38 protein-coding genes and 1 pseudogene (2 of these 39 running past the window's edge) are annotated in these 57,671 nt (G+C 42.5%); 16 read left to right on the plus strand and 23 right to left on the minus strand.

Annotated features, from left to right (window positions below):
- Window positions 1-95 (minus strand): annotated as a pseudogene (locus VB836_RS02625) (type II toxin-antitoxin system HicB family antitoxin) (its annotated part extends 58 nt beyond the left edge of the window); the annotation flags it as partial.
- A 280-nt stretch (window positions 96-375) separates the two neighbouring features.
- Here VB836_RS02625 and VB836_RS02630 point away from each other — a divergent pair.
- Complete coding sequence (locus VB836_RS02630; RefSeq protein ID WP_323217866.1) at window positions 376-963, plus strand: hypothetical protein; 588 nt, start codon at window positions 376-378, stop codon at window positions 961-963.
- Between the two features lie 89 nt (window positions 964-1,052).
- On the opposite strand, the gene VB836_RS02635 is transcribed toward VB836_RS02630, so the two are convergent.
- On the minus strand, window positions 1,053-5,033 hold the full coding sequence (locus tag VB836_RS02635) for a magnesium chelatase subunit H (RefSeq protein WP_323217867.1): 3,981 nt from the start codon (window positions 5,031-5,033) through the stop codon (window positions 1,053-1,055).
- Window positions 5,034-5,614: 581 nt separating this feature from the next.
- Between VB836_RS02635 and VB836_RS02640 the strand changes: the two genes are divergently transcribed.
- Complete coding sequence (locus tag VB836_RS02640) at window positions 5,615-8,683, plus strand: CHAT domain-containing tetratricopeptide repeat protein (protein ID WP_323217868.1); 3,069 nt, start codon at window positions 5,615-5,617, stop codon at window positions 8,681-8,683.
- Between the two features lie 107 nt (window positions 8,684-8,790).
- On the opposite strand, the gene VB836_RS02645 is transcribed toward VB836_RS02640, so the two are convergent.
- On the minus strand, window positions 8,791-9,864 hold the full coding sequence (locus VB836_RS02645; RefSeq protein WP_323217869.1) for an acyl-CoA dehydrogenase family protein: 1,074 nt from the start codon (window positions 9,862-9,864) through the stop codon (window positions 8,791-8,793).
- Between the two features lie 662 nt (window positions 9,865-10,526).
- Here VB836_RS02645 and VB836_RS02650 point away from each other — a divergent pair.
- Together VB836_RS02650 and VB836_RS02655 are read left to right on the plus strand one after the other, a co-directional pair.
- Window positions 10,527-10,886 carry a hypothetical protein gene (locus VB836_RS02650; protein ID WP_323217870.1) on the plus strand — a complete coding sequence of 120 codons (360 nt, stop codon included), beginning with the start codon at window positions 10,527-10,529 and terminating at the stop codon, window positions 10,884-10,886.
- Window positions 10,883-11,308: an HNH endonuclease gene (locus tag VB836_RS02655; protein ID WP_323217871.1), complete on the plus strand. Its 426-nt coding sequence runs from the start codon at window positions 10,883-10,885 to the stop codon at window positions 11,306-11,308. The genes VB836_RS02650 and VB836_RS02655 overlap by 4 nt, the downstream gene beginning before the upstream one ends.
- 185 nt (window positions 11,309-11,493) lie before the next feature.
- On the opposite strand, the gene VB836_RS02660 is transcribed toward VB836_RS02655, so the two are convergent.
- Complete coding sequence (locus tag VB836_RS02660; RefSeq protein ID WP_323217872.1) at window positions 11,494-13,602, minus strand: metallophosphoesterase; 2,109 nt, start codon at window positions 13,600-13,602, stop codon at window positions 11,494-11,496.
- Between the two features lie 455 nt (window positions 13,603-14,057).
- On the opposite strand from VB836_RS02660, the gene VB836_RS02665 reads away from it, so the two are divergent.
- The gene (locus VB836_RS02665) at window positions 14,058-15,422 is read left to right on the plus strand and encodes an ATP-binding protein (protein WP_323217873.1); all 1,365 of its coding nucleotides are present in this window, start codon (window positions 14,058-14,060) and stop codon (window positions 15,420-15,422) included.
- 259 nt (window positions 15,423-15,681) lie between these two features.
- Here VB836_RS02665 and VB836_RS02670 read toward each other — a convergent pair whose 3' ends face one another.
- Together VB836_RS02670 and VB836_RS02675 are read right to left on the minus strand one after the other, a co-directional pair.
- Complete coding sequence (locus VB836_RS02670; protein ID WP_323217874.1) at window positions 15,682-18,645, minus strand: zinc-dependent metalloprotease; 2,964 nt, start codon at window positions 18,643-18,645, stop codon at window positions 15,682-15,684.
- Window positions 18,581-22,003, minus strand: a complete 3,423-nt coding sequence (locus VB836_RS02675; protein WP_323217875.1) for a DUF1574 family protein — start codon at window positions 22,001-22,003, stop codon at window positions 18,581-18,583. The genes VB836_RS02670 and VB836_RS02675 overlap by 65 nt, the downstream gene beginning before the upstream one ends.
- A 355-nt stretch (window positions 22,004-22,358) precedes the next feature.
- On the opposite strand from VB836_RS02675, the gene VB836_RS02680 reads away from it, so the two are divergent.
- The 4 genes from VB836_RS02680 to VB836_RS02695 all read left to right on the plus strand — a co-directional run bounded on the left by VB836_RS02680 (window position 22,359) and on the right by VB836_RS02695 (window position 27,435).
- The gene (locus VB836_RS02680; protein WP_323217876.1) at window positions 22,359-22,589 is read left to right on the plus strand and encodes a hypothetical protein; all 231 of its coding nucleotides are present in this window, start codon (window positions 22,359-22,361) and stop codon (window positions 22,587-22,589) included.
- 238 nt (window positions 22,590-22,827) lie between these two features.
- Window positions 22,828-25,938 carry a phosphoenolpyruvate carboxylase gene (gene ppc / locus VB836_RS02685; RefSeq protein WP_323217877.1) on the plus strand — a complete coding sequence of 1,037 codons (3,111 nt, stop codon included), beginning with the start codon at window positions 22,828-22,830 and terminating at the stop codon, window positions 25,936-25,938.
- 336 nt (window positions 25,939-26,274) lie between these two features.
- A complete protein-coding gene (locus VB836_RS02690; RefSeq protein WP_046279011.1) occupies window positions 26,275-26,880 on the plus strand; it encodes a hypothetical protein in 606 nt (201 codons plus the stop codon).
- Between the two features lie 51 nt (window positions 26,881-26,931).
- The gene (locus VB836_RS02695; protein WP_046279010.1) at window positions 26,932-27,435 is read left to right on the plus strand and encodes a type III secretion system chaperone family protein; all 504 of its coding nucleotides are present in this window, start codon (window positions 26,932-26,934) and stop codon (window positions 27,433-27,435) included.
- A 54-nt stretch (window positions 27,436-27,489) separates the two neighbouring features.
- Here VB836_RS02695 and VB836_RS02700 read toward each other — a convergent pair whose 3' ends face one another.
- Together VB836_RS02700 and VB836_RS02705 are read right to left on the minus strand one after the other, a co-directional pair.
- Complete coding sequence (locus VB836_RS02700; protein ID WP_323217878.1) at window positions 27,490-29,892, minus strand: putative PEP-binding protein; 2,403 nt, start codon at window positions 29,890-29,892, stop codon at window positions 27,490-27,492.
- A gap of 199 nt (window positions 29,893-30,091) precedes the next feature.
- Window positions 30,092-31,147: a dipeptide epimerase gene (locus tag VB836_RS02705; RefSeq protein ID WP_323217962.1), complete on the minus strand. Its 1,056-nt coding sequence runs from the start codon at window positions 31,145-31,147 to the stop codon at window positions 30,092-30,094.
- 317 nt (window positions 31,148-31,464) lie between these two features.
- Here VB836_RS02705 and VB836_RS02710 point away from each other — a divergent pair, with 317 nt between their 5' ends.
- Window positions 31,465-32,151, plus strand: coding sequence for a GGDEF domain-containing protein (locus VB836_RS02710; protein ID WP_160315438.1), 687 nt, complete (start codon window positions 31,465-31,467; stop codon window positions 32,149-32,151).
- A gap of 204 nt (window positions 32,152-32,355) precedes the next feature.
- On the opposite strand, the gene VB836_RS02715 is transcribed toward VB836_RS02710, so the two are convergent.
- The 5 genes from VB836_RS02715 to VB836_RS02735 all read right to left on the minus strand — a co-directional run bounded on the left by VB836_RS02715 (window position 32,356) and on the right by VB836_RS02735 (window position 38,698).
- Window positions 32,356-34,551, minus strand: a complete 2,196-nt coding sequence (locus tag VB836_RS02715; protein ID WP_046279008.1) for an alkaline phosphatase D family protein — start codon at window positions 34,549-34,551, stop codon at window positions 32,356-32,358.
- A gap of 149 nt (window positions 34,552-34,700) precedes the next feature.
- A complete protein-coding gene (locus VB836_RS02720; protein WP_323217879.1) occupies window positions 34,701-35,636 on the minus strand; it encodes a methyltransferase domain-containing protein in 936 nt (311 codons plus the stop codon).
- A gap of 148 nt (window positions 35,637-35,784) precedes the next feature.
- Window positions 35,785-36,876, minus strand: a complete 1,092-nt coding sequence (locus tag VB836_RS02725) for an RNA-guided endonuclease InsQ/TnpB family protein (RefSeq protein ID WP_323217880.1) — start codon at window positions 36,874-36,876, stop codon at window positions 35,785-35,787.
- A gap of 149 nt (window positions 36,877-37,025) precedes the next feature.
- The gene (locus VB836_RS02730) at window positions 37,026-37,877 is read right to left on the minus strand and encodes an alpha/beta fold hydrolase (RefSeq protein ID WP_200906375.1); all 852 of its coding nucleotides are present in this window, start codon (window positions 37,875-37,877) and stop codon (window positions 37,026-37,028) included.
- A gap of 95 nt (window positions 37,878-37,972) precedes the next feature.
- Window positions 37,973-38,698 (minus strand): lysophospholipid acyltransferase family protein, encoded by a 726-nt coding sequence (locus VB836_RS02735; protein WP_323217881.1) that lies wholly within the window; start codon window positions 38,696-38,698, stop codon window positions 37,973-37,975.
- A gap of 535 nt (window positions 38,699-39,233) precedes the next feature.
- Here VB836_RS02735 and metG point away from each other — a divergent pair.
- The 3 genes from metG (at window position 39,234) to lptC (ending at window position 42,800) form a co-directional block, all read left to right on the plus strand.
- Complete coding sequence (gene metG / locus VB836_RS02740) at window positions 39,234-40,838, plus strand: methionine--tRNA ligase (protein WP_323217882.1); 1,605 nt, start codon at window positions 39,234-39,236, stop codon at window positions 40,836-40,838.
- 110 nt (window positions 40,839-40,948) lie between these two features.
- Window positions 40,949-41,566: a LabA-like NYN domain-containing protein gene (locus VB836_RS02745; protein ID WP_046279004.1), complete on the plus strand. Its 618-nt coding sequence runs from the start codon at window positions 40,949-40,951 to the stop codon at window positions 41,564-41,566.
- 10 nt (window positions 41,567-41,576) lie between these two features.
- Window positions 41,577-42,800, plus strand: a complete 1,224-nt coding sequence (lptC, locus tag VB836_RS02750) for an LPS export ABC transporter periplasmic protein LptC (protein WP_323217883.1) — start codon at window positions 41,577-41,579, stop codon at window positions 42,798-42,800.
- A gap of 109 nt (window positions 42,801-42,909) precedes the next feature.
- Here the strand turns inward: lptC and VB836_RS02755 are convergent, their stop codons facing one another.
- The 4 genes from VB836_RS02755 to VB836_RS02770 all read right to left on the minus strand — a co-directional run bounded on the left by VB836_RS02755 (window position 42,910) and on the right by VB836_RS02770 (window position 47,051).
- The gene (locus VB836_RS02755; RefSeq protein WP_323217884.1) at window positions 42,910-43,455 is read right to left on the minus strand and encodes an RNA-guided endonuclease TnpB family protein; all 546 of its coding nucleotides are present in this window, start codon (window positions 43,453-43,455) and stop codon (window positions 42,910-42,912) included.
- A gap of 499 nt (window positions 43,456-43,954) precedes the next feature.
- Window positions 43,955-45,130, minus strand: coding sequence for an NAD-dependent epimerase/dehydratase family protein (locus VB836_RS02760; RefSeq protein WP_323217885.1), 1,176 nt, complete (start codon window positions 45,128-45,130; stop codon window positions 43,955-43,957).
- A gap of 82 nt (window positions 45,131-45,212) precedes the next feature.
- Window positions 45,213-45,803 (minus strand): chromophore lyase CpcT/CpeT, encoded by a 591-nt coding sequence (locus tag VB836_RS02765; RefSeq protein ID WP_323217886.1) that lies wholly within the window; start codon window positions 45,801-45,803, stop codon window positions 45,213-45,215.
- A 39-nt stretch (window positions 45,804-45,842) separates the two neighbouring features.
- Window positions 45,843-47,051: an esterase-like activity of phytase family protein gene (locus VB836_RS02770; protein WP_323217887.1), complete on the minus strand. Its 1,209-nt coding sequence runs from the start codon at window positions 47,049-47,051 to the stop codon at window positions 45,843-45,845.
- Between the two features lie 318 nt (window positions 47,052-47,369).
- On the opposite strand from VB836_RS02770, the gene VB836_RS02775 reads away from it, so the two are divergent.
- A complete protein-coding gene (locus VB836_RS02775) occupies window positions 47,370-48,698 on the plus strand; it encodes a tetratricopeptide repeat protein (RefSeq protein WP_323217888.1) in 1,329 nt (442 codons plus the stop codon).
- Here the strand turns inward: VB836_RS02775 and VB836_RS02780 are convergent.
- The 5 genes from VB836_RS02780 to VB836_RS02800 form a co-directional block, all read right to left on the minus strand.
- A complete protein-coding gene (locus VB836_RS02780) occupies window positions 48,676-50,883 on the minus strand; it encodes a pentapeptide repeat-containing protein (RefSeq protein ID WP_323217889.1) in 2,208 nt (735 codons plus the stop codon). The two genes, VB836_RS02775 and VB836_RS02780, sit on opposite strands and share 23 nt — an antisense overlap.
- 647 nt (window positions 50,884-51,530) lie before the next feature.
- A complete protein-coding gene (locus tag VB836_RS02785; protein ID WP_323217890.1) occupies window positions 51,531-51,848 on the minus strand; it encodes a hypothetical protein in 318 nt (105 codons plus the stop codon).
- Between the two features lie 591 nt (window positions 51,849-52,439).
- The gene (locus VB836_RS02790; protein WP_046280532.1) at window positions 52,440-52,775 is read right to left on the minus strand and encodes a XisI protein; all 336 of its coding nucleotides are present in this window, start codon (window positions 52,773-52,775) and stop codon (window positions 52,440-52,442) included.
- Window positions 52,763-53,179 carry a XisH family protein gene (locus VB836_RS02795; protein WP_323217891.1) on the minus strand — a complete coding sequence of 139 codons (417 nt, stop codon included), beginning with the start codon at window positions 53,177-53,179 and terminating at the stop codon, window positions 52,763-52,765. Before VB836_RS02795 ends, VB836_RS02790 begins: the two co-directional genes overlap by 13 nt.
- Before the next feature lie 419 nt (window positions 53,180-53,598).
- On the minus strand, window positions 53,599-55,485 hold the full coding sequence (locus VB836_RS02800) for a protein phosphatase 2C domain-containing protein (protein ID WP_323217892.1): 1,887 nt from the start codon (window positions 55,483-55,485) through the stop codon (window positions 53,599-53,601).
- Window positions 55,486-55,696: 211 nt separating this feature from the next.
- On the opposite strand from VB836_RS02800, the gene VB836_RS02805 reads away from it, so the two are divergent.
- Together VB836_RS02805 and VB836_RS02810 are read left to right on the plus strand one after the other, a co-directional pair.
- Window positions 55,697-56,128 (plus strand): NfeD family protein, encoded by a 432-nt coding sequence (locus tag VB836_RS02805; protein ID WP_323217893.1) that lies wholly within the window; start codon window positions 55,697-55,699, stop codon window positions 56,126-56,128.
- Between the two features lie 166 nt (window positions 56,129-56,294).
- Window positions 56,295-57,242 (plus strand): SPFH domain-containing protein, encoded by a 948-nt coding sequence (locus VB836_RS02810; RefSeq protein WP_323217894.1) that lies wholly within the window; start codon window positions 56,295-56,297, stop codon window positions 57,240-57,242.
- Window positions 57,243-57,521: 279 nt separating this feature from the next.
- Here the strand turns inward: VB836_RS02810 and VB836_RS02815 are convergent, their stop codons facing one another.
- Window positions 57,522-57,671, minus strand: the end of a protein-coding gene (locus VB836_RS02815) for a hypothetical protein (RefSeq protein WP_323217895.1). Its footprint extends 1,578 nt past the window's final position; the window shows 150 of its 1,728 coding nt (coding positions 1,579-1,728); its start codon lies off the right edge, out of view; it ends in the stop codon at window positions 57,522-57,524.

Raw genomic sequence — 57,671 nt, forward strand, 5'->3', positions numbered from 1 at the left:
CATTCTTGCATGATAACTTCTACATTTTGCAACGCTTCCTGATAGGTTGAACCATCAGCCATACATCCGGGTAGTTCGGAAACCTCTGCAATAAACGCTTCATCTTCTGAACTCCAGAAAACGTTCCCACTTGTCGTTCGGTCATTTCACACTCAAATTGTCCAGGATTTTCATCACACTGTCTCGTCTTTTAGGAAAGCTTTACTGTAGCTTTATTAGATTCCTTTGAAATTTTACATAGAGTCCTAGTTTTCCTGATATATCAATTGATATCATGTCATCAAATTTAAAATATTCAGTTAAGCTATTTCAGGAGAATGTTAAGTGAAAAGCCGCTTTTTTGTTTCCCTAAGCAGTTTGATTGCAGGTACAATAATGCTTGCAACTGCACCTGCCGAAGCAAATGTTTTCTATGATATGCAGTTCTTTAATGAGGCGGGAGAGTTAGTCGGTACGGGAGAATTCAGCCATGATGATACTCCTTTTGAAGGAGATGCTCAACAATGTATAAGTGTGATTAGGCCTGCAAATACACCTCCATTTGGACCTGTATTAACACCGATATGCAGTGAATCTATAATATTTGAACGGAGCGAGAATGTTTTTAGATTGAATACTTTTTCAACAACAATAGGACTTGGTTTCAATCCTGAGTATCTCTTCTGGCGTCCCTTTGATGCTCAACGGGTTGCTGGTATTTTTGTCAGTGGCGCATCCTCCCCATTTAATCCTTTTCCATCATTGTCATATAGCGATTCTGTGTGGGGTGGTAGCGGTAGGTTCACTTCTGCTGCGATGACCGCAACAACATGGTCATTCAGGGTCGGTTCTCCATCTGATGGGTCTGGAACCTGGACTGCTACTCGTCGTTCTACTGTTTCTATTCCAGAAACGACCCCTGTAGTCGGTTTGTTAGCCCTGGGAGGAGTTGGTTTGATGATGGTGTCTAAGCGTCAGTCCTAATCAAAACTGATAAAGATAAAAGAGACGCAACCAACAAATGATCGCGTCTCTACAGGGTTAATTAGGGTTAATTAACGTTTTATGGGATTTTATTCGACGCCTTCGATGCGGTCTTCAATCTCCTGATACAACTCGCGGAGACGATCTAAATTGCTGTCATCTGTCTCCCAATATCCCCGTCCATTCGCTTCTAATAACGTTGTTACCATGCGACGGAACGAATGAGGATTGAGGTTCAACAAACGCTGTTGCATCGCCTCATCTTTGATGAAGGTTTCATTGGTTTCTTCATACACCCAATTATCAACAGCACCCGCAGTTGCACTCCATCCCACCGTATTAACGAGGCGTTTTGATAACTCACGAACCCCCTCATAACCGTGAGATAACATCCCTTCATACCACTTGGGATTTAACATTTTTGTCCGCGCATCTAACCGCACGGTTTCTGATAGAGTACGAACCTGGGCATTTGCAGTCGTGGTATCGGCAATATACGCCGCAGGTTTCTTCCCATCTTTGCGTAAACTGCTGATCACTTTTGTCGGATCAGAGTCAAAATAATGGGAAACATCCGTTAAACTAATCTCGGAAGAATCCAAGTTTTGGAAAGTAACTTCTGCGGTTTTTAACGCCGACTCAAACACTTGGCGGTTATCATCCATCATCCCCGGATTATCCGAATTAAACGCGAAAGATTTGCGCTTCAGATACATTTCTTGCAGTTCTTCTTCCGATTCCCAAGTGCTATTTTCAACCGCTAAGTTGATGTTAGAAGAATAGGAACCCGACGCATTAGAAAACACCCGTGTTGCCGCCTGACGCAAATTAATTCCCAATTCTTCCGCTTGTACTAAAGCGTGTTTGCGAACAAAATTCATCTCTAACGGTTCATCAGCTTCTGCTGCCATTTTCACCGCTTTATCTAACAAATTCATCTGGTTGATGAACAAGTCGCGGAACACACCGGAACAATTAATCACCACATCAATACGCGGACGCCCTAATTCTTCTAGGGGAATTAACTCCAATTTATTCACTCGTCCTAACGCATCGGGAACAGGTTTAACGCCTACCATCCACATCACTTGGGCGAGGGATTCTCCGTAGGTTTTAATATTATCGGTTCCCCACAATACGACTGCAATAGTCTCTGGATAATTACCGCCATTTTCAATTTTTTGACGGGCAATTAATCGTTCCACAACAATCGCCGCAGACTTCACCGCAGCAGCAGTTGGAATGGACTGGGGATCGAGGGCGTGCATATTTTTACCCGTCGGTAAAACGTTAGGATTCCGAATCGGATCGCCTCCTGGCCCAGGGAGAATATATTCCCCTTCTAATGCCCGTAATAATGCCCCTAATTCGTTATCTGCACAAACTTGTTGTAAGCAGAATTCCAAATATTCAAACAGGGGTTTGAGGGCTTCGGTGTCTACTTTTGTATAGCCAAATTGATGCAAGGCTTCGATCCAGGGTTCCTTTTTACCCATGTTGAAGAAGTTGAGTTTAGAAACTTTAGAAACTCGTCCTTCTGCATCGGTTTTTTCTTGAACTAACGCGGCAATTGCTGCCCTTGAAGCTTCAGTAATATGCTGCAATAATTCCACATCAGCTAAGATGCCATTGTCATTATTGCGGTAAATTTCTTCGAGATTGCGGTTAATACTATCGGCGATAATATGAGGCAAACTCAACAGCCCCTCTTCTTCGCGATCTAAACTGGCAATATTAACTAAAGTGGCGATCGCTTCTTCTGCGGTGGGCGGCTTACCAATAACGTGTAAACCACAAGGCAATAAACGCGACTCAATTTCCATCAAGCGGCGATACACTTGCCCGACTACATTATCCCGTTCTTCTGCCGAAAGTTCAGCCGCATCACATTCGGGCAAATTCACATCTTGATCGAGGTTAACTGTCCGAGATTTTTCGATAATGGTGTTGACAATTTGCACTCCTCGCCCACTATCTTTTAACGTTTGATAGGAACCAATTAACTCGTTTAATTCCTGCAAACCTTTGTACAAACCCGCATTTTCCGCAGCAGGCGTTAAATAAGAAATCGTAGCAGCATAACTGCGGCGTTTAGCAATGGTTGCTTCACTGGGATTATTGGCAGCATAATAATAGATATTGGGGATGGTGCCAATTAAATTATCGGGGTAACATTCGCCCGACATTCCCATCTGTTTTCCGGGCATAAATTCTAACGATCCGTGTGTTCCGAAATGCAGCACGGCATCGGCTTGCCAAACCTGTTCTAAATAGGTGTAATAAGCAGCAAAACCATGATGAGGACTCGCGGAACGAGAGAACAACAACCGCATCGGATCGCCTTCATATCCAAAGGTGGGTTGTACACCAATAAACAGATTACCAAACTGTTTTCCGTAGATGAGTAAATTCTCGCCATCGGTGTTTAAATGCCCTGGAGGTGGTCCCCAATTTTCGTTCAACCGTTCATAATAAGGGGTTAAACGTTCGTATTGTTCCACCGACATTCGATAGGCAACATTCAATTCCGGGCTTTGATATTGGGCGGTGGCGTCGTGGATGACTTCTTGCATTAATTGTTCGGCAGACTCCGGTAATTCCGGGAGATCATAACCGTTATTTTTTAACGCTTGCATCACTTCATAAATGGAACCAAATACATCTAAATAAGCTGCGGTTCCAACGTTTCCTTTATCGGGCGGGAAACTAAAAATGGTGATGGCAATTTTCTTCTCAAGTTTGGGTTTTTTCCGCAGGTTTGCCCATTTCATTGCCCGTTGGGCGATCGCTTCGATCCGATCTTGCAGGGCGATCGCTTTTCCTGTTGCCCCATCTCGCCCTGAGACGATAATGGGTTCAATGGCGCCATCCAACTCAGGAATGGCAATTTGTAACGCCACCTGGATCGGGTGTAAGCCTAAGTCGCTGCCTTCCCATTCTTCGGTGGTTTGGAAGACAAGCGGTAACGCCACCATGTAGGGACAGTTGAGGCGTTTTAACGAGTCTATCGCTTTTGGATGATCTTGACGAGCCGGGCCGCCAACCAGGGCAAACCCGGTTAGGGAAACAACGGTATCGACTAAGGGCTGGGGTTGAATGCCTTTCGGGGGGGTATCCCAGAAATATTCATCGACGGGTTTGGAGAAGTCTAAACCGCCTGCAAACACGGGAATAACGCGGGCGCCCATCGCTTCGAGTTCCTGTACCATTGCCACATAATGGGCGTCATCTCCTGTGACTAAATGGGTGCGTTGTAAGACTAAACCAACGCAAGGGGCGAGGGGATCTTTTTGATCTTCGCTAATATCATCTCGGCTGTTATACCACTGCAAATATTCGGTGGCATTTTCATACATTTTCGGGGCTAAAGGATGCCAAATTCCCATGTCGGGATAAACGACGGGATCGGCATATTTAAACTCACTATCTTTTAAGACGTATTTATCGGCTAACATTAACAGGAAGTTCTCCAAGTTTTCGGAAGAACCGCCTAGCCAATATTGGAAAGACAGCATAAAATTACGAGCATCCTGCGCCTTCTCAATGGGCATATATTTGAGAACTTTCGGCAGGGTTCGCAATAGTTTTAACATCCCGTCTTGGAAGGAAGAACCGGATTTTTCCTTCCGTTTTTTCATAAATTGAGCGATCGCACTTTTGCTTTGTCCCAGTTGCGCCATTGAAAAGCTACCCATTTTATTCAGGCGCATCACTTGGGGCATAGACGGGAAAACCACCGCCACATCTAGGTTATCGCGATGGGGAGTAACGGCTTCTACGACTTTTTCAGCTAAATCTTCAATGAAAATCAGGGAAGCAATAAAGATATTGGCTTCGGCGATGTCTTTTTTTAAGTCTTCATAGTTTTTGGGGTTTCTCAATTCTTCAATCAAATAACCACTGATTTCTATAGCGACATGGGGGTTATTTTTATTGATAGAATGCACCGCCGCAGATAATGCGCTTTGATATTGTGCTTCTAACACAACATAGACGACTTTGAGGAGTGATCGTCCATTCAAATTATCGGGTTTGATGTGTCTAACAGTGGGATTAACGTATGTAAACATATAAATCTTGCAGTCCCTTTGAGTCGGCTTTCTTTAAATTGAAAAGGTCAGGCTTGGCTGAAAATTGAAACAGATCTTGCGGAAGAAATGTAAGCATAAATAGAGTCAATAGTCAACCCCTTTCGCTTACATTGGGATGTGCCGATTGCTGTTTCTGGGTTCGGGTGCTTGGGATTAGAAACCTTCAGTGTTGGATTTCTCCTCAACTTTTGCAGTTTCTTAATGGCCACTTTTGCAGATGGAATAAAAGATTAGGGGCATCCCAAAGCGCAGTATTGCCTATTTTTATCCGATTGCATCCAATGGCACTATGAGTATTGTTAGCAGAAAACGTTAACTTGAAACCCTTTTTCGCCGGAACTGACATAATTCGACAAGAAAATCTAAATTTTTCTTAACAAAACTTGACATTTTGTGAGTGATTACTCTAAGGATTAGATAACAAAAATTAACTTGACAAAAAATTAAAAATATGTATTAAACTCAAAAGAGATGTAAGATCGCCCCGAAAACCACTTTCAAATTGCAACTTATTTGCAATAAAATCTCAAGGGGGAATTTTGAACAGTGATTGGTCATAGATGATCGCAAAAGTAAGATGTGGTAAAATCCGATTGGCGATGTCAACTCCTAGACCGTTAGGATTACTGCTGAGTTTATGTTTGTTGTTGACTGCTCATTTTTCAGTCAGAGAAACCTTCGCCCAAACTCCGACAAACAACTCATACACCCAGGCGGAAAGTCTCTACAAAGAAGCTTTACAGCTTTTTCGACAGGGAAGCGCTTCCGACTTTCAACAAGCGCTAGAAAAGTTAGAAGCGGCATTGATTTTATGGCAAAATCTTAATGAACCGCTATGGGAAGCTAACACCTTATTAGCGATCGGGCGCATTGACTTTGCATTAGGAAATCAATCAAAAGCGCTAGACTATTACCATCAAGCGTTAACTGTACTTGAACCTCTGAGTTTAACGTCTCCTAGCGATGATGTTCTTTATATTAAAGCAACCACGCTGAATAATATTGGTTCGGTTTATGATGTTTTGGGAGAACAACAAAAGGCTTTAGAGTATTATACTCAAGCTTTAACACTTAGACAGCAACTTCAAGATACAGTCGGAGTTGCGACAACCCTCAACAATCTGGGTTTAGTTTACAATAATTTGGGAGAATTTGAACAAGCCTTAACTTCTCTTAATCAAGCTTTATCTATCTTAAAAACTTCAGAAAATCAAGTCGCCCTCGCCACCACACTTAATAATATTGGCAGCGTTTATGATAATTTGGGCGACAGACAAAAAGCGATAGATTATTATAATCAAGCCCTATCTTTAATTAAACCATTGGGCGATCGCAATGGGGAAGTGACTCTGATTAATAATATTGCAAAAATCTATGACGCTTGGGGAGAAAAACAAAAAGCCCTAGATTATTTTAATCAAGCCCTAGAGATTTTAAAAACCACTGGAAACCGTCAGGGAGAAGCGATTATTTTCAGTAATCTCGGTTTTTTGTATGACTCTTTAGGCGATCGCCAAACTGCGATAAACTATTACAATCAAGCCTTAGTAATTGCTAGAGAAGTCAGTCATCGGTTAACCGAAGCGACAGCGTTAAATAATCTGGGTTTAGCTTATGATGGGTTGGGAGAAACCGAAACCGCCCTCGACTATTATCATCAAGCGTTACCCCTGTTAGTTGAAATGGGAAACCGCAACGGAGAAGCGGGAATTCTCAACAATATTGGCACCCTGTACGACAATCAAAACCAACACCAAAAAGCCTTAGAATATTATAACAAAGCCTTGCCGTTATTTCAAGCCACAGGCAACCGTTCGGGAGAAGCAACCACACTGACAAATATCGGTGAAGTTTACGACGATCTCGGAGACAGCCCGAAAGCGATAAACTATTACAATCAAGCTTTATTATTAAGGCGGGAAGTAGGGGATGTTAGCGGGGAAGCGGCGACACTTTATAACTTAGCAACCGCCCAACAAAAGCAGGGTAATTTGACAGAAGCTTTGGTGAATATTGAAGCCTCATTGAAAATTGTTGAAGAATTACGGGGAAAGATTGCCAGTTCAGACTTAAGAACCTCTTATTTTGCCTCAATACAAGATTTATACCAGTTTTATATTGATTTATTGATGCAATTCCATCAGCAAAACCCGACTCAAGGTTACGATGGTAAAGCGTTACACGCCAGCGAGCGCTCTCGGGCGAGAACGTTATTAGAAATTTTGACAGAAGCGAATATCGATATTCGTCAGGGCGTAGAACCCCAACTGTTACAACAAGAAAGAACCCTACAAATACAGCTTAACCGTTTAGAAAAACAACGCCTACAACTCGCAAACAGTAACGCCAGTCAAGCCCAAAAATCAGCCGTACAAAAACAGATCGATCAATTATTACAAGATTATCGCCAACTGACTGAAAAAATTCGCAGCAGTAACCCCAACTATGCCGCCCTAACCCAACCTCAACCCCTCACCTTAGAACAAATTCAACAACAGATTCTCGACGAAGAAACAATTTTGTTACAATATGCTTTAGGAAAAGAACGCAGTTATGTTTGGGTGGTTAGCAAAAGTAAAATTAGCAGTTATCAACTCCCGGAACGCAGCAAAATAGAAACCGCAGTTCGTAATTTTATTCTAGCACTTCCCTACCAAGAAAGAGCCAACCGCATTGTCAACACCGCCAATGTTTTAAGTGAATTAATTCTGCAACCCGTAGCGACGGAGTTGGATAAAAAACGCCTCTTAATTGTGGCAGATGGGGCGTTACAATATGTTCCCTTTTCGGCGTTAACGTTAACCCCAGAAAATTATCAACCGTTAATTTTGCAACATGAAATTATCAATCTCCCCTCGGCTTCAACGCTGGCTATTATTCGCCAACAAACCCAAAACCGCCAACCCGCTACAAAAACAATTGCAATTTTAGCCGATCCTGTCTTTAGTTTAGACGATGAACGCCTCAAACAACAATCAACCTCTCAACCCGAAAATTTACCCGTAGAAATTCAACAACTATCTCGGGCGGCGTCTGAAGTCGGAATAAACTGGCAACGACTACTGGGAACTCGCCGAGAAGCTGAGACTATTATATCATTAATTCCCGAAAAAGAACGGAGTCAAGTGTTTGATTTTCAAGCCAGTCGAGAAGCGGCTATTAACCCTCAATTAGCCAATTATCAAATTATTCATTTTGCAACTCATGGCTTTGCAAATACCGAAAATCCTGCGTTATCGGGGTTAGTCATGTCATTGGTTGATGAAGGGGGAAATTGGAAAAATGGCTATTTGCGACTCAATGATATTTTTAACCTCAATTTACCCGCAGAATTGGTGGTATTAAGCGCCTGTCAAACCGCTTTAGGTGCTAATATTCGGGGTGAAGGTTTAGTGAGTTTAACCCGAGGGTTTATGTATGCAGGTACACCGAGAGTCATGGCAAGTTTGTGGTATGTTGATGATGCGGCGACTGCTGATTTAATGTCAAAGTTTTATACAAAATTATTACAAGAAAAGTTATCTCCCCTGGCAGCATTAAGATCCGCACAACTGGAAATGTGGCAAACTCAACAATGGAATTCTCCCTATTATTGGGCGGCGTTTACCCTTCAGGGCGACTGGAAATAATATTATGTCCAGTTGATTAATTCTGTTATGGGGCGGGGCGGGTTTATCTCAATCTTTGAGTAGTAGTAAAGATTTTGTCGAACCCGCCCCTACTTTATTTAATTCGATTAAAATTTGGGCTGAATAACAGTATTTAAACTCGCTTCCATTAAGCCTTTTGTTTGACCCGAAATACTATAAACCAACGCTTCTCGATAAACCCGTTGGGCGTGATGTTGGCTTAAATTTGCCGCCCCACTGGATGCAATAACCGCCCCATGACTGCAACGAACCGCTAAATTAATCGCCCAAGCCCTGAGTTGATATTTTTCCGCCAAACTCAGAGAAGGATTTTCTTGTGCTTGCTGAATTTTTGTCCGACATTGATTGAGTTCTTCCATTAATATATTAACAGTTTCCTGAATAAAAGTAAACCCTTTTTTATCAAAAGCTGTTTCTAAAATATCCAGCCCCGCCCTCGCACATCCGAGCGCAAAAAAACTCGCTTTCAAAGCATTTTTATCATCATTTTCTGTTATCCAACCCGCAGGTTTAATAGAAACAACTTTTTCAGACGGTAAAAACCATTGCGTTAAACTCGCACTAACAGTATTTGTAGACGTCATCGCACAGAGAGACATCGGGGAACTGAGTTTAATTTCACCCGGCGAAGTGTTTAGATTTTCTAACGGAACTAAACCAAAAACCGCCCGTCCATCGGGTAAAGTTGCGGCGATAATAAACTCTTGAAAAATAGTCCATCCCGTTACCCAAGGAACATTTCCATTTAGTTCATATCCGCCCGAAACTTCTTTAGCAATAATTGTCGGTTTCCCACTCCGTCTAAGCTGAGAAAAACCTACCCCAACTGTTATTTTTCCATAACTCATGTCAGGAAGATAAGCATCTTGAAGTGCAGAATTTGAACTCTGCATTAACATTCCGGCTGCACTTTGATGTTGAGTTTGTAGAAACGCTAACGCCCCCGAATATCGGGCAATAAGTTCTTGAAATTGAGCAAAATCTTCCGCACTCACTTGTTTTCCGCCCCACTGTTGGGGAACTCGTAAACCCAACACACCCAAATTTCCTAACCCTTGAAAAGCTTGTTGAAGTAAGTCAGGAGAAGTATCGATTTCATTGGCAATAGAAGCAACGGAAGTTTGTAAGTAGGCTTCGGTTTGTTGGAGAAAATCAGACACGTTGAACACCAAGATAGTCAGCTATTCTTTATGTTGTGACGCAAAACGCCCGAAATTGCAAGCCCAGACAACACGATCTCAATTTATTATTGATTCGATCTAACGTCCTCAGACTTTGCTATAAAGTAGGTTGGGTTAAACGAAGTGCAACCCAACACATCCATAGAAAAAGGGAAACAATAATGTTGGGTTTCGTTGCCTCAACCAAACCTATAAAATTGGCGCTACGATTAACACAAATCTCTTTAAGAATAAAAAGTAGGTTGGGTTAAACGAAGTGCAACCCAACAAATCCATAGAAAAAGGGAAACAATAATCTTGGGTTTCTTTGCCTCAACCCAACCTATAAAATTGGCTACAAAATTGGCGATCGCGATTGGTAGAGGGAATAAAAAGTAGGTTGGGTTAAACGAAGTGCAACCCAACAAATCCATAGAAAAAGGGAGAAGATAATGTTGGGTTTCGTTGCCTCAACCCAACCTACAAAATTGGCGATCGCGATTGGTAGAGGCAATAAAAAGTAGGTTGGGTTAAACGAAGTGCAACCCAACACATCCATATAAACAAAGAAAAGATAATGTTGGGTTTCGTTGCCTCAACCCAGTTGACAAAATTAGTGCTACGATTAACACAAATCTCTTTAAGTGTTGCAAAGCTCGATCATGCAGATTAAAGTCGAAATTCCCGACGAATTGGCGATGCGGTTAAGTTCATTGCAAGAGCAGTTACCACAAATTTTAGAACTGGGTTTGCGGGAATGGAGTGCGGATGCTCAATCTGGATTTTCTGGATTAGCAGATGTGTTAGAATTCTTGGCAAATCTTCCCACCCCAGAGGAAATTTTGGCGTTGAAGCCGTCGGAAGCATTACAACAACATATCAACAATTTGCTGGAAAAAAATAGAACAGTTGGGTTGACGCCTGAAGAGGAACGTTCATGGCAACAATATGAATATATTGAACATTTGGTGCGGGTGGCTAAGGCAAAAGCATTGCTGAAACTTAAGGAAGCTAAAGAATGAGCAAGGCTTATGTTTCTGCTGCTCTCAGACGCTTGGTTTGCGATCGCGCTGATTTTGCTTGTGAGTATTGTTTGATACCAGAAATTTCTGTTCTTGTACCCCATGAAATCGATCATATCATTGCGGAAAAGCACGGTGGACAAACGAACGAAAATAATTTGGCGTTGGCTTGTACAATCTGCAACAAATATAAAGGAAGCGATCTGGCTTCAATCGATCCCATGAATGGGGAAATTGTGAGGTTGTATCATCCTCATCGCGATCGCTGGCGGGAGCATTTTAAATTAGAAAAAGGCGAAATTATCCCGTTGAGTGCGATTGGACGAGTGACGGTAAGATTATTACAGATAAATCGTCCGGAGCGAGTAGAGGAACGGAAGTTACTGTCACAAGCAAATATTTTGAATGTTCCAGAATTCTAACTTTACCATAAAAAGTAGGTTGGGTTAAACGCAGTGCAACCCAACACATTTATAGAAAAAGGGAAAAGATCATGTTGGGTTTCCTTGCCTCAACCCAACCTACAAGATTTGCTTTGATATTTCTCCACCCCTGCCAACAGGATGGTAACTGGCTGGGGCGGGACGGGGCAGGGAAGGCAAGCGAGCTATTCCAACCCTGACAATTCAAACCATGTGTTATCCCAGTCTATGCTGGTTCCAGAAAACATTTTCCCATTGACACTCCAAATAATGAAAAGTGCCTTTTTTATCCCAGGACAAGGATCTCCATAAGTGCGACTATTTGCGTTAAACTTTCTTACTCCATCTTTCCATTGTTCTAAAACTTTATTCGTTACATCAGTCACTGACGTTCCATGACCATATCCAGCATATATCACCCCATTGCTCACGGGCATTTCTTTTTCAACTTTCGGTCTAGGCGGCAATTCAAACCATGTGTTATCCCAGTCTATGCTGATTCCAGAAAACATTTTCCCATTTTCCTTCCATACAATGAAAAGTGCCTTGATTTTTCCAGGACAAGGATCTGTATAAATGCCACTATTTGCGTTAAACTTTCTTACGCCATTTTTCCATAAATCTTGAACACGATCACTAACATTGATCACACGGTTTCCATGTCCATATCCAGCATATAGTGGTTTTGCCCTTACAAAACTTATATGTAATGGATGACTTTTTTGCACTACCATCTCTTGCCATTCTTCATTTGTGCTTCCTACCTTAGTAAATACCCGGAAATAAGCACCTCCTTCACTGGAGGAACTGGCGTAATTATCATAACTCCCTGTTGGACAACCATAGGTAAACTTGATTGAGACTCCATTCTTGTCCTTATATATTACCCAACCTTCTGCACCATGAAGTCCCGGATAGTCTTGAATCCAAAATCGTTCCCATTCACCAACTTTGATGATTTTAGGAGGCAGATTAATATAATGTCCACAATCTTGTCCCGGTGGAAATGTACTCTTAGTTACTCCATAACTTTCTCGAACTAGATCCCCTTGAGACTCAATATTCCGATTGTCAATCTGCACATAACAGGAGAAGTTGCCTCCCGATAACGGTGAATCATCCACTTTATCTACAACATAGGTAGTATCGGGATGACTCGAATCGAAAATAAATCCATCTCCTTCCGGTGATTGAACTACATGCACAACTCCACCAGAACCATCAGGAGACACTGCTATAAAAGTCGGGTGGTGATCGCGCTGATAACTAATGGGAATATAAGGACAGTTGAATCCAGCATTAAGGTATTTAATGCAAGAATCTGAGAGTCCTTCTAAAGCTTTATGAGTATGTCCCGTTACAACACAATTTACCCCCTCTTGTAAGGCGAGCCTCTGTGCAAACCATCCCATATAACTACCATCGTAATCAGCGAACACCCCCTTACCTGCAACAAGTAAGCCATCTTCACCTCCGCCTTCTCCTATTTGCCATTCGGTAAACAAATTTTGATATATTTCCTTGGCTTGTGCAAACGTCAGACTTAAATTGGACGAAACCCTGACTATTTGTTGGTCATCAATGTTAGTTTTCTTCTGCACTGCCTCTAAAAGGATACGTGCTATGGAAGGGTCGCCATGTTTGATCAAGTCTTCTATGATACTTCTAGGGATGAGTACCGACATTCCATCCGGCGCACCTGAATCTTTCAACTGTGCAACATTGGTCACATTCGGAATTACTCCATCATGAATCTGTTTAGCTCGCCATGTAGCAATGGCACGAGTAACGAAATGTCCAAGCGGTAATGGTGCAATTGGATTATTGTTGGTATAAGGGGCATTAAACATTGTAAAAATATGCCCGTGAGTAAAAAGAGTTTTACTACCATGAGGAATGTAAATATCATCTGGGCATAGTTTAATTTTGTAATTTGGATTACCAATCTTGTCCAAATCAGCTTGCGTGATAGTCATATCGTGATTACCACGAACATACGTTACCTTACCCTTAAGAGTAGTTAAAACCTGACTTAGGCTTCCATCGGGGCCAAAAATAGCAGGATTCGCCCTCATTATCTCATCAAAGCTAGGGGGGATATCCTCAGCAGGATAAGTCCATAAATCAACGATATCCCCTAAAAGAACGAGTTCTGTAATCTTCTCAGCCCAATGTTTCCCGTTTATTATCTCATCAAAAATAGCCTTCAGATAAGGTTCATGGTACTCCTTCTGATACCATACAGTTGGCTTGTTAGTACCAATGTGAATATCACTTAATACTGCTATTGCCATGTCTTTTTCTCCTGTTCGGGATTATAAGCTGTGTTTCTCCGATCGCTATATTAATTCAACACACTCAAACCTGCTTGATCAATTGAAGTTTGCGAACTTAAGCAGGAAACTTTACTTCTAACTTTACAAAAATACCTCTAACACCCTATCCACAAGACTTCTAAGCCAATCGCCCTCCTTGACAATCCTATAACATTCGTTAAATTGGATGTGTAAAGTATCAAACTTTCTTCTAGGGTCTATCTACTGCCTAAGACCTATTGACCCGAATCTATTTATTCCGTGTAAAGTATCAATTTTTTCTGAAGGGTCTCTCTACTGTTTAAGAACGATTAAAATCAATCTATTTAGTATACATTTTATACAATTATGTATACAAACCTTCCCTGTAAAGTCTCAAACTTTCTTGAATAATTAATCTACTTTTTGTTTATCTTCCTTCACACATCTACGCCATGCCTACCTTCAAACAACGACACAGAAAAGTTGCCATTCTAACTCAGCAAGGATTTCAAAAACTCCGAACCGCACAGTCCCAAACCGACCTTTGGAACGATTTCACCAAATCCTGCACCTTGGAAGTTCTCAGCGAACAAACCGGACTATCAACCCACACTCTCAGCAAGGTTCATGACCGAAAAAAGGGGGTTGATTTAAAAACTTTGGTGCGCTATTTTAACGGTTTTAACCTAACTTTTGAACCGGATGATTATATGTCTCCTAGAGGACATAAAGAAACAACTATACTCGTCCCCTCCACCCCCGATAACGGAGCGTTAGTCACAGCATCCCTTCCTCAAAATAATCTGTTGAGTTGGGGTTTAGCGCCCGATGTTTCAATGTTCTGTGGTCGCCGGACAGAATTGGAAACTTTGCAGCAATGGGTTCTAGAAGATCGCTGTCGTTTAATCACGCTTTTCGGCATAGTTGGCATCGGTAAAACCTGGTTGGCGACCAAGTTAGCAGAACAAATACAACCGGAATTCAAGGTTGTGGTTTGGCGGAGTCTTCAACCGATATCGCGATCGCATTCTCCCTTACCTTTTAGCTACTTTATCGATGATTTGATTAACCATCTCACGGGCGAGTCTCACCCGACTATTCCAGAATATATCAACGCTAAGATACGGGAATTGATGGATATTTTGAGGCGTAAACGCTGTTTATTGATTTTGGATAACGTTGAATCTGTTCTGCCAAATCATACCCCACAAATCGCTTCGATAAATGATTCTGACGATGAAGCCTACAGTCAACTCCTCAAATACTTAGCACAGGCAAAACATCAAAGCTGTGTAATACTAACGAGTCGGGTCGAACCGACAGAAATTCAACCGTTTATTGGTGAAAATTTAGGAGTTCATTCTTTATGTGTGCAGGGTTTACAGGTTGCAGATATTCAACAGATGTTAAACGCTAAAGGTAAATTTCAAGGAACTGATGATGAATGGAAGCGCCTGGTTGACTATTACGATGGTAATCCTTTGATTCTTGCCATTTTTGCCACAACTATTCAGCATTTTTTTGATAGCAGTCTCACCAATTTTTTCAGCAATAATACCCTAATTTATGAAAATATTGGTGAGCTATTAAACGAACAGTTGAGCGCTTTATCCGTACCCGCACAACAAATCATCAAAGTTCTGGCAACTCAGAATGCACCCCTTTCTTTTTCCGAGTTACGATCGCATCTCGCCCCCTCGATCTCAGGAAATACTCTGTTAGGAACGTTAGAATTTCTCAAAGCGCGATCGCTCATATATACAACATCGGCTCTTTTTTCTCTACATCCCTTGATCGTTAATTATTTCACAAGTTAATTCGTTTGTAACTGCGCTTCTAATAGAAAAAACCCCTCTCCAAACCTCTCCCCTGGTAGGAGAGAGGCTATAAAACCTTAATTTTTCATTGAGTTTTAAAGAGATTTAAGTCCCTCGCCTTACCCCGCTTTTTAAGGGGGGATTAAGGGGGGATTGGAGAGGGGTTGGGGAGAGGTCATTGAGTTATATCTTGAACCTACTGAAGACAGCTTGAGTTTGAATTTAGAGTATTTTCTAGAACTACTCTAGTTTTGAGTATTTAATTCGTTTGTAACTGCGCCCCTAACGTTTTACCAATGCGATCGCGGGTTAACTCCAAATGCGCCAACGTGTAAGCATCCATGCGATTATTATGCTTTTCTAACGTCCGATCTAAAACGGCTTGTAACTGCTTCAACTGATACCAAGCCAAGGTCAACGCATCTTCAGGAACATTTACCTCTCGCAGTACAATTTGAGTCAATAAATTCAAGTATTCCCGTTGTAATGAACGCCTAATTCCTGAAATTTTAATGTCTTTTTCCGATTGGAATACTTCAGTCCAAATACTATTTTGCAACACCTCAAATAATTCGGGCATTGTTAGCGTATTTTGCGAGGCATTTTTCAGTTCTAAATCTCGTAACCGCACCAAACGAGTCGGGGCTAGAATTTCTTCTAAAATCGATTTTTGTAACCGCAAAATGCGATCACCAATTCGATATTCTAAGGTCGAATTAACATCAGGATTCCCCCAGTCTTGCCAACGAGAAGGCGCTAATTGATTGAGTAAACGAGGCGAAAACTGAAACGCATCTTCAGAAAAGATATATTTCTGCAATAGTGTTAACGCTTCACGCTGTTTATTAACCGGAATTGGTTCAAAGGGTAATCGGCCATTTTCATCACCAACACGGCTGCGATTAAAAGATTGCCCGCCAATATAAAGAACCATATTTTCGGCATTATTTTGATAGTAACCAAAGACCGTTTCAAACATCCGACGAACTTGATCATATCCCTCACCCGCAGTAGGAGAATGGCTTTCTAAACCCTTCCACATCGCGATCGCATTATCGAGTTGCCACTGTGAATATTGCAGCATATTATTACTCAAATCAAACACATTTGCAGCCGGATCAAGAAATACCCCCCAATAGTCTTCATCGGTTGCAAAAGCCAGTTCCGGTTCACCCGCTCGTTGAGCAATATCTTCTAGGGCTTCTCCTTGGGCGTAGAGACTATTTCCTGTAATGGCTGTGTAACCATATTCAATTGCCCATTGATCATAGGGACCAATCATCATCGGAAAATAATCGCCTTGAGTTTCTCCTTTGGGAGCCAAATTAACCGGAACATAATCCATCACTGAGCCAACTAATCCCAAACTGTGCGTAATATTTGTATCATGCAACTGTTCAGGTGCAAGTAACGTGCTACCCTGAAAATTGTGTCTGAGTCCTAATGTATGACCAACTTCATGGGCGACAAGAAAGCTCAAATATTGCTGAACATAGTCTTTGATTTCGGAACTATTTTCATTCACACCATTCAACAATGACATCGCCATTGCACCAACCGCTAACTGACGGTTTGACTCAAAGCCAAAACATAAATGTTCTGAAGAAAAATCCGGGGATACATTTGAGTGTGAAGCGGCAGTTAGCCTTGCTAGAGATGCCCTTCCCAAATTACAAGGATTCTGATTCATCTGCGTAGCATTATTTTCTTGATTCTGATCAATCAAAACGCTAATTCCCTCATAAAACTTAGCAACAGCATTACTTTCAACCATAATATCTGCATCTAAGATTTGTCCAGTTAAAGGATTAACATGAGAAGGGCCGTATCCACTGAACCCCGGTTGAAACGAAGTAGACCAACGAATCGTATTGTAACGAACATCTGCGGGGTCCCAATCTGCATCATCGGGCATTTGTTCAACTTGAATTGCATCTTTAAATCCCGCTTTTTCAAAAGCTGTATTCCACATTAATACCCCCTGACGAATCGCCTCCCGATATTCAAAGGGAACTGTATTTTCAATCCAAAAAACAATCGGTTTAACCGGAGTAGAAATCGCCGCATTCGGATCACTTTTTTGTAAATTCCAGCGATTAATATAACGCACAATAGAAGAGCGATGACTCGAGTTAGAAATATCTTTGTAGATGCTCGTAAAATATCCGACTCGTTCATCAGCCAGACGCGGTTGATAACTTTCTTCGCTGGGAACTTCCAGAAAACTATAACGAACATTCAGGTTAAAGGATCGGCTATCAGGAAGCGAAGATAGACCTCTCCGCATACTTCCGGGATTTTCTGAAAAGCCAAATACTGACTCTATCTCAATATTTAAAGGAAAGGCTTGAACTTGATTGATATAGGATTTTTCCGGATCAATACTGTAGTTAGAACTGAGAAAACTTGAGAAGGAATTAGCCAGATTGGAAAGATCGCGCTCGCTCGTGAGAACACTACTCAAATCAATCAAAATGCTTTTCCGTTCGGGATGAATGCTAATAATCGGCAGGGAATACAGAACAGAATCACTCACCGAACGATTAACAGAACGGCTTTGTGGATCATTCGGTTGGGTTCTAAAATTAATATTGGGAACCACAAGCTGCACTTTATTATTCTGACGCCGCCACTGAAATACAAACTCATTTAAATTCAATCCCCGAAAGATTCCCGCTTGACCAATTCCTGAATCTAAGCTGATAAAACACAGGTAATTTTTATTAAATTGTTCGGGCGTCAGTTCTAAATATACTTTGCCAGTTTTTTGATGGTGATAAAGGGTCAATAATCCTTCGATTTTTTGACTATTTTGAACAGCTTGCTCGAAGGGTTGCTCATTGGCTTGTTCCTGAGCAAGCAGCCAGGACGGGGGTTCATTGGTGGCGTGTATGGCATTAATCGGTAGTCCTGATAGAAGTAAGGTTAGCAAGATCGACAAGCTAAACAGAGCGAAAAATAGCTTAACTTTTGTCATTCCTAAGACTTGAATTGAGTGGTGGTTGAGGGTAGTTTTCCGGGAGTTGAGAAATCCCAAAATAGATGAGGACACATTCAAGGTATAGCAAAAGGCACTCATGTAAAAGCACAGCTCTATAACATTTTGGCCTTGATTGATATTGACAATTCTAACTCGCGATCGCTTAACGTCCCAACTCTCAACGACTCGGCCAGGGAATTTGTTGCTTTTCAGCCAGTCGTTCAGCAACCGCCGCCGCGCCATATTGGTTTAAGTGGCTCGGATCAGAGTAATATTCATAGGTTTGCAACCACTCCAAACCCAAATCAATAAAAATCAGCCCCGTTTCGCTCTCCATTTGCTGCATATGTTCTTGAAACTTTTGTTCATAAGCCATGCGAACAGAGTCAAGATAATCTTGAGTCAGAGGCATATTCACAAAAACAATCTCGACTTGCTGAGACTGCACATATTCCACTAACTTTTTCAAAGCGTTCGTTTGAACACCATTGAGTTCAAAGCCTTGATAGTCGCTATCGTAGTAACCCGAGACTTGAGAATACTTCTGATAATAAGTTTTGGGGTCAAACCGAATAGATAGGGGAAGAAAGCCATTCTTTCCAAGCTGGGGAGTCTCATTCATCGAATAATCTTCTGCATCGGGAACATCTGGAAGCGCTTGGGGTTGTTGGCTGAGAGTTCTATTATTCACCACGAACAGCAAAAACCGCTTCAGTCGATCTCGTTGAGCATAGGAAGCCGAAATCTCGCTCAATTGTTGATCAAACCATTGCTGCACTTGTTTAACTACCGTCGAGGGATTTTGACTCAACTCCCGTAAACTCAACAGCGTTTGCTGGAAATCCGAAGAAGAATTGAGTTGTCGAGTCGGAATTCTAAACGTTCCTTGAGCAATTTGTTGATATCCGGGTGACGCCGCCAACGCTTCGTAAGTGCGATCGCTACGACCACTATTGAGCGCCCGCACACCATCGGCGACAATCACTAACTTCGGCAGTTGTTCGTCCGGTAAAATGCGTCGCACTAACAACTCTACCACCTGAGCCGTCGCCCCATTTACCCCGAAATTAAACACCTTGAGTTGGGGATAACCTTGCTTGAGTAGCGCTTGTTCTAAGACTTCCGGATCAATCCCCCGCAACGCCCGTGAACTCCCCACAATCAAAATATCAGGCGGGCGTTTTTCTCGAGCGATGAAATCTTGATAACGAGCCAGTTGTTCATCGAGTTGAGGACTATTAAACGAAGCATACAGCAGTTGAGACCGTTGACAAGACTCCTGATCCGAAACCGCTTGACAAGCATTTAGTTGAGTCGAACCCTTGTCAGATTTGGAAATAAATTCCGAGCGATTGAAAACCCCATCCTCCTCGGCAGATGAAGACGGAGAAGCCAGTTGTACAGCAGAAACCTCCTGAGACGTTGAGAGAGTTTCCGCCGGGGTAGAGGGCAAATAAACTTCTTCAGTCGCCCCATCAAACTGCGGGTTATTTTCCAAAAATTCACCCACCGCCCAGTCGATTTGAACGGCGACTAAGCAGCCTAAAGCACCCCAAACCAACGCTAACGCCGTTTTTGAGTATCGAGGCGTTTCCGAGGCATCAACGGGGACGAGAGCGCCAACACGAGTCGTAAACAGTCCAGTGCCGAGTAAGCTCTGTTGTAGCCTCATCAACAAAAAGAAAAGCGGATCGCTTCTTTGAAGTACAGACTCATTAGCCTCTAGTTCATCAGAGACGAGATCGGGTCGAAACACCAGTCCATCGGCTTGAGGGATTAAGTCTTCACTCTCAGCTTCAGAAAAAGCATTGACTTGTTCATCGTGGGTTAGAATGCGCTGCGACAACGCCACTCCATAACGCCACAGGGGATGCTTTTGACCCGCCCGACGGCCATAAATTCGCACTCCGGCAATCTGATCAATCGGATGGCTACGGAGAAATTGCGCTAGAGGCAGGGCAACTTTCGACTGAGACGGACAAGTGGGGGCTTCACTCATCACATGAAGCAGTTTTCCTTTGCGAAGCAGCATAACGCTGACTCCGCCTGTGGCTAATTTACTATCAAGATCTCGATTAACGAGTTGATTGAGGAGAAAGGTCAGGGCTTCGAGGTTTCCCTGTTGAGCTAAAGTCAGAGGATGGGGTTGTAAATCAGGATATTGACTCGCTGGGAGATTTAGCCAATCAATCCAAGCCGGAGAGTCGGGCTGGTTTTTGGGGTTTTGACCCTCAACGCCATAAACCGTTGCAGCCAGAATGCCTTGAGGGGCAAGGGTTTCTAGGATGGGGGCGATCGCTGCCATCACCTTTTGTTTGGGGGCAGGGCGTTTACTGGATTTTTCGGCGGGAAGGTTTTCGGCAGTTAGAGTTTCACAAAATAGATGCAGAGTAGATTCTTTGAGAGTGGCGCGAACTTTGACATTTAACGCCTCTAATTTTTGATTGAGGAGACGAGCGATCGCCGCCTCAGAACCCCAACGCGCCCAATTTTTGAGGATTTGTAACGGCGGGGTGAGATCAATTCGCAGCATCCAGTCGGGCGTGGGTTCTCCCTGAACTTGCAGCAAAATACAAGCATCTCTAAAGTTTTCAAGCTGCAATTGTCGCAAGCGTTGGGCGATCGGTTCAGCCAACAGGGAGGGATCAGGACTATAAGCCGACTCACAGCGCACCCACAACCGTCGCGTTAAGGGTGGGTTGAGGGATTCTGTTGGGGGAGAGGGACGGCGTTTTTTGGAGATTTCTTTAACGCTGACTTTGACGCTGACTCCCAAACTGCCGAGAATTTCACTGAGATAACTGGCGATCGCATCGGGATGACCCCGACGGGCTAGGGTTTCAGTCGAAACCGTGAGGGGAGCGCTAGGCGTTTCTATTTCACTGGGTTTTGTTTGGGTTGCAGTTGCTCTTGAGTTGGGTACAGTTGAGCTAAAAGAGTGATGTTCTGAGCTATCCTGGCTTGAGGTGAGCAAGTCTGAGGGGATTGTCGAAGTTTTTCGTTTACCGTTGCTGCCCAAGGGGGGAGAATCACTAATCTGACGCGGTGATTGATGGGGTTCTGCAACGGTTGTTTCTGGGGGGGTAGGCGTTGGGAAAACCGTCTCGAACTCTTGGAGTTCGTTGGGTTTTGAGTTTTCCTCGAAGACTGACTCGGGTTCGGTTTCTGTTGCAAGTTCGGTTGCTTCTATCGATTCAACAGCATGATTATTCGGGCTACGATGAGTGAAAATTCCGCTCAGTGTTTCCAAGACTGATTTTCGCCCAATCGCCGAAGCTTGGGAAGCCTCTTGCGCCTCCTCTGTCACCTTTTGAGGATTATATTCCAGTTTTACCGTCCACTCCGGGCGTTTAGCCTCGGGTAGACGCCCACAGAGAAACACCTTGTAAACGGTTGGGGCATCAGCAGGGAGTAACTTCTCCAGGTTGGTTTGTGCCAGTGCTGCCGAAAACTGAGACACCGCTATTTTTTCGCTCGGACAGGGTGAGGCTTCACACAAGACATGGAGGTGATTGCCCCGCAAACGAACTTGCACCCGAACCTCTGACAGTCCGATTGCTTTTTCTGTCCATTGTGTTAGTGTTGACCAATCTTTCGCCAAGACGCTCCCAATTGTATTAAACTCAACCCACGATTTTTTCTTTAGATGATACCCTGCTACAGGTGAGAGTTGTAGATCTCAATTGCATTCTCAATTCGGGTTTGGCAGTGCAGCTCTTTGAGTTGATTGATCCGCCGTCCTGCCGCAGAGACTCCATCAATTGGGTTCACCCAGCACCGCACTTGAGCAACCGACACTCTACCGAGTCCATTTTGACATAATTGAGGGCGAGGTTGTCGAGGGAGGCGGGTTCCCAACTGATTCCCTGATGTCGGCTCCCTCAGCCCGATGGGATGAAAAATCTACTGTTAAAATTAATAGCAAAGAAATTTGTTAATGATCAGAGGAAATCGCTATGCAGTCTCGTTGGGAAAAACCATCTGAAGCTTCGAGTTCTAATACTCATGGGTTTAAACTTCCGTCCGACTTGCTCTTGAGTGTGACAACTTCACCCTTTATACTGCTCCTGATTGGAAGTAAAGTTGTATCCGATACGATTTTAGAGATGAGTCGCAGTAGCGAAGCGGTCTTTCAGGGCGATCGCCTTCCTGTTCTCAATTTTCCCCATCAGACCCGTCAACAGTAGACAGTTTACAGGAATCAGTCACCCGTTTTTTTCGGTTGCAATTCCCGCCTTTTGATAGGTCCCCTGTCCCCTAATCACTGGTGACTGATAACTCTAAAGGCGGTTCTCAATCCTCAAAAAATCATTAAATCTTGACAAGATTAATCCAAAACTTAGAAATTAAACCTTAAAAGTCTATGATTTTCGGGAGGTTAAGCCATACAATAAAGGATAATCTTGCCAAACAGGAACAGGCCCTATGAGTTCACTGCTCCACCCTTCAGATCAGGTCTCTAACAAAGTTGTTTCATCTAATGGTACTTTAAGTGATTCCGATATATTATTGCGGAATCGTCTCAAAATAGTAGAAGATTTGTGGGAGTCAGTCCTGCGTCAAGAGTGCGGTCAAGAATTAGTCGATTTACTCAAGCAGATGCGCTCGATGACCTCTCCAGAGGGACAAGCATCTCACTTTCAAGAGTCAAACGTTTCCCAACTAATTGAACAGCTCGATATCAATGAATCGATTCGGGCGTCTCGCGCTTTTGCCCTGTACTTCCAGCTCATTAACATCGTTGAACAACATTACGAACAACGTGAGCAACAACTAGCTTATACTAAAGGTCTATCGACCGAAAAGCAACTGCTGATCCCCAAAGATCAAAAAAATTCAACCTTTGAAACTCGCAATCAACGGTTCTCAGACGAACGAGAATATCCGCTCAATCTTTCCGATATCTCGACCCAATATCAAGCCGGACAGGAATTAGCAACCTTTCATCACCTGTTCCCGATGTTGCGATGTTTAAACGTTCCCTCCCAACAAATCCAAAGATTAATTGATCGCCTCGATGTTCGCTTGGTGTTTACCGCCCATCCCACCGAAATTGTACGCCATACCATCCGCACGAAACAACGCCGCATTGCTAAAGTTTTACAACAACTGGATCAAGTCGATCTCAATGTCAGAGGAGTCAGCGAAAATCTAATCGATCAAGCCTCAACCCTCTCCTCCTGGACAGATGAACTCTACGATCAACTGACGGAAGAAATACGCCTGTGGTGGCGTACTGACGAACTCCATCAGTTTAAACCCACAGTTCTCGATGAAGTAGACTACACCCTACATTACTTCCAAGAAGTTTTGTTTGATGCCATTCCCCAACTCTATCAACGCATCAAACACGCCCTAAACGCCTCCTTCCCCTACCTAAAGCCTCCTAGATACGATTTTTGCAAATTTGGTTCTTGGGTGGGAGCTGATCGCGATGGAAACCCCTCTGTGACTCCAGAAGTGACCTGGCGAACCGCTTGCTATCAACGGCATTTAGTCCTGGAAAAATACATCTGTGCAGTTCAAGCCCTCAACGGGCTGTTAAGTTTATCGCTACACTGGAGTGATGTCCTGCCGGAATTACTCGAGTCCCTCGATCGCGATCGCACACAAATCCCGGAAATCTACGATCAACTCGCCATCCGCTATCGCCAAGAACCCTATCGTCTGAAATTAGCCTACGTTCAAAAACGACTCGAAAATACTCGCGATCGCAACTGGCGGCTTTACAATAGCGATGATGTGACCCTAGAGCGGGAAAAACTTCTCAGTCCTGAGAAAAATGCGGGTAGTTTTTACCAGTCAGGCGGGGAATTCCTGGAAGAACTCACCCTGATTCAGCGCAATTTACACGAAACAGGCATCGATTGTCGCGATCTGGAAAATCTCCTCTGTCAAGTGGAAATTTACGGGTTCTCCCTCGCTCGTCTGGATATGCGTCAGGAGTCGTCCGTTCACTCCAACGCCCTGAGTGAAATTGCAGAATATCTACAAATCCTACCCAAATCTTACAACGAACTCTCCGAAGCTGAACGCTCCCTGTGGCTGTCTACCGAACTTCAAACTCGTCGTCCTCTGATTCCTTCTGAACTTCCCTTTTCCGAGAAAACCTGCGAAACCATTCAAACCTTCCGCACGATGCGGGATCTCCAACGGGAATTCGGCGCTGAGATCTGTCAAACTTATATTATCAGTATGAGTCACGAAGTCAGTGACCTACTAGAAGTTTTACTCCTGGCGAAAGAAGCTGGACTTTATGACCCCGCTACCGGAATTGCCAATCTCCTGGTGGTGCCGCTATTTGAAACCGTCGAAGATCTCAAATGCGCTCCGATTGTGATGAACGATTTGTTCGATTTACCCCTGTATCGCGCCATGCTAGCTGGAGGTTACGAACATTATCAGCACAACTCTAAAGATACGGATCGCTCCCTCCAAGAGATTATGTTGGGCTACTCCGATAGTAACAAGGATTCCGGGTTCTTAAGTAGTAACTGGGAAATTCACAAAGCCCAAAAAGCCCTACAAAAAGTCGCAGAGTCCTACAACGTTAATCTTCGCATCTTCCACGGTCGGGGCGGTTCAGTCGGACGCGGAGGCGGTCCTGCTTACAAAGCGATTTTATCTCAACCCGGTAAGAGTATTAGCGGTCGGATTAAGATTACTGAACAAGGGGAAGTCCTCGCCTCGAAATATTCTCTAGCTGAGTTGGCGCTTTATAATCTTGAAAGCGTCTCGACCGCAGTGATCCAAGCCAGCCTCCTGCATACAGGGTTTGATGAGATTGAACCTTGGAATCAGATCATGGAAGAATTATCCGTGAAATCGCGATCGCATTATCGCGCCTTGATCTACGAACAACCTGATTTAGTCGAGTTTTTTGATCAAGTCACTCCCATTCAAGAAATTAGCCAACTGCAAATTAGTTCTCGTCCGTCTCGACGTCAGGGAGACAAGAAAAAGGATATTTCGGGTTTAAGAGCCATTCCTTGGGTGTTTAGCTGGACTCAAAGCCGTTTTCTACTCCCCTCCTGGTACGGTGTGGGTGCGGCGTTACAAGAATTTGTCCAAAAAGCACCGGAAGAACATATCAAACTGTTGCGTTACTTCTACTACAAATGGCCGTTTTTCCGCACGACGATCTCTAAGGTGGAAATGACCCTGGCTAAAGTCGATATGCAAATGGCTCACCACTATGTTAAAGAGTTGAGTGATCGAGAAAATCTTGAACGGTTTGAAGCATTGTACGAACAAATTGCTCAGGAATTTCACCTGACCCGTCAACTGGTTCTACAAATTACCGAACATGAACGCTTATTAGATGGCGATCCCACCTTGCAACGTTCAGTACAGTTACGCAATGGTACAATTATTCCCTTGGGTTTGCTACAAGTGGCTCTATTAAAGCGTTTACGTCAGCATGGAGTTGCCAGTGCGCCGGGAGTGATTCATTCCCGCTATAGCAAGGGTGAACTGTTACGCGGTGCGTTGCTTACGATTAATGGAATTGCCGCCGGAATGCGAAATACAGGCTGATTTCAGTCAACAGTAAACAGTTGTCACTTAAACTTAGTCCTATGGGCTAGGACTTTGATTTGGAGACAGGATTTTAACTGATGGTCTGTTGAGTTGAGGGCGGGTTTAGATGGATTGTTTGCAACAAACATAGATTGTTGCGGAACCCGCCCCTACATCACTGTCCCCTGTAACCTATTCCCTAATTTTCTTGCGAGAGCGGGAAAAACGTGTTATTGATAAGAGTGATCAAGCTGGAGTGAAAGCGTATCGATATCGGTACAGGGACATTTCGTTGGTCTTCTGCACAAAAGCTAATAACCATTAGAAATTCAGTAGACTGAGCAATCATTATTCATGTATTCAAAACGGGTTCCACTCAATATACCTAGTGGCTGGGCGATCATTCATAATACTTTCGGAGATGAAGATCCATTAATTCGAGAGGGTTGGATTGTCAATTCTCACTTTTACAATGAAAATTTACTCTTAATTCAGCCGATCAGGTTTGAGGGAACAAGTTCAACAATTGATCCGCAGGGCGATCGTTTGAAACTGGGTTGGTTTCCTCAAGGGAACCCTCACGGTTGCTATCGGTTGACTTTGGAGAAGGGAGACGTGGAAACTCCTATTTTTCAGTATGAGTCGAGAGAACGTGAAACTATTCGTCGAGTGATTGAACGCTGTTTTCAATTAATCACGGAAGGGGTTCAAGCCGAAGAGATCGAAAAAGAAATTAAAGCCGATGCAAAAAGCATTGAAAAAAATAACCGTATCTTTTCGGGAACTCGCAAACGAATATTTGACAGCAAGGAATCTCCAGAAAAGAAAAATAGACTCACTTACAGTCAAGTTGGTTTTTATTGGCCAGTTTACTATGAAGTGAGTAATATGATCTACCTTGAACCGAAGTCGAATAAGGTGAAAGATGATATGCTAGCACCGGACAATAAAAAAATTTGAATTCCTTGTTTAAACCAACAGTAAGAAGGGTTTTAGGAGATAGATAGAATTATGATTGCTTCAGAACAAAATCCAGAAATAGTCTCGAAGGAAGAGTTGACAGACAAACCTTTGTTTGATACCCTGCTCGAGTTCTTTGATGAAGATGGTTGGGTCTTTAAAGAGATTGAACATCGCCGGGTTTTAGCATTAGGAATAGAAGGGAAAAATGGCAGATTTGACTGCTACATGATCGCCCGTGAAGAAGAAAAACAACTGAGTGTCTATTCGGTTTTTCCGGTGAAAGTCCCTGACCACAAACGCTATAGCATAGCAACCTTTCTGACGATGATAAATTATGGGATTGTCATCGGCAACTTTGAAATGAATTTCTATGATGGAGAGATTCGCTATAAAACCAGTTTAGATGTCGAAGGCGATCGCCTCTCCTCAACCTTGGTGAAGCACTTAGTCTACTCGAATGTGACGAGCATGGATAAATATTTACCGGGGATTATGTCAGTCATCTTTGGGAATTTATCGCCTGAAGAAGTTATTTCTCGGGTGGAAAACTAAGAGATAAAAAGACAGACAAGCAGGGAGTTGGGTTAGGTAAAAACCCCTCTCTGTCTACTCTCTGGTGTTCAAACGAGAATGTTCTAACATCAGTAAATGTTCCGCCCGAGCGATCGCCAAATAGGTTTTTTCGACTGCATCAAGATTCACCGAAATAGAGGTGACACCCCATCGGATTAAATGTTCAATCAGTTCAGGATATAAAACCGGAGCATCCCCACAAATTGAACAGGGAATTTTAGCTGTTATTGCCGTTGAAATTAATTGTTGAATCGCTTTCAGCATCGCCGGATGAAGAGCGTTTAAATGAGCAGGCGGGTGAGTTTGATTGCGATCAATCCCGAGAATAAATTGACATAAATCATTGGTTCCAATGGAAATCCCTTGCACTCCCGCTTTGATATAGTCGGACAGTAAAAAGATTACGGATGGAACTTCCGCCATGATCCAAATTTGAAACCGAGGATTATGGGTTAACCCGGTTTTTTCAATACAGTGACGGTAAATCGAAAACTCCTCAACAGAACGAACAAAGGGTAAAATCAGACGAATATTATCACAACCCGACTGGTAGAGCTGAGATAAAACAGCCAGTTCTAACTCAAATAACGTTGAATAGAGTTTGGGACTGTGGTGTTCACAGTTAGAAAAACGAGTTAAAAGCGCGAGTTCAGAATTCTCCGCTCCCCATAAAGGTCTAACTTCTTGATGAAAGTCTCGCAAGTCTAGAGCGCGGTAAAATAGAGGATGGGGAGCGATCGTCGCCGCTAAACGTTGGAGTGCTTCAGTCATTGTCTCAATAAATTGGGACTGATACTGAGGTTGTAAGAATTGACTAAAATCAACAGAAGCGATCGCAGAGCCTAACACATCTAACGCCATTAGTTCCGAACGGACTAAGCCTATCCCATCAATCGGTAAATCTTTTAGTCGCTCTAAAGAACTGGATTGACTCAGATTCACCATTAATTGCGTCGCAATCGGAACCCGTAAAATATCTTGAGAAAAATGGGGTTTTGTCTTCCAGATAGATGAGTTCTGATCTGTCGTCATATTCGGGTCTTGAATCCGATGAACTTCTCCGCGATCGCCATCAACGAGCAGAGATTCTCCCATTTTAATCTGCTCAGTGGCACTGGGTACACCAATCACAGCCGGAATTCCCAGTTCTCGCGCTAAAATTGCACCATGTCCAGTCATTCCGCCCTGTTCTGTGACTAAACCGCAAGCGTGTTTCAGCAGAGGAAGCAACTCGGGTGTGATCGTGGGAACGACTAAAATTGATCCCGTTGGAAATAGATGGGTTTGAACTCCAGAAGCTGTCGGAATATAGGCTTTCCCCAGCCTTTGTCCTGCGGAAGCGGCTATTCCTTTGAGATCAGCAAAAGATGGCTCCGCGTCAACAACGGGCTGATCTTGGGCGATTAAACAACTATCGAGAATGCAGACTTGAGAGATGTAAAATTCGCAGGACTCACAGAGTGTCCACTCGATCAACCCAGATGTTCCGAGATCTGTTGCGATCGGTTCGATTAACTCGATTAAGGATTGCAGTTGAGCGGGTTTGAGGACGGGTTCCTGATGTTCTTCAGGACTCAACAATTTGGCCTCTACAGGGCTTTTTAAGGGGGATAGGGAGGATTGAGCAAACCCTGTCCATTGACTGTCTAGATCGCTGAATTCTCGGGTTTCGGATGATTTTAAACGGTAGGTAATGGTTTTGTAACCCAGTCGTTGTTGTTGGACTTCTCGGGTTTGCGGATTGATTTGATAATGATCGGGGTGGGTTTGTCCCCATAAGATTGCCAATTCTAAACCCCAAGTGGCTCGAATTTCCCAAAATTCAGCATCGATGCGAATTGAACCAGAAGCGATCGCCTGGGGGATTGATTGTACTAGAACCGTTGGTTTGAGTTGTTCGAGTTTGACTCCCTTGCGTTGCCAGTATAGTAAATTTCTTGCTCGAAATAATTCAGCCCAGGCTTGTTTTAACCCCAATTCAATCCCATCAATTGTTGTCCAACTGATCACTGGATCAAATAATCCACTCGTGGGTACTGAGGGCAATATTAAATCGGGATGAAACATCACCGCTTGAGCGTTGATTGTTTGTAGGCCAGATTGCAATGTCGATCTCAATTGAGAAGATAATTTTGATGTGATGATTTGATGACGAATCCGTTGGGCGATCGCCTGCAATTGTCGAGGATTGTTGACATCAATATGTAATGAAGAAGTCGGAAAATCAACGAAGAGCGGTTCTAGCCAGTCTATCGTTTCCAAAAACTCACCATAGATTTTCGCACTCACCACAAAGCCAGGAAGGACTGGATAACCCCGTTGGATTAAATGACCCAAGTAAAAAGCCCTATCCCCAACAACCGATCGGTCTGTGGTTTGAATTTTGTGAAGCCAGTAGAGATTTTCCACGCCATCAGTTGATAGACTGAAAGACATCTTATTATATATAATTTTATTACAAAACTGTTGCTATTTTAGCAAAAGCTGTGATATGAAGGGGTTGGGGATCTATAAACACATCAATAAAAACAACTGTATATCTCAGTAGAACGAGAGGCGTTGTACACAAGATCTATAGATCGGGTTTCCCTGAAGCTGTAATCTTTTCACGGGTAGGGATGATTGATCAATTATCCTAACTGTTCACGGATTTTCTAACCCCTAACCCTGGTAAATCATTCGGAATTAAACAGCCTTGTTTCACCGTTGCACCGATAAAGGGATCATCAATTAAATTCAAGTGAGAGTCTAAATCTAGATAATCAGCTAGCGGTGCCAGATGAGAAGCGGCTGTATTTGCCAAACAACTATCAGAATAACAGCCAAACATCACCTGTAACCCAAACGCTTTCGCAGTATGGATCATTCGCCAAGCTTCTGTTAAACCGCCAGATTTCATCAGTTTAATATTAATACCATGAATATAAGGAGCGAGTAGAGGAATATCCCGACTCTTAAAACAACTTTCATCCACAAAAATGGGTATTGGAGATTGGTCATAAAGTTGAGGAAGTTCTTTTAAAGCAACATCTACCCCTAACGGTTGTTCAACATATTTTACTCCGACCGACGCTAACCAGTGACACATTTTGACTGCATCGGGTAAATTCCAACCGCCATTCGCATCAACAAACAACACCGCATCGGCAGGGGCTTCTGTTTTCACCGCCATCAACATTTCTTGATCGGCTTCGATCCCTTGCGGGCTGCCCAATTTTACCTTTAATACCCGTACATCGAGATAATTTAACCAATCTCTGACTCTGGCTTTTGCACCTTCTGGGGTATTAATCCCAATTGTTACCGAAATTGGGACAATGTGATCGCGATCGAGTCCCCACAACCGCCACAGAGGTAATCCCAGCTTTTTCCCCAACCAGTCGTGAAACGCCATATCCAACGCCGCCCTAGCCGATGAAGGAAGTTGACTGTCCCTGAAAATTGCTTCGATCCGTTGTCGATCAAAGGGAGTCAACGCTTCCAATTTCGGGATCATCTCCTCTAACGCCGCTACCAACGTTTCTGAGGTTTGGGGCTGACTCCCCGTTGAGAAGGGCGATGCTTCTCCCCAGCCTTCGATCCCATCGTGAGAGACTTTCAGCCAAATATTCGTAGAGTGGGTTGTGGTTCCCCGGCTGATCGTCAAGGGAAAGCGTTTGTTCACAGTGAAGGTTTGAACTTGAAGCTGCATCTTCGTGGGTGTGGCTGGATCGACTGTGGTGTATGGGGTAGGCATTTTTACAGGGGTCTGTCACTTCCACCTGTTTTTTCCCTTGACCTTACTCTAACCCCAAAATTCCTCAATTCGATGTGATGCTCATCACCTCAATGACTTCCAAGTTGTCACCAACTCAAACGGTTTCCCCTCACGCGGATACTTCTGAATTCTCACAGGGTTTCGAGAATACCATCACTTCTTATTTTTGTAATTGCATTGATACTAAGTCTTGTCGTTCAAGTGCATCGCAAATGTCAGATATGTTTAACCTCAAAGCTATCTTGTTCTCAATGCGTAAAAGATTGACCCGGAATTCTAAAACAGATTTAACCATTTTGAGCTTACATCAAGTGATTCAGCATCAAAATCAAATGTTACAACAACTGCAATCTGAAAATCAAGAGTTGAGACAGTTGGCAAATTTAGATGAACTTACTAGACTCGCTAACCGTCGTAAATTTTATGCTTATCTCTATGAACAATGGGAACAATGTAGCCAACAACCCTTATCGGTGATTCTCTGTGATGTTGATTTTTTCAAACCTTACAATGATACTTATGGTCATATTGCCGGAGATATCACTTTAAAACAAATTGCTGACGCGACTCAAAAAGCTGTTCAAGAAATTCTCGATCCCAATAGCTTTCTTGTGGCTCGTTATGGAGGTGAAGAATTTGCAGTGATTCTTCCTCAGTTAAATACTCAACAAGCCATGCAGATTGCAGAACATATTCGTCAGCAAGTGGCGGCTCTCCAAATTCCTCACGCACAGTCAAAAATTAGCTCATTTGTAACCCTGAGTTTGGGTGTAGCCAGCCGGAAACCCAATGATGAATTCTCGGCTTTAGAACTTTTAATGGATGCGGATCGTGCTTTGTATAAAGCCAAATCAAAAGGACGTAACCGCGTGGGGTATAGTTCCCATTTACAGAGTTGTGAAACGACTACTTTTTGTTCCTGCTGTGAACAAGCCTGAAGTTGAAATCGTGAGTGTTATATTAGATTGATCCCCTCAAGTGATCATCCTCAATGTAATTTTAAGGCGAGACTTTGAGAGAACATCTACCTCTTCCTCACGCAAACTACAATAAGATATCGGTAAAATATATTAGTTTTAAATTCATTTAAAAGTCGCACAATTAATGTTTTAATTTTAATTAAAATTGCTATTTTACTCATTTTAAATTGGATTAACTCTAAATTGACTGACGACTTCAGGGCGACGATTAATAATTGCAGCCGGAATGGTTTCAACCTCCTCTTCAGTATAGGGTTCAATTCCATAAACGGTGACTTGTAACTGTTGAGTTTGCGGATCAATGACAAATTCAGTCCAGCCAAATGTATGAGCCGCTACATAGCCTCCCTGAATTAATTCAGCATCAATTTCTGACTCTTCTAAGCCAATCGGATCATAACCAAAAGAAACAATTCTATTATCTAAAACCTCTTGAATAAACTCATCTTTTTGAAAACGAAGATCTAAACCAGAATAAATATCTTTAAGTTCAGGAGATAATAAATCATCCGGTGTTAACGCTACTGTAGCCACCCCAAACGGCGCCGCTATCTGTTCATTGTCTAACTCTAACTGTACCGCAGTCGGTTCGACGGTAATTTCAAAGGCATTGGTGGAAATTTGCGGCTGTTCAAAACCTGTTTGATAAGTTAGATTATTCACAATTGTACCATTGGCTTGTCCTGAAACAAACACCACATTATTAATATTATTTTCATCAATAAACCTTAATAACTCATTGCGTTCATCTGCGTAACCTTCCCACCGATCCTCCGCTTCAAAAAAGCCTAAATTCTGCATCGGAACTGGAGAAAAAACAAATTTCCAAGTAATTCCCGCCGCCTCTGAACCTAACAAATCATTTTTCAACTCTTCTAATTGTGCTTCTCCCAATAACGTTCTATCTGGGGTAAATGTTTGCTCGATAAATTGATTAATTTGTCCCTCTGTGGGAACATCAGGAAGCGGAAATAATGATTCATCTCTAAACGAACGAACATCTAAAATAAACGCCGCCGCATCTTTTCCATAAGGAATTGCACGATAAAGTTTTTGTTGATTTGCGGTGCGAGAATCTCCGGTTTCTCCATAGAATAAATTCCGTAAGGGTTGAGACTCAATAAACGAATTTAACGCCGTTTCAAACAAAGGCGTATCATTGACAAATTCTCCTTCTGTTCCAAAAATAGCCTGAGTTAATAAACGACTCGTTGGCGCGACTCCTCCCGCAAAATTATTAATTAAATTCTGATCATCCCAAACTGCATAAATCGGCGTTGATGATCCTAAATTTGCTAACGGATTAATTCCAGCCCGTTGAGACACTGTTTCATTATATTTTGTGTTAAAATCAACTTCAGTAATCGCTTGAGAAACTCTCGGCAAATCCGGCGATACGGTATCCGCAGAAATCGTATCACCCAGTTGGATAAAAAAGTCTAAATTGCGTTCAGGAACGTTAATTAAAGACGGATAAGGGGCTAATTCACCTTGCACGGTTCCACTCACGCCAAACCTTAATCCCCGTTGAACTTCTAGAGGCGGAACGGTTCTAAAACTTCCCACTTCGCTAGTTCCTAAAGCATTGGTAACGCGATAAAAATATTGAGTTCCCGGTGCTAAATTCCCCACTTCAATTTTAACTGGAGTCACAACATTATTAATCGGTTGGGTTTGTGATGTTATAATTTGATTAAAGTTGGGATCGGTTGCAACATCAAACTCAATCTCTCCCGGAACTGTGCTACGAGTTAATAGAATTGCCGAATTTTGTGTAACATCTCCCACCGCAACTTGGTTGGGAAACGGTGAATTATCCGGCGATAAAAATGCACTAAAATCTCTATTTTGAGTCGCACCAATATCGAGATAATGTTGAATTCCTGTCAGTTCATCTCGTACAACTGCAACGGCTACATCCGGGTTTTGAGATAAATAATAATTGGAATTATATAAAAGACTGGGAGGGCGATCTTCAAATTGACCAAATTTAACAAAGTGTTCAATCGCTGTTAAAACACCCTCGTTTACGGCTGTACTCACATCGGGATTTTGCGTTAAATAAAACTGCGTATCAAATAATATACTGGGGTTGCGTCTTTCAAATTGACCAAATTCGATAAAATGTTGAAAGCCATTATTAATAATCCCTTGCGTTACCGCATCCCGAATGGTTGGGTTAGCCGCTAAATAATCCAATTCATTATATAATGGACTCGGTTGGCGGACTTGAAACTGACCTGACTCAATAAAATGATCAAATCCACTTTCAATGATCCCCGCTTCCACCGCCGCTTTGACATCGGGATTATTTGCCAAATAAAAGGCTTCATTAAACAGATCTTCTGCATTTAACATAGTGGAAAAATAGGGAATTTTAGACGGGGATCATCTAGACAGTTACCAGTGAACAGTGATAACTGTAAAAACTGGTAACTAATAACTAATAACTGTAAACTGTAAAAACTGGTCACTGGTTACTGTAAACTGTAAACTGTAAAAGCTGGTTACTGTAAACTGTTTAAAGCGATCGCTGTGCGATGACGAGGGCTATTATAATTTAAAGTGACAAGTTGAAAACCCGCATCTGTTAACGTTTGTTCTAAATTTAAACTAAAATATTCATCTAAATAGGGTTCAGTGCTTTTGAGTAACGTAAAAACATAAGGAGGCATTCGAGAAATGACTTCAGATTTAGGGTTCATATCCATAACTGCAATATAACCCCCCGGACGCAATAATCGTTTAGCTTCTTGAAAAATGTGTTGAGTCGCAACTTGCGGCAATTCGTGACAAACTAAACACAATGATACTAAATCAAAACTCTTTTCCGGTAAATTAGTGGCTTCTGCGGGCGCATGAACCCAAGTGGGTTGAGGATATCCTTGTTGCTGCCATTTTGGACTATTATATTGAGCAACAGCTAAAAAATAGGGCGACAAATCAACTCCGGTAATATTTGCTTGGGGATAAAGCTGTTGCAGGGAAAAGGTACTCATTCCCACACTGCATCCCAAGTCTACAATATCCTGTAAATTTGTCGGTAACGAAGCCCGTAAAACGTCGTTGTAACTCTGACGCAGACGGTGATCCCCGTCAACGCCCGCTTCGGGCCAGATTTTGGCATGAACCGCATAGGCGGCGACTTCGACTTCTACTGCGGCTTGCCAACTCAAATTTCCTTCATCGTAAGCATGAAACGGACGAAGGTAATATTCAGGATAGTTTAATTGGGGATTGTGGACTTGAGAAAATTCTGTATCCCAATTGCGTAAAAGTAGGGTTTGGGCTTGTTGACGCCAGGGGACACCCAGTTTTTCCGCCCGGTTGATCATCATCTGACGGGCTTGATGTTTGGCAAAATTAAATAAAGGTTTAACCGCGAGAAATCCATTAACTAAACGGGATGCGAGTCCGGGTTGAGAAGTTGTGCTGACAGTCATGCTTGTTTTTCACGTCTTTTAAACTCAACCCTATAGTTTGTCATCCAAACGGTCAACCTGGCAACTGCTATCGAAAACTGATATAACACGGTATAAACCGTATTAATGTTTCGTTCCTGCATCACCCCGGACTGTCGGCAGCACCCGGTCAGACAGGCAAATCAGCCGAGAAGCCCTCGGCATAATGTAATAAATTTAGGCTAGCATTCAAATCACGGTCAATGCTTACACCGCAATTCTTACAATTGAAAACTCGTTCTTTCAGTGCTATTTCTTGAACGTGACCGCAGTTTGAACAGGTTTTAGTTGACGGGTAAAATCTATCAGCAAAAACTACAACTGAGCCGTACCACGAAGATTTATACTCAACTTGGCGGCGAATTTCATAAAGAGCAGAATCAGCAATAGCACCCGCTAACTTGTGATTTTTCAACATCCCAGAAACATTCAAGTCTTCTAACCCGATGACTGCGTGATTTTTGCATAGCCATGAGGTAAGTTTATGAATTCCATCTTTTCGGATGTTAGCCACTCTTTGATGTGCTTTTGCCAGTTTCAGTCTAGCTTTATTCCTGTTGTTAGAACCCTTCTGTTTTCTCGAGAGGTCGCGCTGAAGTTTTGCCAGATTTTTTTGAGCTTTTTTGTAGGCTCTGGGATTGGCAAAAACAGTACCATCTGAACAGGTCGCTAAGACCTTAACCCCAACATCAACACCCAGATAAACTCTTGATTTAACAGTCTGTTCTGGCTCAAATTCGTAGGCTACAGACAAATACCAAGAATCAGCGACTCGACTAATTGTGACTCGTTTAGTCTGAATTTCTGGAAGGGGTTCGTAAGTGTTAACCCATCCAATAAAAGGAAGCTTTAATCTCCTCCCTGAAAACCTCATTACTTTGCCACAATTGTCAATAGTAAAGCTATCATTTCTGCCTTTTTTCTTGAACTTAGGATGTTTGGCAACGCCTTGAAAAAAGCGACTGAAAGCTTCCCCTAAGTGCATGAAAGCAAATTGATAAACTCTAGAACTTAGCGTTGACTGCCAGGGATAGTTTGGCTTAATGTGATTGGTGTAGAACTTTTTTAGCTTATTCGTTGAAGGTTTTAAACCCTGTTTGTAAGCTTCATTCCAGAGATTTAAAGCCCAATTCCAAACCCACCTAGAATATCCGGCGTGGGTCGCCATTAAAGTCTTCTGTTTGTTGTTCAGTTTTAACTTGGTATGATAGGCTCGTTGCATAGATCTATTATCTGATCTTACAGATAGTACCGTGTTGTACCATAAATCGTCTACTAAGTTACTGCTCTAGCACATAGTAGGCTGGGTCTAATGAGAGAACTTTCCCTAACTCCCGCGATATTAATGGGGTTTGACTCACCTTAGTCCTGTTAACTTGCGATCGCCGCAATAGAATCGCTATACTCTCTCTGGAGTCCCTTGAGAAAGTTTTGTTGTTGCAAAATCTCAAGCAAATCAATGTCATTTTCCAGTAGACAAGCGTGGCCACTGCTGGGTAAAACCACCAAGCGAGTATGAGGCAGATGTTTCGCTAATAATTTGGCTTCTGTCACCGAAGGAAGTAATAAATCTGACGCACCTGCAATCACCAGCACAGGTTTTTTGAGTTGGCGGAGTCGGTGCGTATCGAGTGTAAAAGATTGCAGTAATTCAAGCCGCCAGGCTGATGTTTGTTGGGGAACAGATTTCATCGTTGTAATCAGGGCTTGGCGATCGGAGGGTGAAATCCGCCCTAAAGACGCCAAAAAAGGCAATAGACCCAGCACAGAAGCCGGATAAAACCATCCCGGCATAGATTGAGTTAAAAATGATCCCCACTGAAGCCAAGGTTGCTGCTTAAAAGATGAAGCGGGATTCACTAAAATCAGTCGCTCCATTAGATGCGGGGCTTTCAGGGCGATATTCAAAGCCAAGCACCCCCCAAAAGATTCTCCACAAATATAAACGGCTCGTTGGGGATTTCGGTTGAGTTCAGCCTTGATCAGTGCGATCGTTCGGGCTGTGAGAGTATTCCAGTTTGAGCGGTCATCTAGGGGAATATTCAGACAGCGAATATCAAAAACATTGGCTAACTGGGGGATCTGTTTGTGCAGCAGTAGACCCGTACCGTCCATTCCCGGTAAAAAGATAAATAACGGTAAATGGGGTTTGGCTGGTGTGGGTTTGAGAAAGCAGATGGTCTTGATACTTTGGTTTTGTTCGACGAACTCACTGGGGATCATTGGATTTTGTCAAGAGCGAGGTTGACGGCTGAAATCGGCTTTCTCAATTGAGCGAACCGATTACTTAAGCGGGTTAATTTTCCACGCCTAAGTGGTTAAACACAGCCCTGATGTAATAAGTTTGCAATTTCATCTTGGCAATATGCTGTTAAATTGGCAACAAGTTCTCGGGCTTGTTTGCCTCGATATTGCTGCTGCTGTTGGGGTTTGATCCAGTAGGGACGACCGATTAAAATATTAGCTCTTTTGTAAATCACCATTGGATGCCAACCGGATTGATCAAAGAGGGGTTCAGAAGGGTCAAACCAACTTAACAGGCGTAACGGGATACCGGAGCGAATCACTTGCTCATCAAAGGCGGCGATCGCCACGGGTAAAATTGCCAGATCATCAACGGGAACTCGCCAAGCGAGGTGAGCAAATCCCCTTTGAAAAGAACCGACATGATTGGCAGATGTGGCTTTGACCATCGGTTGGGCGCCTTCGGGAAATACACCCACCATTTCTTGATTTTGCAACAGTTGACTGGCTTGATGCAAAAAATGTTGGGAGCGCTGGGTGGGTTCTTGTAGGGGAAAAGCCCCTAATGTTGTGACAACATCCCGCAAGATTGGCACTTCACCCATATAGTGATGACAAGCAAAACGAATGGGACGACCTAGAGCGGCGGTTAACACCACTGGATCGAGAAAACTACGATGATTGCTCACGACCAATACCGCACTCCGGCGAGGAATCCGGTCTTCATTGTGCATAAATATTCGCGTTCCCAATGCCGTGAGCAACCAACGCGAAGTTTGCACGGTTTGATCTGAAGACATAATTAAGTATTTTTTTGAGTAGGTCTCAACTTGAGCAAAGGATTGTAATCTTAATATAACTTTACATTATGATCGATTATATCCTTCCCGGGCTGGGAATCCCTTCCCTCATTTTACCAAGTCCCTTCTGCTTTAACTCCCTCAACCTGTTGTTCAAAGACGATTATTCAGTAGAGTGATAACTCTGAACAAAAATTAATAAAGTATTATAATCAGAAAGTTTGGTTGCAGTTAGTAACACTTGTCATTTGCAAAAATAGGACGTTTCTACTGATGTTGAGCAATTAACCCGAGTCAAAAGGTAATCAATTCAGTTTTATCCCTAAGCTATGATGAGAATTAGTTTTGAGTCAATCGACTTTGACCCAATTCAACAATTGCCAAAAATTCACTAGCGGAATGGGTATTGGGCTACTCCGCTATGGAAATTAGTACATTTAACATTAGACAGCCGGAAAGTGGCAAACCCCGCCCTGCTTTCCTCTCCTTCTTAGCGGATCAAGACCCCAGAAGGGATATCCAGCGGGAATATCTAATGAAACCAAAAGAGACAAAAAACTTATTTTCCCTAACGACCCCTCTCTACTATGTTAACGATGTGCCTCATGTGGGGAGTGCCTATACCACAATGGCCGCCGATGCAGTGGCTCGATTTCAACGGCTGCAAGGGAAATCTGTACTCCTGATCACCGGAACTGATGAGCATGGTCAAAAGATTCAGCGCACCGCCGAAAGTCTTAATCGTTCTCCTCAAGACCATTGTGATCAAATTGTCTCTAGCTTTGAAAGTCTGTGGGAAAAACTCGATATTCAATATGATCGCTTTAGCCGGACTACGGCTTCTCGTCATGCTGAGATCGTCAAGGAGTTTTTCGGGCGGGTTTGGGACAAAGGGGATATCTATCTCAGTCAACAACAGGGTTGGTATTGCGTAGCCTGCGAAGAATTCAAAGAGGAACGGGAACTCATTGATCAAAAATACTGCCCCATTCATACGAATAAGCAAGTTGAATGGCGCGATGAGCAGAATTATTTCTTCCGGCTTTCTAAGTACCAAAAGCAACTCGAAGCCCTCTACCAAGAGCGACCTGACTTTATCCAACCCGAAAGTCGTCGGAATGAAGTCGTCAGTTTTGTTAGTCAGGGTTTAGAGGATTTTTCGATTTCCCGTTTGAATGTTGATTGGGGATTTCCTGTTCCGGTTGATCCCAACCAAACGATTTATGTCTGGTTTGATGCGCTTTTAGGTTATATCACCGCTTTACTTGATCCCGACAGTGAACCGACACTGGAGAATGCTTTATCTAAATGGTGGCCGATTAATTTGCATTTGATTGGCAAAGATATCTTGCGTTTTCATGCGGTTTATTGGCCAGCGATGTTAATGTCTGCTGATTTACCCCTGCCCGGTCGTATCTTTGGACACGGATTTCTCACTAAAGATGGTAAGAAGATGGGGAAAAGCTTGGGCAACACACTTAACCCTGTTGAGTTAGTTAGTCAGTTTGGAGCGGATGCAGTTCGCTATTATTTTCTCAAAGAGATAGAATTTGGACAGGACGGTGATTTCAATCTCACGCGGTTTGTCAACACGCTGAATGCTGATTTAGCCAACGACCTGGGGAATTTACTCAATCGAACACTCAGGATGGCTCACAAATACTTTGAAGGTCGCATTCCCAACGTTAGCGGTGCTGCAATTCCAGATGATCATCTTCTCAAATCTTACGCTGCCAATTTAGGCCAAACCGTCGCTCAAGGTTATGAGAGTTTAGCGTTCAGCGAAGTCTGTATTGCGACTTTAAACCTCGTGCAAGCGGGCAATAAATACATTGATGAGCAAGCCCCTTGGACGCTGTATAAGCAAGGAAAGCTAGATTTAGTTGGATCTGTACTTTATTCTGTCCTGGAATCTGTTAGACTAGCAGCTTATCTACTCTCTCCTATTACGCCTAATCTCAGCAATGAGATTTATCAGCAGCTTGGGTTCTCAATTGACTTCAATGACAAAACCACAGTTGAGACAGCAGTCCCCTTTGGGACTCATGCTAGATGGGGAGTATTGCCTGCCGAACAAGCGCTAGCCGAACCTCAACCGGTTTTCCAACGCTTGGAACTGCCAGAAACCGTTTCGTCATAGCCGGGCGCGATCGTTAAGCTTTACTTAAGATAACACATCTGTCTTCAATCTGACGACTTCACAACTCATTCAATAAACAATCCTTCGATAATAAACGAGGTATAAGAATCATGTTTAATCCCCTGAAAAACGGCGAAATTTTTACGCCTGAACAAGTTCTCGAAAATCGAGGCCGGGTTGCTATCTTTATTGATGGTTCCAATCTATTCTATGCGGCTTTGCAACTGGGCATGGAGATTGACTACACTAAATTGTTGTGTCGGTTGACTGGGGGATCACGGTTATTGCGTTCATTTTTCTATACGGGTGTTGATCGCACCAATGAAAAACAGCAAGGGTTTCTCTTGTGGATGCGTCGCAATGGCTACCGGGTGATCGCCAAAGATTTAGTTCAACTTCCCGATGGCTCTAAAAAAGCGAATTTGGATGTAGAAATTGCGGTGGATATGCTGGCTTTAGTCGGTTCCTACGACACGGCGGTTTTGGTTAGTGGAGATGGAGATCTCGCCTACGCCGTTGACTGTGTGAGCTATAGAGGAGTACGGGTGGAAGTCGTGAGTTTGCGATCAATGACCAGTGATAGTTTAATTAACGTTGCCGATCGCTATATTGATCTCGAAAATATCAAGGAAGATATTCAGAAAAATCCTCGCAGCCCTAACAGCTATCCCTACCGTCCACTGTCCAGTATGAGTTTAATGGATCATCGCCAAATGGAGGGATCGTGAGATCACGAGCATGAATAGCAGGTGGGGATTTTTCAAATCGATCACGGTTAGAAATCAAGCTCAACCTCAACTTTTCCCGAGTATTAGCAGTCCTTTTTCTCGGGGAATTTTGGGGGTTGTGCTTGGGATCACGATTTTAGCAGGAGTTTCAGGCTGTACTCCCCCAGAGCTACCTGAAAATGAGGTCACTGAGACTCAACCTGCACCCGAAGAGGAATTTGACAATAGTTTGACCCTGGATGATGTTACCCTCGAACAGGCCAACGAGAAGGGGGAATTATTGTGGCGAGTCCAGTCCAACCAAGCAAGCTACAGTAAAGACAATCGCATTGCCAAGGTGACTAAGCCCGTTGGTGAACTGTTTCGCGATGGCAAACTGCTCTACAAAGTGCAAGCTGAAGTCGGAGAAGTTTATCAAGATAACAAACGGATTGTCTTACGCGATAACATTGTTGCTACCGATATGGATCAGGGCTTAGTGTTGCGCGGAAATTTTTTAGAGTGGATCGTCGATCAGGAAATTTTGGTTGTTCGCAATGGAGTAACCGGAGAACACAAAGATCTGAATTTCCTTGCTTCTGAAGTACAAGCGTTTAACCGAGAAAAACGGATCGAGTTTTGGAATCAGGTGACGGTTAATGTCAAAGATCCAGTTGTTCAATTACGCACGGATCATGTGATTTGGGAATGGGATCAAGAAAAACTGATTGCGGATCGGCGGGTGGAAGTCGATCGTTATCAGGATGAAACCGTTACGGATAGGGGTGTAGCCGGGGAAGCGATCATTGATCTGAAAACTCAATTCGCTGACCTGAAGAAAAATGTTCAAGTTGCGCTTTCAGAACCGCCTCTGCAAATTGCTAGTAATCAGATCAAATGGCATTATGAAGATGGAAAAATCGGCTCTCCCCAAGCCATTACGATTATCCATCGAGAGGAACAAGTGACGGTCACAGCGAACCAGGGATGGGGCGATCTCAAAGAAGAACAGTTCGATCTGGTGGGAAATGTAGTCGGGATCGGCCAAAAACGTCAATCTCAATTAAATACAGAGCAATTAACTTGGTCTGTCTCTCAACAACAGTTTCAGGCTCAAGGAAATGTTGTCTACCGTCAGATCGATCCCCCTTTGACTTTAATGGGGGATCAAGCGGTCGGTCAGTTTAGCAATGATACCATTGTCGTCAGCAGGGGTTCTAGTGGGGGTCAGGTGGTGACAGAGTTTGTTCCCTAGTGGTATTAGATGCAATTTCTAACCCGATGACTGCGTGGTTTTTGCAGAGCCATGAGGTTAACTTTTGACATCCTCCCCGTCGTAAACAACGGGGATTCCCAGCAGAAGACTATTTCAAAATATCAAATATTGATAATTGAACAGCATTCTCTAGGTGGGTTGACGTTTCACGGGCTGCTGCTTCAATAACCGAAGTCTCACGCCTGCCTCCGCGTCCGTTTAGGCTCTCCGAAAGTCCTCCGGCGAGTAAAATATTTGAGGCGGCATTACCGTCTCTGTCGTGAACTGCACCACAGTTCAAGCAAGTCCATTCCCGAACAGAAAGGTCTAATTTACCACCTTTAAAGCCGCAGCACGAACATCTTTGAGTAGTCGGCTCCCAACGGCTAATTACTCTAAATTCTCTGCCATACTTTTCGGCTTTACCTTCAAGAAGGGTTCTAAATTGTCTCCACCCTAAATCACTAATTGCTTTGGAAAGTTTACGATTTTTGACCATTCCTGACACATTCAAATCTTCCAGAACAATCACTTGGTTTTCGATGATTATTTGGGTTGATAGTTTGTGGAGAAAGTCTTTGCGGGTGTCCTTCATTTGGGCGTAGATTTTAGCTTCAACCAATAATTGACTATTATAGCAGAAGTCAGGAGACACCGAGACAGAATTGAAACCTTTATAATAAAAGGATTTGACAGAAAAACAGTGTCCTAATCAAAGGCTTCGACTGCTATAGCGCTACGCGCAAGTCAGAAGTCAGAAGTCAGAAGCGCAAAGTGCGGTGAGTGCAGCGCGGTCTTGGGGTTTCCCCAAGTGGAGCGACTGCCGAACCCGGAGGGTCTTGGGGGTTTCCCCCACGCAGCACCTTTGCCACGAGAGTCAGAAGTAGACTACAGCAGGCTTTCAGCTTCTTAAAAAGTTTGGCGGGAACGTCCGGTATAAACGCCTGGGGAGACCCCAGGCGACACGGACTCCGGAAACCGACACCGCCACGGCAGTTGCTCCACTTGGGGAGACCCCAAGACCGCACTGCCTCAACTTTTCGCTTTTACTAATGTCCTAACCATAATGCGTAGTGCTATATAACTGAAAAAGTTGGGTTTCACAATGTTCAACCCAACCTACTCTAGGAATGCGTTTTAATATCCGTTTCCGATTATTTTGCCATCTTAGCTGAACCGGGATTTCGCCAAGACACTTTGGGTAAAATTTCGTTCTTGTCAACCCGATTCTTATATTTCATTGCAAAGTTCAACAACGAATCTAACAGGGAATCAGACAGATAATGAGGTTGTAATCCCAAATCCAACAAATTGGTATTTTTGGCGTTGAAATAATGATTTTCTAGTTCAACCCGGGGATTTTCCATATTTTGAATATCAACATCTAACCCCACTGCATTTCCGGCTTTCTTCACCATCATGGCTAAATCGCCAACGCTAAACATTTCGGTAAACTGGTTAAAGACACGGAATTGACCGGGTTCTGCGGGAGTCGCAATCGCTAATTCCACACAACGAACCGTATCCCGAATATCAAGAAATGCCCTAGTTTGTCCGCCTTTGCCATAAACGGTAAGCGGATGACCAATAGCGGCTTGAATACAGAAACGGTTTAAAGCAGTTCCAAATACACCATCATAGTCGAGACGATTAATCAACATTTCATCCATCCCGGTTTCATCGGTGAGAACCCCATAAACCACCCCTTGGTTTAAATCCGTCGCCCGTAGACCCCAGATTTTACACGCAAAATGGATATTATGGCTATCGTGAACCTTTGACAAATGATAGAAACTTCCGGGTTGCTTGGGATAGGGTAAAGTATCCTTACGCCCGTTGTGTTCAATGGTGATATAACCTTCTTCGATATCAATATTCGGAGTCCCGTATTCACCCATCGTTCCCAGTTTCACCAGATGACTGTCGGGGAAATGTTCGCGCATTGCGTATAAAATATTCAAAGTTCCCACGACGTTGTTAACTTGGGTGAGAACCGCGTGTTCCCGGTCTATCATGGAAAAGGGCGCTGACCGTTGTTCTCCGAAGTGAACAATCGCTTCCGGTTCAAACTCGAGTAAACTATCGAGCAGGAAGCTATAGTCGTTGATATCGCCCACATACAGGTCGATAGACTTCCCCGTTAAATCTTTCCAGCGTTGAATGCGTTGATGAATGGGTGCGATTGGGGTTAGGGTATCAATACAAAGCTGTTGATCCCAGTGTCGCCGGACTAAGTTATCTAATATCCCAACTTCATAGCCTCGGTTGGATAAATGGAGGGCTGTCGCCCAACCGCAGTAGCCATCACCACCAATTACCAGAACTTTCATAAACTCAATTGCATCTCGGTTTGCTGATACTGGGTTAATGTATCAGGAATTGGTACCCTGTGGACTGTTTTGTTTAAGTTGATTAAATTTTGACTTCTGACGCGAAACTCGCCCAACGCACAAATTCAAAGGGTCCGGCGACTGATCCCCAAATATGTTCATCGGTTTCGGGGTCTCGTCCTCGGTCATGGCTAACCATGCGGTTTTCATAGACTTCAAACCAACTATCGAGATAGGTGAGTTGACCTTTGCGTTCTACCATACACCCTTTTCCGGGTTCGACTTCTGCTTTGAAGCTGTGACCTGTCCAACGGGTGATAAAGCTACAACAGGGGAGTTTTTTGATTTGTTCCCGTTTGAGGTCTTTGAGGCGTTCTGGTTGACGGGAGGCACCGTAAAATTGGTCTTGGTTATCAATGGCGTAGTTTTCGATCTCGATATAATCTTCCCGAGGAATGAATTTGAGAATTCGCACGCGATAGGGTTGATTCAGGATATAATCATAGGCCTGTTCGAGGTAGAGACTCACTCCGTCTAATAATTCTGTCGGTAACGGACGCATACAGACGCGAATATGCGCGAAAAAGGGCGGGTTTTCAAACGCCTGGGGTTGGTTGCTAAAATCAGAAGCCATCCAACGGGCTAAGGTGGCGATATCGGTTGAATGAGTCATTTTTCAGGAATTCGTAAATTTTTGATTAGGATAGCAAATTCAAGTTTGCTTGAGGCTGAATAACAAAAATTCTGTCGTTTCACTGTCATTCTCACTCATTAACAGTAAACTCTGACTACCATCGGTTAAACGTGGTCCTAATGTCATACTGGTGAGAGGATGGAGGGGAATGTTGAGTTGCTTGAAGTCAAATAACAGTTTTTTCCGCATGGGTTGAACTTTTCCCAATTGTCCGCGTAAACTGGCTATTCTAGAGGTATCGGTGGCATCTCCAGTGAACACTTGATAAATTTGACTCGAGGAGGGCGATCGCTCTAAACTGAGAAAGTAACCGCCTTGATTGAGTGCAACAATATCTGCTAACTGATGAGGTGAGGTTTCATCTGTTTCTAAGGGATAAAGATTTTCGGAGACGAGAAAAGATGCGCGATCGGCGATAACATAATGTAAGATTCGCAGTTTTGTTGCTGTATTAATATCAGTATCTTGAACTAAGGGTGCTGCGGTGGTCACAAATAACCGAAACGGATCTTTTCCACCCGGACTAAAGCCATCCGGTGCAATACTCATCGATTTAAACCCCAAGTTGGCTTGAATTCCTTGTTGTTGTTTTTCGTCTTCAATTGTAGGAATATAACTCGGCGGAATGGGAACGGTATTGCGAAGTTTTCCGGTTTGGAGATCAAATTCTCCAATCAAGGGTAAAGTCTGATTGTCTTCGAGATTTTCTAGGGCGATAAATACTGAGTTTCGGGGGGAAAAGGTGAGGCTTTCGAGGTGAGTTGTTGTTGGGGGCAGAGGTAAACCCGACTGATCTTTGAGAATTGTTTCATTTTCGATATTTACCTGATTTAAGGTAATCTGATCTTCTGAGGATAAATCAAATTTTAGCGTGTAAAATTCTGGGGCATTTTCAGCCAAAGCATAGAAATGTGTTCCCGGTGTTGTACTATCGCTATAGCCGGGAAGTTCGTAGGTAATGGCAGATAGATGACTAATAGAATTATTATTAAATTCGCTAGGTTTAGGGAGTGAATATTCTCCTAAAAAGTCTAGGGAGAAGTCGAGAAATATTCGATCTTCTGCGGAAACTTGAGGTAACGCGCAGGAGGTTAGGAGCGTTAAGAGTAAAATCATCGATCCCACAGACTGAAAGAGACGATGATGCCATTGACGCTGAATCACCTGGTGTTGTGATGCAGTGGGTTTGATGTTGTTGTGTTTGTTCACGATGCTTTTCTCAACCATCGCTGATATTATCCCATGCTTTCGCTTAGGCGTGGGAACACTGTTGAAATAAACTTCCCGGCTGCGATCGCCGATGGGGATTTTTTGTCGAAGTTCAACCTTGCCTTAAGTTCTCGTTTGTGCCAGAATCTATTGCAGTCTGGGCGGTTTGGCTTCTGTGATCTGTTGTGAACAAATCCGCTTTCGTCGCCGTCATCTTAAAATAGGTGACAATATGCCTAAATTGTACCCTATTGACAGTATAAACCATTTTTTCAGATTTTTACTGTTAAATTTAGACAATTTTTAGGAAATCAATTGATTGCTTGATAGAATTCTATGACAGGTAACATAACGCGAATTTGGTGCATTGTATTTTTGACGCTAATCAGTGTAATACTCGGGATAAACAGTAGCAGTTTAACCGCTTTTGCTCAAGATGAAAACAACCCTGAAGCAGAAGAAAATACTCAAGTTCTTGATGAATTTTCACCCAGTCCTTTAGAAAGTACCGAACCTGATCCGTTATTACCGAATCCTCCACCTGTTGGAGAACTATTGAGTGAAACACAACAGGAAAAACTGGCACCTGAATTAGATAAACTGAATGCAGAAGCGTTACTTTTACTCGAACAACAAGATGCTTTTGGTGCGTTTAGTTTATGGAGTCGGGAATTAAGATTACGGCGTTATTTTGGGTTATTACCGGAAATTGCAGCTTTACAACGAGTCGGTTTAATTGCATGGAATAACAGTCAACGTCTCTATCTTAAGTTCCTTGTAGAACGGTTAGAAGCTATTTTACAACAGGTTAACTCTGAAGAAACGTTAAATCTTGAAATATTAGAAGCGTTAGGTACAGCTTTCAAAGAAACTCGGGAAAAAGATTCTGCCATTGAAACTTATCAAATTTTACTCGATTATGCGCGTCAACAGCAAGATCTTCTCAAAGAAGAACAGGCGTTAAGTGAAATGGGTCAAGTTTATCTGAGTTGGTTAGATTATCAGCCAGCAGCGCAAGCCTATGAACAATTATTAGAAACGCAACAACAGATTAAATTATTGCGAAGTGAAGGCATTTTACCGCCACCACCTCCCCCGCAAGTGAATGCAGAAGGTGAAACAGTTAATCAACCGAGTGAAGTCATCTCTCTTCAAGAGTTATCCTTTATTTATGAACAGTTAGATCAACCGTTAAAATCCATCGCCGCTAAAGAACGATTAGTGGGTTACTATTCTCAATTGCAAAATTTACAACCGATTCCGAATTTAAAATTAGCAATTGGTTTAAACTATGAAAAACTCGGTCAATTTCAGCAAGCCAGTCAGAATTATCAAGAGGCTTATACAATAGCTACACCGATTCAGCAACTCGCCAATGCCAGCGATGCCTTGGGGAGATTAGCTCGATTATATCGCGCTCAAAACCAAACTCAAACTGCTCTTGAATTATACCAAGCCCAGTTGTTAATTGAGCAGCAATCCTACAATTTTTATGGAATGATGGATGCTTATGATAACATCGGTCAGATTTATTTTGATCAAAGAGCCTATCAACGAGCTTTAGCGGCTTATCAACAAGGCTTACAAATTGCTCAACAGTTGAAATATCGAGAAGATCATTTCGTTAAACGGATTGAAGTTGTTAATCGACAAATTGCTCCGTAAGGGTTTCGTGACCGATATCGACTTGATCTAAGTGTAATTGATGTTTGAGAAAATCGGGCAATCCTGAACAGTTTTCAAAGGTTGCTCCTTGTAGATCCGTTTGGGTTAAAAAACTACCAAATAAATTGCTATTGACTAAGTTAGCATGAGAAAGATTAGCTTGCGTCAACTCTGCATGGCGAATTGAAGCATAGCTGAGATTGGCTTGAGAGAGGTTTGTTTGTGTTAAATTTGCTCGGGTTAAATCGGCGTGAGACAGGTTAGCCTGAGTTAAATTTGCATGAGAAAAGTTGGTATGTCGCAGGTAGCTATAACTCAGGTTTGTTTCTGGCAATTGGGCGGCGTAGAGGTTAGCGCCACTGAAATTAACTTTCACTAAATTGGCTTGAGAGAGGTTAACGTGGCTTAAACTTGCACGATACAGGTTTGCGCCTCTGAGGTAAGCGTGCTCAAGGTTGGCTTGGTTGAGGTTAACTTGTTTAAGATCGGCATAAGAAAGGTTCGCACCTCGTAAGTCAGCACCTCGTAAATTAGCACCTCGTAAGTTAGCATAACTGAGATTAGCACCTTGTAAATTAGCACCTTTAAGGTTGGCACATTCTAAATTAGCCCGAGATAAATTGGTTTGACTTAAATTCGCAGCATTCAAACTTGCCGCCATTAAATTAGCTGCGTGTAAATTGGCACCTTTGAGGTTGGCATGACCTAATTTTGCACTGGTTAAACTGGCATTGGTGAGGTTTGTTTCTTGGAGATCGGCTCGACGTAAATCGGCTTTTATTAGGCTAGCATCGCTTAAGTCTGCATGATTTAAGTTTGCAATTAAAAGCTGAGTTTCGTTTAAAACAGCACCGCTCAGGTTGGCTAGGGTGAGGTTGGCTAACCGCAAATCTGCTTGAATCAGATCCATTCCTCGTAAATCAGTTTCTCTGAGGTTAGCCCCTTTGAGATCAGCACCACTGAGGTTAAGAATTCTCAGGTTTGTTTGACGTAAATCAGGGCCTTTAAATTGACAAAATAACCGATAGGTGTCTAGTTCTGTCGCTGATTCTTCGCAAGTTTTAGTCTGATTGAGGTTGACTAAATGATATTGAACGTTGGCGGTGAATAGTGTAAAAACGAGATTGAAAACTTCCAAAAATTTGATAAAATGCTGACATTGTTGTTCTTCATAGTTTTGATAGTGTTCAATCAGATTGGCAATACAACATTCTAGATAACCTTGAGCCGATTTACAAACTAAAGTGGTTTTTAGTAACAGAATGACCAGAGTCAGATAGTTTCCCCGTTCAACTAATAAAGTAAACGGGGCGGAAGGAGATTGATTATTTTCGGTGGTTAGCAGTCTAACTAATTGTTTGCAGGTTTTGGAGATTTGAGTCTTAGTGATGGTTTTTAAATTATTTTGAGAGTCAAATTTATGGAGTTTGAAATGCAAAGTCTCTCGAATATGATTGGCTGGATATCGAGAACAAACATGAAGCATTAAATAGTTGAGAAGGCTTTCTTTGAAATCTTCATAGTTAAAGTTTTGCGTCTGTTCTAAAAAGATATCTGCTTGATGAGCATAACTTAAAACACGCTCAGTCGAGATTGTTTTTTTGATTAAATTAATCGCTTCGTCCCCTAATTGAGTCGGGTTAGTAGGTTTTTGGGTTTGTGATCCTGGACATTGAGAACGCGCCACATACATGGCAAGATCAAATTTATATTTATCTTTGAGTTGTTGTGCTAAGTTGGCTGTAACTTTGTGTTGGACTTGAGATTGACTGCGATTAATTTGGGTTGATAATAAATAAGAACGATAGCGGTTGACCCATTGTGTGTCTGAGTTTAAAGCATAGTTCCGAATCTCTTGATAATCTTGAGTTTGTAAGAAGTTATAAGTCCATTTTCTCAGAAGGTTGACACTCGGAGAAATTCGTTCTTCTTGATAGTTTGCAGATTCGATGCGTTCAAATAGAGCTTCTGTGAATTCCTGTTGTTTGTTAATTGTCCAGTTATTAATTAATATGTAAAATGATTGTTTGATTGTGGCTGAAAAGATGGACTGGCTCTGATCAATAACGATGCGATTTAAAGCTTGATTGACTGCCTCATTTTGAGTACAGTTTAAATTGACAAAAATTTGTTCAAATTCATCAATGACTTTCTCGGGAATCCATTGATTAACAATTTGAATCATAAATTGACAGATTGACACTTGCAACTGCTCAGTTTTAGAATAAAAATCAGAGTTATGCAACGTTGAATCTGTATAAGAAAGATAACTTTCTTGAGTTGCTTTATTGATCACAGTAGAAGCCCCTTAGTAGATTGAATCCTGATGGATTATTAGTCACTCTAATCAATTCTGTACATAGTATAAGCTATGTGAGGCTTGATCCCTGATAAATCTTTTGAAATCTTTAAGATTATTTACCTGAATTAATAACTCAACGTTGTAAATTTTTTCTATTTTAATCCTTCTCAAGTTGCTACAATAAAGCAAGAGAAACCCCCAATCAACCTCCCACACTTAAACCCTCACAATCAACAAGGTTAATCAAACACCAACTCCAATCAATCAGAAGGGCACCGGGTAAGGGTAAACAACTCTGTAACTCAACAGAACCATTCAATAGAGCAAGTTGTGTCTGCAATTGTAGAGGGAGTAAATTGCTCATGTAGGCTCATTGTGAACATTTGTTCAAATCCTGTGAGTCTAGATGTAGACTCGCATCTACTTGTATCTACTTCTTGAGGAGTTGAGCTTATGGAGTTGATCTCCCTAAGTTCTGCTGTGAAATTCACAGTGGAAATTACAGCGACATGAAACTCATCTGATCTGTCTTAAGCTGACAAATGTCTGAACTTTAGTCCTAAAATCACATCATTCCACTCAGTCCCCAAATAACTGATTGTGTGGGTGATGCTATTGATACAGTAGAAACCGTCTAGTTCAGAATAGCTATCTGCTAAAATTCTCAACTCATTACTAAACTCATGTTGAGTCACAAACTGAACATTTCGTTTGACTTCCCAGTTGCTTTCATCAGCGTAAAAATAAATATCATCACCTGATTTTTCGAGCAACAATACCCCCTTAACCTTGCGAATGGCAATATGGGGCGGAATACGACGCGGATGATGTCCTTGAACAATATTCATAGAAGCCTCCTCCTTCTCCAAATAAAGTTAGCCTTAGCTAGTTTTTAAAAGTCTACATGATTCTACGGAAGTTACCCCGTAGTTTCCGCTTGCTATCATTCCAATGTGCTGGTTCTATAAGCTGAAGCCAAAAGTCTTCAGACAACGGAACAGCCTTGAAACGAATACAAGTCTGCTGTTGGACGGCATGGATATAGATTAACTGATCGTTTGAAGCTTTGGCAACTCACAAACTCTCAAGATGATTGGATCGAAAACGACTTAACCCATAAATCGTTGAATCGAGGTTCTCCAGAGTCCAAAGACTTAACGCAAGTAGAATAGCATAATTTAGGTATTCTTCAAAGGTTAGGTTTTTTCTTCTGTATCAATATTTTAACAAAATTTTTAGCTTGAGAATAAAGTATTCCCTAGAGAATAAAAAATAATATCACCTTTAGCCTCTTGTCAAGGTAGAAATTCTATCAATTTCAAATCTAAGTCAATAAATGGTCTACCGTTATACTGAAACCTAAAAGGAGTTTCTGGATTCTCAGGTTCTCTGTTATTCTGGGGTTAAAATTACGTTAAAACTGAGGATGAATTACAATATTATTCAACTGCAAATTCTGTAAATTGACGTTTAAAGGGAGAATGAAACCCTAAGACAATATCCTGTTTCGCTACACCCCGCTCGACTAATTCATTGGCGATTCCCCCTTCAGTTCCATCATGTTGAATCCAGATTTTACCATTTTTAATATCTAAATGTAAAACACAACCATAAATACGTCGTTTATTAGACCAACCGACATGAACCACTTGATAGCGATCGCGCAGAGTATCGAAAATTATCTCGGCTTCGACCTCTTCATTACTCGCTTTAATTTCACTATAAGCTTGTAATAATTCTTGAACCAGTTGACGGTATTGTTCTACTTTTTCCATTGGATAATTACCTCATTTTCGGGTTCATAAACAATCAATCGAACGTGATAACGTTGAATTAATAAGCGAGGTAATTCTAGGCTGAAGAAAGAACGATCAGCGTCTAAAGGAATGGCTAAATATAAAAGTCGATCAGGTTGTTCTTCTTCTAAAGCTAGCTGATATTTGAGAAATTGTCCCAAGGCTGTGCTAAATTCAGTCGTAGCAGAAGAGCCAACAAAACTTTTGATTTCAACAGCAATTTTTTCTCCATTTCGTTCAGCAGCTAGAAGTCTTTCTGCTCCCAAATCAATATACATATCTACACCACCAAACCGCAAAAATAGAGGATCATCAGTAATTTTCCAACCCTCTTTCTCTAAGGCACGCCTGACCGCATCATGGAAGATATCTTTACCCGCCATTGTGTTAATTCTTCACAACTCCCAATGCTTTTAAGGTTTTTATTGTTATCATAAATTATCTGATCGCCCTTGTGACATTTCATTTTTAAATCGGTAAAATGTCGGTGAGGCGATCGCTTGATGTTAGTGACTCAAGTTTTTATTTTTTTAACATCTGTAAGGCTTGAAAAGCCAGAAAGAAGAATCCTGCTGATCCCAAGATGGCTAGAAGGGGTTCAACGAGTCCTGGTGTAAACAGTTCATCCATGATGATTTCTCCTAAAATGATGAATTTTCCGATTCAATACAGAATTTAACAGCCAAATTAGATCAGTTATCAACCTAGATTATATCTTAAAAGATAGCTATTGAGTCCCTCTGTAAAGAATCTATAATAATAACAGTTGAACAAGAACTTGCCTTGCTAAAAATATCAGGGTTTAACTATTTTTCAAGTTTCTTTGTACGGTTTCCTTTTGAGGTTCAGGTTCAGTTGAACGATTAACCTGGAACCAAATCGCTAAACCCCCACCAATCACTAAGACTGCAATTCCAAGAATCAGTAGAATTTGTTGCCATTTCTTCAAACCCAAACTTTGAGGTTGGGGTTGCTTTTCTGATTCTTCCTCATCATACATTAATGCCTTAGAAGCTTCTGTGAGTTCCGACTCAATCTCATCAGGAATACTGGGTTTAGCTGCGGTATCAATCAGAATTAATTTTTGAGGTGAAACCCCGCAATACGTTAAGACAACCGAAGTATTATCGTGACCATTGTGAGTATTCGCTAAATTAACCCAGCCTTCAACGGCAGACTCTAAAGACTTTTCACCTTGTAACACCGCAGGGGCATAAGCCGCCCAAGATTTTTCGACCCAATCATTATCACTTAAGCCATCAGAACATAACAATAATAAACCATCTTCTTCGATAATAAATCGCTGTACCGTTGGGCGCAAAAATTCGGCTTCTCGGGTTCCAACCGCTTGAGTTAACGCCCCTGCATCTCGACGTTGAGAGGCTTCCCAATAGAGACTGTGACCATATTTAACTTCTCTTGTTGCCACATCATCATCAACCGTTAGGGCTTGACAAGAATCACGAGTCATCCAATAAGCCCGACTATCACCAACATTAACAATATACAATTCGTGAGCATTTTTCAACTCAGAACCTTGAGCCGTTTTCAACTTTTGAGGCAGTTGTAACGCCAGGACTAACGTTGTTCCCATGCGTTGGCGTAACTCCCGTTTTTGTTCGTTATTTTGAGCGGAAATCACATTATTAACAACACGGGTAATTTCTTGCAGTTGATCGATAATTAACTCCGGGGGTGTTAAGCCATCTTGTGAGGTAATTTCTGCTAAAAAAGTCGCCATCAAGGGTTTAATTGATTTCACCGCTAATTGACTAGCAACTTCTCCGCCATCGTGACCCCCAACTCCATCACAAACCAGACTTAAATGAGGAATTAACTGATAATTGGGATAACTATCAACCTGTTCTAAATCGGCCTTGGTCGGATAACAACTATCTTCATTATGCGATCGCACAGGCCCCGTATCACTGTGACCTGCAACGGCTAAATGTAAAGGCAATTGAGCCGCCTGTTGTAACAAAATGTGATTCAGTTTATCAGTAATCGTTTCTAAAGAGGGGTGAGAAACTTGCATTAGTTTATAAATCTCTTGCAAAGGTTTCTGCACTTCATCGTGAGCCGTTTCAATAAAAGCCGACCAAAATTCAGCCAAATCTTTCAAAGTCGGCTGCACTTTTCCCTGATGCAATTGCATTAATCTAATCCGCCAACCATTGGTGCGAATATTATCCTTAACCAAGAGACTGTAAGCCGTACCTTGTTGAGATAACGGAGTCCAAAGTTGCAACATTTGCCACAACCAATACACCTGACGAACAGTTTTCGTTTTCGGCCAAACTTCCACCATCGAAGGCAAAAGGCTACCTCTAGCATCAACCGGAATATTATCCAATAATAAAATCTCTTCCCCTTCATGGGCTGCACCCAAATGATAAATCCCGTGAACTCCCGGAAGATGCAGGCGATAGGGATGCAGGTACAAATAAGGCAAAATCGCGTCTGTCACCGAGTTAGGAATAGTCGGAGGTACGGCAGGTTTGGTATCCAGCCAAATCTGAGGCGCACCCACATAATAGCGATTTCCGACAGTCTGTCCCGGTTGAATTTGACTAGCGGCTGAACCCATCGCCCACAGATAGCGATAATTCAGTTGAGTTTGACAAGTCTCGCAAACTTGAGAACCGATGGCGTTGCGAGGCTGAGGACAGGTCGGGTTTGGGCAGTACATTGGTGGCTGTGATGCACTGCTAATTTGGAATAGTTTTTGTAAAGACACTCGTCAAGATATATTGCTTAAGGACTCAACTTAGAAAAATTCAAATATAAAATGATTGTAGCCCAAGGCTGGATTGTTCTGAGTTTTACTCTCCATTGCAGAACAATCGCTCATGTGTCACCCCTGCGGTGCTGATGCCTGCGTTCTCTCCCAAGAATCGCCTATGTTAGTCAATCCGACAATCTTTTGGTTAGTGGCTGGAGTATTACTCTGCTTGATGGAATTGTTTGTTCCGACGGCATTTGTTGAATTAATGATGGGATTCAGTGCGCTGATCGTGGCTGGAGTGTCGTTAATTGTTCCCTATACCAACTTACAAGTGCTACTGTGGATGATCCTATCGGTTGGCTCAATTGTTGGGCTACGACGATTGCTGCCAAATCGCCGAGTTGCGACAATAGAAGACGCTCGGGAAGCAGAAACCTTAACAGAAATTTTACCCGGTCAAGCGGGCCGAGTGTTGTATGAGGGAATTTCTTGGCGGGCGCGTTCTGATGGTAGTGAAATCGCGATTGATCCCCATCAAAGGGTGATTGTTATTGGACGAGAAGGTAACACGTTGATTGTCATACCGGAAAAGTTACTCAATTCTTGAGAAAATTCATGCAATTTTGTATCGGCTGGAGATTTCCGAGATGCAAGCTTTCTAAACTGTAGATCAATAAACAGAGGAGAATTTGTTTAAGTTTGGTATTTGTGTCATCAGTAATTCAACTTATTTTTGTTGAACTGAACATTATTAAATCTTGAGGAAACTTCAAATGGAAAATTTTTTGTTACTGATCATGCTGGCTTTAGGAGGCTCTGGTCTGGCTGGAGCGGTCAAAATTGTCAACCAAGGTGATGAAGCGTTAGTTGAAACCCTGGGAAGATATAACGGTCGAAAGCTGAAACCCGGTCTGAGTTTTGTCGTGCCTTTTGTGGATCGAGTCGCCTATAAAGAAACGATTCGAGAACAGGTTTTAGACATTCCCCCCCAACAATGTATTACTCGCGATAATGTTTCGATTAGTGTGGATGCGGTTGTTTATTGGCGAATTATGGACTTAGAAAAAGCCTGCTACAAAGTCAATAATTTGCAAGCGGCGATGGAGAATTTAGTCCGCACTCAAATTCGTTCAGAAATGGGTCAACTTGAACTCGATCAAACCTTTACCGCCCGTACAGAAGTCAATGAAATATTGTTGCGAGATCTTGATATTGCCACTGATCCTTGGGGGGTGAAAGTGACTCGGGTAGAGTTACGTGATATTTGTCCGGCGAAAGCGGTAATGGATGCAATGGAGTTACAAATGTCGGCGGAACGACAAAAACGGGCGGCGATTTTAAAGTCTGAAGGTGAACGAGATTCTGCGATTAATAGTGCGCGAGGTCATGCAGAAGCCCAAGTTTTGGATGCAGAAGCCCATCAAAAGGCGATGATTTTAGAAGCCCAAGCCCTACGTCAAACCCAAGTCTTGAAAGCCCATGCAACCGCCGAAGCCCTGCAAATTATTACAAAAGTTCTCAGCAATGATCCCAAAGCTTATGAAGCCTTGCAATTTTTACTGGCTCAAGGTTATATGGATATGGGAACCGCAATTGGCAATAGCGAAAGTAGCAAAGTGATGTTTATTGATCCGCGTAGTATTCCCGCAACAATTGAGGGAATGAAGGCAATTGTTGGGGATAATAATCTACAGAATTCTGACTTGAAAAAGCCCTTTTAACCGTAAGATTATTATAGCAGTAAGCAAGGGTGTTTACAACTTCTTTGTGTTCTTTGTGTCTTTGTGTTCAAATGAAACTTGCTGCTTGTAAAGATACCAGCACTGACTGCTATACCTCAAATAAAAGACTAGGGTGGGTTGAGCCTATCCTATTTTTTTGAAATCTCATGCAAGACAAATCTACGCCTTGGAAAACAGTAAAAGAAGGCAGTTTTACCCTCTTTTACCATCAATAATTGTAACACTTAAATCTGATAATTTGCTCAATTTATGCTGAGTCTAAGCTTTTCTTCTCAGCATTCCCACGATTGTAATACAACCCAGTCCGAGAAGCATTCCAGGTTCAGGTACGGCTGTGGCAACCAACGTTCCTGTAACATTACTAGATCGAGGAATAAAGATATTAGAAGAACCGGGTTGAATTCCAAT

Source organism: Limnoraphis robusta BA-68 BA1 (assembly GCF_034932365.1).
Classification (GTDB): Bacteria; Cyanobacteriota; Cyanobacteriia; order Cyanobacteriales; family Microcoleaceae; genus Capilliphycus; species Capilliphycus robustus.

What these genes read in the sequence shown, in the direction of transcription:
- VB836_RS02630 (WP_323217866.1), top strand. Translation starts at nt 376, where the DNA reads ATGCTTGCAACTGCACCTGCCGAAGCAAATGTTTTCTATGATATGCAG.
- VB836_RS02635 (WP_323217867.1), bottom strand. Translation starts at nt 5,033, where the DNA reads ATGTTTACATACGTTAATCCCACTGTTAGACACATCAAACCCGATAAT.
- VB836_RS02640 (WP_323217868.1), top strand. Translation starts at nt 5,615, where the DNA reads ATGATCGCAAAAGTAAGATGTGGTAAAATCCGATTGGCGATGTCAACT.
- VB836_RS02650 (WP_323217870.1), top strand. Translation starts at nt 10,527, where the DNA reads ATGCAGATTAAAGTCGAAATTCCCGACGAATTGGCGATGCGGTTAAGT.
- VB836_RS02655 (WP_323217871.1), top strand. Translation starts at nt 10,883, where the DNA reads ATGAGCAAGGCTTATGTTTCTGCTGCTCTCAGACGCTTGGTTTGCGAT.
- VB836_RS02660 (WP_323217872.1), bottom strand. Translation starts at nt 13,602, where the DNA reads ATGGCAATAGCAGTATTAAGTGATATTCACATTGGTACTAACAAGCCA.
- VB836_RS02665 (WP_323217873.1), top strand. Translation starts at nt 14,058, where the DNA reads ATGCCTACCTTCAAACAACGACACAGAAAAGTTGCCATTCTAACTCAG.
- VB836_RS02670 (WP_323217874.1), bottom strand. Translation starts at nt 18,645, where the DNA reads ATGGCGCGGCGGCGGTTGCTGAACGACTGGCTGAAAAGCAACAAATTC.
- VB836_RS02680 (WP_323217876.1), top strand. Translation starts at nt 22,359, where the DNA reads ATGCAGTCTCGTTGGGAAAAACCATCTGAAGCTTCGAGTTCTAATACT.
- ppc (WP_323217877.1), top strand. Translation starts at nt 22,828, where the DNA reads ATGAGTTCACTGCTCCACCCTTCAGATCAGGTCTCTAACAAAGTTGTT.
- VB836_RS02690 (WP_046279011.1), top strand. Translation starts at nt 26,275, where the DNA reads ATGTATTCAAAACGGGTTCCACTCAATATACCTAGTGGCTGGGCGATC.
- VB836_RS02695 (WP_046279010.1), top strand. Translation starts at nt 26,932, where the DNA reads ATGATTGCTTCAGAACAAAATCCAGAAATAGTCTCGAAGGAAGAGTTG.
- VB836_RS02700 (WP_323217878.1), bottom strand. Translation starts at nt 29,892, where the DNA reads ATGTCTTTCAGTCTATCAACTGATGGCGTGGAAAATCTCTACTGGCTT.
- VB836_RS02705 (WP_323217962.1), bottom strand. Translation starts at nt 31,147, where the DNA reads ATGCAGCTTCAAGTTCAAACCTTCACTGTGAACAAACGCTTTCCCTTG.
- VB836_RS02710 (WP_160315438.1), top strand. Translation starts at nt 31,465, where the DNA reads ATGCGTAAAAGATTGACCCGGAATTCTAAAACAGATTTAACCATTTTG.
- VB836_RS02715 (WP_046279008.1), bottom strand. Translation starts at nt 34,551, where the DNA reads ATGTTAAATGCAGAAGATCTGTTTAATGAAGCCTTTTATTTGGCAAAT.
- VB836_RS02720 (WP_323217879.1), bottom strand. Translation starts at nt 35,636, where the DNA reads ATGACTGTCAGCACAACTTCTCAACCCGGACTCGCATCCCGTTTAGTT.
- VB836_RS02725 (WP_323217880.1), bottom strand. Translation starts at nt 36,876, where the DNA reads ATGCAACGAGCCTATCATACCAAGTTAAAACTGAACAACAAACAGAAG.
- VB836_RS02730 (WP_200906375.1), bottom strand. Translation starts at nt 37,877, where the DNA reads ATGATCCCCAGTGAGTTCGTCGAACAAAACCAAAGTATCAAGACCATC.
- VB836_RS02735 (WP_323217881.1), bottom strand. Translation starts at nt 38,698, where the DNA reads ATGTCTTCAGATCAAACCGTGCAAACTTCGCGTTGGTTGCTCACGGCA.
- metG (WP_323217882.1), top strand. Translation starts at nt 39,234, where the DNA reads ATGAAACCAAAAGAGACAAAAAACTTATTTTCCCTAACGACCCCTCTC.
- VB836_RS02745 (WP_046279004.1), top strand. Translation starts at nt 40,949, where the DNA reads ATGTTTAATCCCCTGAAAAACGGCGAAATTTTTACGCCTGAACAAGTT.
- lptC (WP_323217883.1), top strand. Translation starts at nt 41,577, where the DNA reads ATGAATAGCAGGTGGGGATTTTTCAAATCGATCACGGTTAGAAATCAA.
- VB836_RS02760 (WP_323217885.1), bottom strand. Translation starts at nt 45,130, where the DNA reads ATGAAAGTTCTGGTAATTGGTGGTGATGGCTACTGCGGTTGGGCGACA.
- VB836_RS02765 (WP_323217886.1), bottom strand. Translation starts at nt 45,803, where the DNA reads ATGACTCATTCAACCGATATCGCCACCTTAGCCCGTTGGATGGCTTCT.
- VB836_RS02770 (WP_323217887.1), bottom strand. Translation starts at nt 47,051, where the DNA reads ATGGTTGAGAAAAGCATCGTGAACAAACACAACAACATCAAACCCACT.
- VB836_RS02775 (WP_323217888.1), top strand. Translation starts at nt 47,370, where the DNA reads ATGACAGGTAACATAACGCGAATTTGGTGCATTGTATTTTTGACGCTA.
- VB836_RS02780 (WP_323217889.1), bottom strand. Translation starts at nt 50,883, where the DNA reads ATGATTCAAATTGTTAATCAATGGATTCCCGAGAAAGTCATTGATGAA.
- VB836_RS02785 (WP_323217890.1), bottom strand. Translation starts at nt 51,848, where the DNA reads ATGAATATTGTTCAAGGACATCATCCGCGTCGTATTCCGCCCCATATT.
- VB836_RS02790 (WP_046280532.1), bottom strand. Translation starts at nt 52,775, where the DNA reads ATGGAAAAAGTAGAACAATACCGTCAACTGGTTCAAGAATTATTACAA.
- VB836_RS02795 (WP_323217891.1), bottom strand. Translation starts at nt 53,179, where the DNA reads ATGGCGGGTAAAGATATCTTCCATGATGCGGTCAGGCGTGCCTTAGAG.
- VB836_RS02800 (WP_323217892.1), bottom strand. Translation starts at nt 55,485, where the DNA reads ATGTACTGCCCAAACCCGACCTGTCCTCAGCCTCGCAACGCCATCGGT.
- VB836_RS02805 (WP_323217893.1), top strand. Translation starts at nt 55,697, where the DNA reads ATGTTAGTCAATCCGACAATCTTTTGGTTAGTGGCTGGAGTATTACTC.
- VB836_RS02810 (WP_323217894.1), top strand. Translation starts at nt 56,295, where the DNA reads ATGGAAAATTTTTTGTTACTGATCATGCTGGCTTTAGGAGGCTCTGGT.